48 protein-coding genes (1 of these 48 running past the window's edge) are annotated in these 56,576 nt (G+C 64.5%); 24 read left to right on the top strand and 24 right to left on the bottom strand.

What is annotated here, in order from left to right; all coding sequences use genetic code 11:
- From sorB to V6E02_RS07565, 6 genes are all read right to left on the bottom strand, one after another.
- Positions 1-173, bottom strand: partial view of a SorB family sulfite dehydrogenase c-type cytochrome subunit gene (gene sorB / locus V6E02_RS07590; protein ID WP_347308182.1) — the 5' portion only. The gene continues 157 nt to the left of window position 1, outside the view; 173 of the gene's 330 nt are visible here — the first part of the coding sequence; the start codon lies at positions 171-173; its stop codon lies beyond the left edge, outside the window.
- A gap of 13 nt (positions 174-186) precedes the next feature.
- Complete coding sequence (sorA, locus tag V6E02_RS07585) at positions 187-1,422, bottom strand: SorA family sulfite dehydrogenase catalytic subunit (RefSeq protein WP_347308181.1); 1,236 nt, start codon at positions 1,420-1,422, stop codon at positions 187-189.
- 184 nt (positions 1,423-1,606) lie between these two features.
- On the bottom strand, positions 1,607-2,860 hold the full coding sequence (locus tag V6E02_RS07580; protein WP_347308180.1) for a ribonuclease H-like domain-containing protein: 1,254 nt from the start codon (positions 2,858-2,860) through the stop codon (positions 1,607-1,609).
- A complete protein-coding gene (locus V6E02_RS07575) occupies positions 2,847-5,267 on the bottom strand; it encodes a DEAD/DEAH box helicase (RefSeq protein WP_347308179.1) in 2,421 nt (806 codons plus the stop codon). The genes V6E02_RS07580 and V6E02_RS07575 overlap by 14 nt, the downstream gene beginning before the upstream one ends.
- A gap of 53 nt (positions 5,268-5,320) precedes the next feature.
- Positions 5,321-6,223, bottom strand: a complete 903-nt coding sequence (locus tag V6E02_RS07570; RefSeq protein WP_347308178.1) for a GGDEF domain-containing protein — start codon at positions 6,221-6,223, stop codon at positions 5,321-5,323.
- Positions 6,224-6,506: 283 nt separating this feature from the next.
- Positions 6,507-6,743 (bottom strand): hypothetical protein, encoded by a 237-nt coding sequence (locus V6E02_RS07565; RefSeq protein ID WP_347308177.1) that lies wholly within the window; start codon positions 6,741-6,743, stop codon positions 6,507-6,509.
- A 101-nt stretch (positions 6,744-6,844) separates the two neighbouring features.
- Here V6E02_RS07565 and V6E02_RS07560 point away from each other — a divergent pair, with 101 nt between their 5' ends.
- From V6E02_RS07560 to V6E02_RS07545, 4 genes are all read left to right on the top strand, one after another.
- Positions 6,845-7,168, top strand: coding sequence for a c-type cytochrome (locus V6E02_RS07560; protein ID WP_347308176.1), 324 nt, complete (start codon positions 6,845-6,847; stop codon positions 7,166-7,168).
- A 226-nt stretch (positions 7,169-7,394) separates the two neighbouring features.
- Positions 7,395-9,314 (top strand): PrkA family serine protein kinase, encoded by a 1,920-nt coding sequence (locus tag V6E02_RS07555; RefSeq protein ID WP_347308175.1) that lies wholly within the window; start codon positions 7,395-7,397, stop codon positions 9,312-9,314.
- 10 nt (positions 9,315-9,324) lie between these two features.
- Complete coding sequence (locus tag V6E02_RS07550; protein ID WP_347308174.1) at positions 9,325-10,593, top strand: YeaH/YhbH family protein; 1,269 nt, start codon at positions 9,325-9,327, stop codon at positions 10,591-10,593.
- Complete coding sequence (locus tag V6E02_RS07545) at positions 10,590-12,104, top strand: SpoVR family protein (protein WP_347308173.1); 1,515 nt, start codon at positions 10,590-10,592, stop codon at positions 12,102-12,104. The genes V6E02_RS07550 and V6E02_RS07545 overlap by 4 nt, the downstream gene beginning before the upstream one ends.
- Before the next feature lie 96 nt (positions 12,105-12,200).
- On the opposite strand, the gene V6E02_RS07540 is transcribed toward V6E02_RS07545, so the two are convergent.
- Positions 12,201-12,887, bottom strand: a complete 687-nt coding sequence (locus V6E02_RS07540) for a DUF2062 domain-containing protein (RefSeq protein WP_347308172.1) — start codon at positions 12,885-12,887, stop codon at positions 12,201-12,203.
- Between V6E02_RS07540 and V6E02_RS07535 the strand changes: the two genes are divergently transcribed.
- Positions 12,849-15,149, top strand: coding sequence for a DNA internalization-related competence protein ComEC/Rec2 (locus V6E02_RS07535; RefSeq protein WP_430626783.1), 2,301 nt, complete (start codon positions 12,849-12,851; stop codon positions 15,147-15,149). The genes V6E02_RS07540 and V6E02_RS07535 overlap by 39 nt on opposite strands.
- Here the strand turns inward: V6E02_RS07535 and V6E02_RS07530 are convergent.
- Both V6E02_RS07530 and V6E02_RS07525 read right to left on the bottom strand, forming a co-directional pair.
- Entirely contained in the window at positions 15,121-15,432 is a 312-nt protein-coding gene (locus V6E02_RS07530) for a PsiF family protein (protein ID WP_347308170.1), read from the bottom strand. The genes V6E02_RS07535 and V6E02_RS07530 overlap by 29 nt on opposite strands.
- Positions 15,433-15,521: 89 nt before the next feature.
- Entirely contained in the window at positions 15,522-15,731 is a 210-nt protein-coding gene (locus V6E02_RS07525; RefSeq protein ID WP_347308169.1) for a hypothetical protein, read from the bottom strand.
- Positions 15,732-15,848: 117 nt separating this feature from the next.
- Here V6E02_RS07525 and V6E02_RS07520 point away from each other — a divergent pair, with 117 nt between their 5' ends.
- A complete protein-coding gene (locus V6E02_RS07520) occupies positions 15,849-16,244 on the top strand; it encodes a DUF3568 family protein (protein WP_347308168.1) in 396 nt (131 codons plus the stop codon).
- Positions 16,245-16,275: 31 nt separating this feature from the next.
- The gene (locus V6E02_RS07515) at positions 16,276-17,160 is read left to right on the top strand and encodes a hypothetical protein (protein WP_347308167.1); all 885 of its coding nucleotides are present in this window, start codon (positions 16,276-16,278) and stop codon (positions 17,158-17,160) included.
- A 92-nt stretch (positions 17,161-17,252) separates the two neighbouring features.
- Here the strand turns inward: V6E02_RS07515 and V6E02_RS07510 are convergent, their stop codons facing one another.
- Positions 17,253-18,638: an aspartate ammonia-lyase gene (locus V6E02_RS07510; protein WP_347308166.1), complete on the bottom strand. Its 1,386-nt coding sequence runs from the start codon at positions 18,636-18,638 to the stop codon at positions 17,253-17,255.
- Between the two features lie 46 nt (positions 18,639-18,684).
- On the opposite strand from V6E02_RS07510, the gene V6E02_RS07505 reads away from it, so the two are divergent.
- The 4 genes from V6E02_RS07505 to V6E02_RS07490 are packed head-to-tail and all read left to right on the top strand — an operon-like array spanning position 18,685 to position 21,743.
- Positions 18,685-19,146: a TlpA family protein disulfide reductase gene (locus V6E02_RS07505; protein WP_347308165.1), complete on the top strand. Its 462-nt coding sequence runs from the start codon at positions 18,685-18,687 to the stop codon at positions 19,144-19,146.
- A 25-nt stretch (positions 19,147-19,171) separates the two neighbouring features.
- Positions 19,172-19,690: a thioredoxin family protein gene (locus V6E02_RS07500; RefSeq protein ID WP_347308164.1), complete on the top strand. Its 519-nt coding sequence runs from the start codon at positions 19,172-19,174 to the stop codon at positions 19,688-19,690.
- Positions 19,687-21,000, top strand: coding sequence for a TolC family protein (locus V6E02_RS07495; protein WP_347308163.1), 1,314 nt, complete (start codon positions 19,687-19,689; stop codon positions 20,998-21,000). Before V6E02_RS07500 ends, V6E02_RS07495 begins: the two co-directional genes overlap by 4 nt.
- Positions 20,997-21,743: an efflux RND transporter periplasmic adaptor subunit gene (locus V6E02_RS07490; RefSeq protein WP_347308162.1), complete on the top strand. Its 747-nt coding sequence runs from the start codon at positions 20,997-20,999 to the stop codon at positions 21,741-21,743. Before V6E02_RS07495 ends, V6E02_RS07490 begins: the two co-directional genes overlap by 4 nt.
- 7 nt (positions 21,744-21,750) lie before the next feature.
- Here V6E02_RS07490 and V6E02_RS07485 read toward each other — a convergent pair whose 3' ends face one another.
- Together V6E02_RS07485 and V6E02_RS07480 are read right to left on the bottom strand one after the other, a co-directional pair.
- Positions 21,751-22,392, bottom strand: coding sequence for a lytic transglycosylase domain-containing protein (locus tag V6E02_RS07485; RefSeq protein WP_347308161.1), 642 nt, complete (start codon positions 22,390-22,392; stop codon positions 21,751-21,753).
- 5 nt (positions 22,393-22,397) lie between these two features.
- Positions 22,398-24,110, bottom strand: a complete 1,713-nt coding sequence (locus V6E02_RS07480) for a proline--tRNA ligase (RefSeq protein WP_347308160.1) — start codon at positions 24,108-24,110, stop codon at positions 22,398-22,400.
- 328 nt (positions 24,111-24,438) lie between these two features.
- On the opposite strand from V6E02_RS07480, the gene V6E02_RS07475 reads away from it, so the two are divergent.
- From V6E02_RS07475 to V6E02_RS07445, 7 genes are all read left to right on the top strand, one after another.
- On the top strand, positions 24,439-25,227 hold the full coding sequence (locus tag V6E02_RS07475; RefSeq protein ID WP_347308159.1) for a polyamine aminopropyltransferase: 789 nt from the start codon (positions 24,439-24,441) through the stop codon (positions 25,225-25,227).
- A gap of 226 nt (positions 25,228-25,453) precedes the next feature.
- Complete coding sequence (locus V6E02_RS07470) at positions 25,454-26,533, top strand: efflux RND transporter periplasmic adaptor subunit (protein ID WP_347308158.1); 1,080 nt, start codon at positions 25,454-25,456, stop codon at positions 26,531-26,533.
- A 3-nt stretch (positions 26,534-26,536) separates the two neighbouring features.
- Positions 26,537-29,617, top strand: coding sequence for an efflux RND transporter permease subunit (locus tag V6E02_RS07465; protein WP_347308157.1), 3,081 nt, complete (start codon positions 26,537-26,539; stop codon positions 29,615-29,617).
- Positions 29,614-29,916 (top strand): DUF3240 family protein, encoded by a 303-nt coding sequence (locus V6E02_RS07460; protein ID WP_347308156.1) that lies wholly within the window; start codon positions 29,614-29,616, stop codon positions 29,914-29,916. The genes V6E02_RS07465 and V6E02_RS07460 overlap by 4 nt, the downstream gene beginning before the upstream one ends.
- Complete coding sequence (locus V6E02_RS07455; protein ID WP_347308155.1) at positions 29,913-31,217, top strand: TolC family protein; 1,305 nt, start codon at positions 29,913-29,915, stop codon at positions 31,215-31,217. The genes V6E02_RS07460 and V6E02_RS07455 overlap by 4 nt, the downstream gene beginning before the upstream one ends.
- 286 nt (positions 31,218-31,503) lie before the next feature.
- The gene (locus V6E02_RS07450; protein ID WP_347308154.1) at positions 31,504-32,409 is read left to right on the top strand and encodes a phosphate/phosphite/phosphonate ABC transporter substrate-binding protein; all 906 of its coding nucleotides are present in this window, start codon (positions 31,504-31,506) and stop codon (positions 32,407-32,409) included.
- A 5-nt stretch (positions 32,410-32,414) separates the two neighbouring features.
- A complete protein-coding gene (locus V6E02_RS07445; RefSeq protein ID WP_347308153.1) occupies positions 32,415-34,820 on the top strand; it encodes an EAL domain-containing protein in 2,406 nt (801 codons plus the stop codon).
- Here V6E02_RS07445 and V6E02_RS07440 read toward each other — a convergent pair.
- The 7 genes from V6E02_RS07440 to V6E02_RS07410 all read right to left on the bottom strand — a co-directional run bounded on the left by V6E02_RS07440 (position 34,772) and on the right by V6E02_RS07410 (position 41,670).
- On the bottom strand, positions 34,772-36,781 hold the full coding sequence (locus V6E02_RS07440; RefSeq protein WP_347308152.1) for a transglutaminase TgpA family protein: 2,010 nt from the start codon (positions 36,779-36,781) through the stop codon (positions 34,772-34,774). The two genes, V6E02_RS07445 and V6E02_RS07440, sit on opposite strands and share 49 nt — an antisense overlap.
- On the bottom strand, positions 36,774-37,721 hold the full coding sequence (locus V6E02_RS07435) for a DUF58 domain-containing protein (RefSeq protein WP_347308151.1): 948 nt from the start codon (positions 37,719-37,721) through the stop codon (positions 36,774-36,776). The genes V6E02_RS07440 and V6E02_RS07435 overlap by 8 nt, the downstream gene beginning before the upstream one ends.
- Positions 37,722-37,731: 10 nt before the next feature.
- Positions 37,732-38,658 (bottom strand): AAA family ATPase, encoded by a 927-nt coding sequence (locus tag V6E02_RS07430; protein WP_430626782.1) that lies wholly within the window; start codon positions 38,656-38,658, stop codon positions 37,732-37,734.
- Positions 38,659-38,834: 176 nt separating this feature from the next.
- Positions 38,835-39,731: a ribosome small subunit-dependent GTPase A gene (gene rsgA, locus V6E02_RS07425; protein WP_347308150.1), complete on the bottom strand. Its 897-nt coding sequence runs from the start codon at positions 39,729-39,731 to the stop codon at positions 38,835-38,837.
- Positions 39,732-39,741: 10 nt separating this feature from the next.
- Positions 39,742-40,083, bottom strand: a complete 342-nt coding sequence (locus V6E02_RS07420; RefSeq protein ID WP_347308149.1) for a 4a-hydroxytetrahydrobiopterin dehydratase — start codon at positions 40,081-40,083, stop codon at positions 39,742-39,744.
- 10 nt (positions 40,084-40,093) lie between these two features.
- Positions 40,094-40,399, bottom strand: a complete 306-nt coding sequence (locus V6E02_RS07415; RefSeq protein WP_347308148.1) for a cytochrome c family protein — start codon at positions 40,397-40,399, stop codon at positions 40,094-40,096.
- An 11-nt stretch (positions 40,400-40,410) separates the two neighbouring features.
- Positions 40,411-41,670 (bottom strand): M48 family metallopeptidase, encoded by a 1,260-nt coding sequence (locus V6E02_RS07410; RefSeq protein ID WP_347308147.1) that lies wholly within the window; start codon positions 41,668-41,670, stop codon positions 40,411-40,413.
- 44 nt (positions 41,671-41,714) lie between these two features.
- Here V6E02_RS07410 and orn point away from each other — a divergent pair, with 44 nt between their 5' ends.
- Positions 41,715-42,266 carry an oligoribonuclease gene (gene orn, locus V6E02_RS07405; RefSeq protein ID WP_347308146.1) on the top strand — a complete coding sequence of 184 codons (552 nt, stop codon included), beginning with the start codon at positions 41,715-41,717 and terminating at the stop codon, positions 42,264-42,266.
- A gap of 95 nt (positions 42,267-42,361) precedes the next feature.
- Entirely contained in the window at positions 42,362-44,917 is a 2,556-nt protein-coding gene (gene glgP, locus V6E02_RS07400; protein ID WP_347308145.1) for an alpha-glucan family phosphorylase, read from the top strand.
- A gap of 7 nt (positions 44,918-44,924) precedes the next feature.
- On the opposite strand, the gene V6E02_RS07395 is transcribed toward glgP, so the two are convergent.
- Entirely contained in the window at positions 44,925-45,848 is a 924-nt protein-coding gene (locus V6E02_RS07395) for a GGDEF domain-containing protein (protein ID WP_347308144.1), read from the bottom strand.
- Between the two features lie 61 nt (positions 45,849-45,909).
- A complete protein-coding gene (glgA, locus tag V6E02_RS07390; RefSeq protein ID WP_347308143.1) occupies positions 45,910-47,364 on the bottom strand; it encodes a glycogen synthase GlgA in 1,455 nt (484 codons plus the stop codon).
- 278 nt (positions 47,365-47,642) lie between these two features.
- On the opposite strand from glgA, the gene gnd reads away from it, so the two are divergent.
- Genes gnd through pgl form a run of 3 tightly spaced genes read left to right on the top strand, consistent with a single transcriptional unit; the run spans position 47,643 to position 50,750 of the window.
- Positions 47,643-48,560 carry a phosphogluconate dehydrogenase (NAD(+)-dependent, decarboxylating) gene (gene gnd / locus V6E02_RS07385; protein WP_347308142.1) on the top strand — a complete coding sequence of 306 codons (918 nt, stop codon included), beginning with the start codon at positions 47,643-47,645 and terminating at the stop codon, positions 48,558-48,560.
- Positions 48,557-50,044, top strand: coding sequence for a glucose-6-phosphate dehydrogenase (gene zwf / locus V6E02_RS07380; RefSeq protein ID WP_347308141.1), 1,488 nt, complete (start codon positions 48,557-48,559; stop codon positions 50,042-50,044). Before gnd ends, zwf begins: the two co-directional genes overlap by 4 nt.
- A 7-nt stretch (positions 50,045-50,051) precedes the next feature.
- Positions 50,052-50,750: a 6-phosphogluconolactonase gene (gene pgl, locus V6E02_RS07375; protein ID WP_347308140.1), complete on the top strand. Its 699-nt coding sequence runs from the start codon at positions 50,052-50,054 to the stop codon at positions 50,748-50,750.
- 43 nt (positions 50,751-50,793) lie between these two features.
- Here the strand turns inward: pgl and trhP are convergent, their stop codons facing one another.
- Entirely contained in the window at positions 50,794-52,140 is a 1,347-nt protein-coding gene (trhP, locus tag V6E02_RS07370; RefSeq protein ID WP_347308139.1) for a prephenate-dependent tRNA uridine(34) hydroxylase TrhP, read from the bottom strand.
- Positions 52,141-52,196: 56 nt separating this feature from the next.
- Here trhP and dnaE point away from each other — a divergent pair, with 56 nt between their 5' ends.
- Positions 52,197-55,670 carry a DNA polymerase III subunit alpha gene (dnaE, locus tag V6E02_RS07365; protein WP_347308138.1) on the top strand — a complete coding sequence of 1,158 codons (3,474 nt, stop codon included), beginning with the start codon at positions 52,197-52,199 and terminating at the stop codon, positions 55,668-55,670.
- Between the two features lie 205 nt (positions 55,671-55,875).
- Here dnaE and V6E02_RS07360 read toward each other — a convergent pair whose 3' ends face one another.
- A complete protein-coding gene (locus V6E02_RS07360; protein ID WP_347308137.1) occupies positions 55,876-56,064 on the bottom strand; it encodes a hypothetical protein in 189 nt (62 codons plus the stop codon).
- Between the two features lie 42 nt (positions 56,065-56,106).
- On the bottom strand, positions 56,107-56,576 hold a 470-nt coding region (locus tag V6E02_RS07355; protein WP_488212600.1), incomplete at its 5' end, for a transposase family protein.

Here is a 56,576-nt window from a genome sequence, read left to right as displayed (position 1 = left end):
CAGATCATGCAGTTGCGGGCAGCCGTTTCCATGCCCGGCCCGGGTTTGAAGCGGGCCTGCTCCGGCGGCAGGGTGATCTTGGCTTCGGTCGCCGATGGTGCGGCGAGGACTTGGCCTGTGCTCGCCGTGAGCATGCCGGCCATGACGAGGATGAGGCGCAGTCGTTTGTTCATGTTCGCTTCCCCCTCAGACGGCGGTGACCCGCACGGTTTCGACGACATTGCGCATGTAGCCGGCAGGATTCCAGCGCGGCGTGAAGCGCTGCGACTCGCCGATGGTGTTGATCGCCAGGCACGCCAGCTCGTAGTGTTGGCCGCGCTTGGGAGTGAAGGCGGCGCGCCATTCGCGGAAGCTGTATTTGCCATGATCCTTGCCCAGGCGCGTCTCGGTCCAGGTCTTGCCGCCATCCGCCGAGAACAGCACGCGGGCAATGCCAAAGCCCCCGTCGAAGGCGATGCCCTTGACTTCGTAGGTGTGTCCACCCTTGATCCTGGCACCGTCGGCCACACTGGTGATGAAGGAGCGCACGTTCATGCGGTTGATGGGCACCATTTTCACCCCTTGCTGCCCCGGCTCCATGCAGGCGCAGGGATTGTCCGGGATGCGGTAGGCGGGCTTCATCCAGAAATTCTCGTCCACCTTGCCGATCACTTCCACGTCGTTGAGCATCTTCACCCAGTAGGTGGCATACCAGCCGGGCACCACCAGCCGCACCGGATAGCCGTTGAGCAAGGGCAGCGGCTCGCCGTTCATGGCGTAGGCCACGATCACGTCCTCGCCCAGGGCGATGTCCATGTCCAGGGCCTTGATGAAGTCTGGCGTGGCGGGCAGCACGGGGCCATCGGCGCCATCGAAACGCACCTGCACCGCACCGGCTTGGATGCCGGCCTTGTTGAGGATGTCGCGCAGGCGCACGCCTTTCCACAGCGCGTTGCCCATGGCACCGTTGGCCCATTGACCACCCGGCACGCGCGGGTTGAACAGGCCACGGCTGTTTCCGGAACATTGGCAGACGGCGGCGAGTTCCACCTGCTCGAAATTGTTTTTGAGATCCTCCACGCTCAGGCTGAGGGGCTGTTTGACCAGACCGTGTACCTTGATGCGAAACGTCGCCGCATCCACGGTGGTGGGCACATCGGCCAAATGCCAGCGCACGAAGAAGGCGTCGTTGGGCGTGAACACGCCTTCGTTGAACACGGACATCGGCGTTTCCAACTGCACCGGCCGCGCGGTCATGAGGATGAGCTCACGTTTCTGCGGGTAGGTCGCCAGCTCACGCCGACCATTGACCATCGGTAGCTCGATGGTTTTTTCAGCCGCCGCGCTCAACGCGCTGCGTCCAAATAGCGCGAGGCCGCCCAAGGCGGCCCCACCGCGAAGAAAACGCCGGCGGGAGGGATCCCACCCGGGTTTCGCTTTCATCTCAGAATCCTGGTCCACTGTCGTCCTCCGTTTATGGTTGTGCGATGATGCCCTGCCCAAGCCCCAGCACCCATGGGGCGCGTGGGGGTGGAGCTAAGGCTCCATAAACGTAGTTCACGTTGCCAGGCATGACAAGGGAAACCGGGCGGCGGATGGGGCAAAAACCGCCGGGATCACGAGAACTTCACGGCAGCTTGACGTGCGCTTTACCCGAACCCAAGGGTAGGGACGCATTCCCGCGCGTCGGGCCGGACTGGCGGGCGAGTCGGCTCTCGAGCCGCTCGATCCGCTTTTGGGTGCTGGGGCCCGGACGCAAGCGGGCGAGCTGGTGCGCGTAAGCCAAAGCGGTGGCGGGGTCTTTCGCCATGTGTTCGTGGTGCTTGGCGAGGCACTCGATGGCCTCGGGGCAAGCCTGGGCGGCGAGCGCTTGCCAGATTGCCACTGCGGCTGGCCAGTCGCCGCGCCGCCGGAAAAGCCGGGCCAATTCCAATTGGCCGTCGATCGTGAGATCGGCGTGGCGCCCCAGGAGATGGGCGTGGGCGGTGTCTTCCTCCCCCCGGCGGCGATAGGCACGGGCGATGGCGAGCACGTCCGCTTCCGGATGCTCCGGTTGCGCAAACAGTTTCGCGAGCCGGGCCGCAAGGGCCACGAGGCTCGTGAGGTCCAAACGGTTGTGTTCCAGGATGGCGGGCACCTGGGTGAGGTGCCCCGCACGCACGAAATCGAACCACACCTGCGGCACCAGATGGCCGGGCAGATCGTCACGGCGGTGGAAGTCGAGCAGGCGCTGCTCTGCCGTCTGCAGCCGACAGTCGGGCCAGCTATGCGCGAAGGCGGTGCGGGTGGGATAGAGAAGATCGAGATGGCCCAGGCTGGCGAAGGGATCGGGCAGGCGCGCCAGACGATAGCGGCTCACTAGAAGGGGCAGATCGAAGGTCTTGCCGTTGAAGCTGACCAGATGGGCAGCCTCCCGGTACCAGGGCAGGGCTTCGTTGAGCAGCGCCTTCTCGCCCTTGAAGCCGGTGAGGAAAAACTGACGTAGGCGCAGGCTGTCTTTTTCGATGCGCGCCAGCCCCAGCAGAAAAGGTAGCGTGCCGGTGCCGCCGGCCAGTCCCGTGGTTTCGGTGTCGAGGAAGAGCAGCTCACGGGGATCGACGGCACCGCCATCGAGGCGATGCAGGGGCGCGTGCATGATCTCCCACAGGACGCGGGAACCGTGCAGGGTACTGAGGGCAACGGTACGCTCCACCACGATCAGCCCCTCGGCGAGGCATATCCCCCCGAGGACTGCGGCCACCTCCTCGTCGCTCAAGCGTGTGGGACTCCGGCCGAGCCGGGCGAGACGCTCCGCGAGGCTTTGCTGGGTGGGGGCAACTGTCGCGTAAGGCTCGACGCCACGCTGGCCCGTGAGCTTTTGCAGACGGTCACGCAGATTCATGGCGCTCGTCTAGAGCGAACAGTTCCAGCACCTCGAGCGCCGCCCCCTTGGGCGAGAATCCGCGTTGCTCATCCGAGGCGAGAATCGGCCCGATACAGGCCGGGCAGCCGTGGGCGCACTCGCAGGCAGCGACCAGGTCGCGCGCGCGGCGCACCACTTCGCGCCGCAGATCGAATAGCGGCGCCGACAAGCCGATGCCACCCGGGTAGTTGTCGTAAAGGAAGACGGTGGGGCGGAATTCGCGGCTGAGTCGATCGAGGTCCACGGTTTCGCCGTCGAAGGCCTTGGGGGCGCCGCGACCGTCGGCGCCGACGGTGGCGAACCAGGTGCTACCGGCATCGCCCACGGCGCGTCCCAGGTCGTGCGGCTCGGCCATGGTGAGCAGGGCCGCCACGTGGTGCATGGCGTAGGCCGCGCCAAGAAAGCCGTCCAGGGCCTGCCAGCGACTGGGGAAGGCAGCGGCGAGCCGTGCCGGATCCAAGGTCCACCACACCGCAGTGGTGTGCATTTCCTGATCGGGCAGATTGACGGTGCCATAACCCACGTTCTCGTGGGTGTAGTAGCGAATCTTCTTGTAACCTGCCACGCGCCGCAGCAGATGCACTTCGCCGCGGGTGGCGGCGTCCGCTCGTTCGAAGGCCTCCAGCACCTTGAGCTTGGTGTAGTCGATGGCATCGGTGTAATAGTCGGCGCGGGTTCGAGTGACGAAGGCCTTGCGCCCGGTCCAATCCAGCCGTTCCACCTGGTAAGGTGCGGCTTGCACCATGTAGATCGCCCCTTCGTAGAGGGTGAGCGCCGCGGAAGAATAATCCACCTCGGCGATCACCTCCCGCTTGCCGTCGGTGGTGTCCACCACCACGAAGTTGCCCTCCGCCACGCTGCGCAGGGACACGCTGTTGGCGGGATAACCCTCGGCCATCCAGTGCCACTGCTCGCCTTCCTTGTGTAGCACGCCCTGTTCTTCCAGATAGGCGAGCAGGTCTTCCAGCTTTTCCTTGCCGAAGCGTTCGCCCATGACGAAGGGCAGTTCGAAGGCGGCACAGCGCACGTGATCCATGAGAATCAGCAACTGGTCCGGGTCGATGCGCGCATGCTCGGGCGACTGGCCGAAGAAGAATTCCGGGTGCCGCACCACGTATTGGTCGAGGGGATCGCTGCCTGCCACCAGCACGCCGAGTGCTGCGCGGTTGCGACGTCCGGCGCGTCCCAAGCGCTGCCAGGTGGCGGCGATGGTGCCGGGGTAACCATTGAGCACACACACATCCAGCGAGCCGATGTCCACGCCCAGCTCCAGGGCTGAAGTGGCGATGACGCAGTCGATCTTACCGGCGCGCAAATGCGCTTCCGCCGCGCGCCGCTCCGTGGGCAGGTAGCCGCCGCGATAGGCGGTGACGCGGGCCGGTTTGCGTGGGTCGCGGTCGAATACGTCCTTCAGGTACTTGGTGATCACCTCCACCATCAGCCGGGTGTTGGCGAAGACGATGGTCTTGAAGCCTGCCTTCACCGCCATGCGGGCGATGCGCGTGGTCTGGGAACGGCTGGATGCGCGGATGCCCAGGTCCGGGTTGATCACCGGCGGATTCCACAGCAGGAGATGCTTCTGCCCAGTGGGCGCGCCGCTTTCGGTGACGGCGGCCACCGGTGCGCCGATTAGGGCCTCGGCCAGCTGCTGCGGGTTGGCGATGGTGGCGGAGGAAAGGATGAACACCGGCTCGCTGCCATAGAAGCGGCACACGCGCAGCAGGCGGCGAATCACATTGGCCACGTGGGCGCCGAACACGCCGCGGTAGATGTGCATCTCGTCGATCACCACATATCGCAGGCTCTCGAAGAACTGCGCCCACTTGGTGTGATGGGGCAGGATGCCCTGGTGCAGCATGTCGGGATTGGTGACGACGATGTCGCCGCGCGTGCGCACGGCCTTGCGCGCATCGCCGGGTGTGTCACCGTCGAAGGTGTAGGCGCGCACGCCCAGGTGGCCCGCCTCGTTGAGCGCCATGAGCTGTGCCACCTGATCCTGAGCCAGCGCCTTGGTGGGGAAGAGATAAAGGGCCTTGGCGCCAGTCTTGAGTGCGGCGTCCAACACCGGCAGGTTGTAACACAGGGACTTGCCGGAGGCGGTGGGGGTCACCACCACGGCATGCCGGCCTGCTGCCACGTGGTCCCAGGTTTCCCGCTGGTGGCTATATAGCTGCTGGATGCCCCGCGCGGTGAGTGCGGCCATCAGGCGCGCATCCAGGCCAGGAGGAAACGCCGCATGACGCGCCGCTCTTGCGGGCAGGGACAGGCACCCAGTGATCCGACCGCGGTATTTTTGGGTGAGCCGGGCGATGAAGCCATCGAGGCCGGTGGTGGTGTTGGGGTGGGATGGGGAAGGATTATCTGGGGCAAAGGCGGGTGCGGGCATGACATCGTTCCTGGGCGTGGCGCGTGCCCCAGTATATCGAACGATCGTTCATGTCAGAAGGCCCCGGAAGGTCCGGTCGAAAGCTCGCCCGACCAAGGGTTGGCGGCCTCGCCTGCGAGCTTTAGCAGGCGGACGAAGGCGGGGCGGGAGAGGCGGTCGTTGCACTGGGCGCAAGTGACGTCGATGCCGGGCTCGATAGGTTGCCCCGCCACCCATAATGGGGAAGCGATCACCGCCTCGCCCAGGGTTTTGGCGCGTTCTTGGGCGAGCGTGGCCGGGCAGCGCCAAAGCAGCAGCACGAATTCGTCTTCGTCGTAGCGCGCGACGAACTCCCCTGCTCGGCTGGCCGCCTGGATGCGGCGTGCCACCTCGGCGCGCACCGCGTCGGCGACATCGGGGCCATGGCGCGCTTGGATGGCGTTGCGACCCTTCAGCCGGAATAGCAGCACCTGCACCGGCAAGTAACTCGCTGGATGCGCCCGCTCCAACTCCATCAAGCGTCGCCACAAGGCGCGTCGGTTGGGCAGATGGGTGAGCTCGTCCAAGAAGGCGCGCGCCGCCAGCGCTTGGTTGGCCTGTTCCAAGTTGCGAGTGGCTTCCGCCAGTTGTCGCGCGAGTTCGTCGATGCGCGCCTCACGCTCGGCGAGGCGCTTTGCGGTGTCACGGGCAGAGTCGGCGATTGCGCGCTGCAAGGTCTCCCATTCGCGCGGGGCGCAGCGGGGCAGTGGGCTGAAGGCGGAGCGAAAACCGCTATCCGGTAGCCGCTCGATGGTCGTTCTGAGCCGCGCCGTGGCCCGTGTCAGGTAGTGGGCCAGCGCCAGGCCGCAGAGTAGGGCGAGCGTCGTGGCCACACCGAGGGCGAGCGGCCAGCCAAGGGGAAGTAGCATGAGAGGAACCCAGGCCACCACGAGGAAGGCGGCAACCAGAATGAGGCGCAGGCTGGGACGGCCGGGCATGACAAGACGACGGGGCGCAAGCGCAGTGGCACTAGCAAAAACGATACCCGCCCAACCACGCGAAAAGACTCTTGCCGATCAGTTCGTTGTGGGTATATCGGCATGGGCCCCGCCGGTCGCGTGACGGTCCGGGCGAAAATTCGACACGGCCTTAAGGCCTGGACCTGGGGATCGAAAACGGGCGCGTGCATTGCCAGCGGCGCACTGGTTTCGGCAGCGGCCGCCCAGCCGCGGGGCGGCGAGCCGGCGAATCGGTGTGCTGGCCGGCCTTATGGAAGCGGACTCAGTCCAACCAGGCCTTGAGATAAAACAGCCGGAAACCTTCGCTGGAGCGGGAAGGGCCAATCACCACCGCAGCGTAGCGCCCCTGGGCCGGATTGGCCTCGCGGCGCGCCTCGGCCTCGCTTGCTTTGACATAAACGCAGTTTTCCGGAAACCGCTTGCGGTTCTTGCCCGGCGCATACACCACGGCGTAGCGTTCCGCCACACCCGCCGATTCTTCCAGATGCAAGCCTTTCATGGAATGATTTCCTACAGCAGATGGAGCCGGGATTATGGGCGGCTCGGTGTGGGCCGGCAAGCCGTGCTCCATCGAGTCGTGTCTTGGCCAAGGGAGCGGTCATGCGTCATACATGGGTTTTGCTTTTCCTCATCTTAAGTCCCCTGGCCTCGGCTGTGGGAGAGACGCAGCGCAGTGGCGAAGCAGTTTATCGCGCCACCTGCGCGGCCTGTCACGATACCGGCGCCGCCGGGGCGCCCAAAATCGGCGACAAAAAGGCTTGGGCGCCCCGCATCCGGGAGGGTAAGCGGATGATGGTGAAAATGGCCATTCGCGGCATCCGTGGCATGCCGCCGCGCGGCGGCAATCCGGCCTTGAGCGATGAGGAAGTGGAGCGTGCCGTGGTCTATCTGCTCAACCAGTCGGGAGCGCGCTTGCGCGAGTGAGCACCGTCAGCCCACCCGGGCGCCTGCTCTTCGCCGGCATGAAAGGGTGTTCATGCCGGCAAAGATTATTTTGATCAAGTCGGCGCGAAACTGGCCGATAATGAGCACGTGGGTGCGTGGCACCAATCCCGTTCGGCCCGGTCCAAGGATCGGTGCCAAATTCCCGCAGGGCGGCAGTCGTTTGCCGCGAGGGTCGCGGTTCTCCATCGTGCAACGGGGGTGCTTCATGAGCCTGTTCAGTCAGTACATTGCCCGCTACCGTCGTGAGGAGGAGGAATACTCCCTCGACGAGTATCTCAATCTCTGCAAGAACGACCGCATGGCCTACGCCAGCGCTGCGGAGCGCATGCTGGCGGCGATCGGCGAGCCGGAGCTCATAGACACCCGGCAAGATCCGCGGCTGTCGCGCATCTTTTCCAACAAGGTCATCAAGCGCTATCCCGCCTTCAAGGATTTCTACGGCATGGAGGAGACCATCGAGCAGATCGTCTCCTATTTCCGCCATGCCGCGCAGGGGTTGGAAGAGAAGAAGCAGATCCTCTACCTGCTGGGACCGGTGGGCGGTGGCAAGAGCTCGCTGGCGGAAAAGCTCAAGCATCTCATGGAGCGGGTGCCCTTCTATGCCCTGAAGGGCTCGCCCGTGAACGATTCGCCCCTGGCACTGTTCTCTGCGGACGAGGACGGCGAGATCCTGGAGCAGGAATACGGCATCCCCCGCCGTTACCTGAACAAGGTGCTCTCGCCCTGGGCGGTCAAGCGGCTGCACGAGTACAACGGCGACATCACCAAGTTTCGTGTGGTCAAGCGCTGGCCTTCGGTGCTGGGCCAGGTGGGAATTGCCAAGACCGAACCCGGCGACGAAAACAACCAGGACATTTCCTCCCTGGTGGGCAAAGTGGATATTCGCAAGCTGGAGAAATACTCCCAGGACGATCCGGATGCTTACAGCTACTCGGGCGGCCTGTGCCTGGCCAACCAGGGCCTGCTGGAATTCGTGGAGATGTTCAAGGCGCCGATCAAGGTGCTGCATCCCCTGCTCACGGCGACCCAGGAAGGCAACTACAAGGGCACCGAGGGTTTTGGCGCCATCCCTTTCGATGGCATCATCCTCGCCCACTCCAACGAAAGCGAATGGCAGGCCTTCAAGAACAACAAGAACAACGAAGCCTTCCTCGACCGCATCTACATCGTCAAGGTGCCCTACTGCCTGCGCGTATCGGACGAGGTGAAGATCTACGAGAAACTGCTCAGGAACAGCTCGCTCGCGGAGGCGCCCTGTGCACCGGGCACGCTCACCATGCTGGCGCAGTTCTCGGTGCTCACCCGCCTCAAGGAGCCCGAGAATTCCAGCATCTATAGCAAGATGCGCGTGTACGACGGCGAGAACCTGAAGGACACCGATCCCAAAGCCAAGAGCTACCAGGAATACCGCGACTTCGCTGGCGTGGACGAGGGCATGACCGGGATTTCCACGCGCTTCGCCTTCAAGATCTTGTCCAAGGTGTTCAACTTCGACCACAGCGAGATCGCTGCCAACCCGGTGCATCTGCTCTACGTGCTGGAAAACCAGATCGAGCAGGAGCAGCTGCCGCCTGAGGTGGAGAGTCGCTACATTGCGTTCATCAAGGAATACCTGGCGCCCCGTTACGTGGAGTTCATCGAGAAGGAACTGCAGACGGCTTACCTCGAGTCCTATTCTGAGTATGGGCAGAACATCTTCGACCGCTATGTCACCTATGCCGACATGTGGATCCAGGATCAGGAATACCGCGACCCGGATACGGGTGAGATGCTGGACCGCGCCCAACTCAACGCCGAGCTGGAGAAGATCGAGAAACCCGCCGGGATCGCCAATCCCAAGGATTTCCGCCACGAAGTGGTGAATTTCGTGCTACGGGCGCGGGCCCAGAACCACGGCAAGAACCCGGCCTGGACGAGTTACGAGAAGCTGCGCGCGGTGATCGAGAAGCGCATGTTTTCCAGCACCGAGGACCTGCTGCCCGTGATTTCCTTCAACGCCAAGGCGTCCAGCGAGGAGCAGAAGAAGCACCAGGAATTCGTGCAGCGCATGGTGGCCAAGGGCTACACGGAGAAACAGGTGCGCCTCTTGGCCGAATGGTATCTGCGTGCGAGGAAAACCTCCTAAGGCCGCCGGCATGAGTCAGTTCGTCGATCGCCGTCTCTCTGGCAAGAATCGCAGCGCCGTCAATCGCCAGCGCTTCCTGCGCCGTTTCAAGAGCCAGATTCGGCAGGCGGTGCGGGAGGCGGTGTCAGGCCGTAAGGTGGCCGACCTAGAACGGGGCGAGAAAATTTCCATCCCCGCGAAAGATCTCTCGGAGCCGGTTTTCCATCACGGTCCGGGTGGCCGGCGGGTCATCGTCCATCCGGGCAACCGCGAGTTCGTCACCGGCGACCGCATCGACCGTCCCGAAGGCGGCGCGGGCCAGGGCGGCGGCGGGGGCTCGCCCGATGGTGAAGGCTTGGACGAATTTGTGTTCGAGCTCTCACGCGAAGAGTTCATGAATTACTTCTTCGAGGACCTGGCCTTGCCCGATCTGGTGAAGAAGCAGCTCACCGCCGTGCCGGAGGTCAAGCGTGTGCGGGCCGGCTTCGTGAGCCAGGGCAATCCCGCGAACCTGCACGTGGTGCGTTCCATGAAACAGGCCATAGGCCGCCGGCTCGCCATGTCCGCTGGCGCGCGGCACCGCCTGCGTGAGGCGGAAGAGGCGCTAGAGGAACTTAAGGCGCGGGGTCTCGCTGCCAGCCCTGAAGCCGAGGCACTGCGTGAGGAGATCGAGGATCTGCGCGCGCGGGTGGCGGCGGTTCCTTTCCTGGATACTTGGGACCTGCGCTATGCCCACCGCATCGATCAGCCCCAGCCCACTAGTCAGGCAGTGATGTTTTGCATCATGGACGTGTCGGGCTCCATGGACGAGCAGCGCAAAAACATCGCCAAGCGCTTCTTCATGCTGCTCTACCTGTTCCTCACCCGCAGCTACGAAAAGATCGACCTGGTGTTCATTCGCCACCACACCGTGGCCATGGAAGTGGACGAAGAGGACTTTTTCCATTCGCGGGAAACGGGCGGTACGGTGGCATCCAGTGCGCTGGAGCTCATGTACGAGATCATCCGTGAGCGCTATCCCAGCGCTGCTTGGAACATCTACTGCGCCCAGGCGTCAGACGGCGACAATTGGGAAGGGGATTCGCCGCGCTGCCGCGACCTTCTGCTCCACTCCATCCTGCCCGTGGTGCAGTACTACGCCTATGTGGAGATCGAGTCGGAACATCCCCAGAGCCTGTGGCACGAGTACGAATACGTGAAGTCGCTTTATGCCCACCAGTTCGCCATGCAGCGCATCCGCGGCTTGGAGGACATCTACCCCGTGTTCCGCGAACTGTTCCGCAAGAAGGTCACGTCATGAAGGAGGACGCGCCCGTGGGTGAACGCCGACCCATTTCCGAAGGCTCCGACTGGAACTTCGATCTCCTGCGCGCCTATGACCGGGAGATCGCTCGCGTCGCGGCTCATTATGGGCTGGATACCTATCCCAACCAGATCGAGATCATCACCTCGGAACAGATGATCGATGCCTACTCTTCTGTGGGCATGCCCGTGGGCTACCACCACTGGTCCTTCGGCAAGCACTTCATGGCCACACAGAAGAGCTACAAACGGGGACAGATGGGGCTCGCCTACGAGATTGTCATCAATTCCAACCCCTGCATCGCCTATCTGATGGAGGAGAACACCATGACCATGCAGGCACTGGTAATCGCCCATGCCTGCTACGGCCACAACTCCTTCTTCAAGGGCAACTACCTGTTCCGCACCTGGACCGATGCCGAGGCCATCTTGGATTACCTGGTTTTTGCGCGCAACTTCGTCGCCGAGTGCGAGGAACGTTATGGCGAAGAAGCAGTAGAGGAAATCCTTGATTCCTGTCATGCGCTGATGAACTATGGCGTGGACCGCTACAAGCGTCCGGCGCGGCTGTCGATGGCCAAGGAGCAGGCGCGCCAACGTGAACGGGAGGAATATCTGCAATCGCAGGTGAACCTACTCTGGCGCACCCTGCCGGTGAAGGAAGCCGCTGAGCGGGAGCAACGGGAGGAACGCTTCCCGGCCGAGCCGCAGGAGAACCTGCTTTACTTCATCGAAAAACACGCGCCGCGCCTCGCGCCCTGGCAGCGGGAGCTCGTGCGCATCGTGCGCAAGATCGCCCAGTATTTCTACCCGCAGCGCCAGACCCAGGTGATGAACGAGGGTTGGGCAACCTTCTGGCATTACACCCTGCTCAACCATCTCTACGAGGAGGGGCGGCTCACCGATGGCTTCATGATCGAGTTCCTGCAGTCCCACACGAATGTCGTCTATCAACCGCCCTTCTACAGCCGGGCGTATAGCGGCATCAATCCTTACGCGCTGGGCTTCAACTTATTCCGCGACATCCGCCGCATTTGCGAGCACCCCACGGAGGAAGACCGCCGCTGGTTCCCAGAGCTGGCGGGCGCCGACTGGCGCAAGGTATTGGACTTCGCCATGCGCAACTTCAAGGACGAAAGCTTCATCGCCCAATATCTCTCGCCGCACCTCATCCGCGAGATGCGCCTGTTCGCCGTGGCGGACGACGACCGCGAAGAGCAACTGGAAGTGGCAGCCATCCACGACGAGGCCGGTTATCAGCAGGTGCGGCGCTGGCTCGCCGATCAATACAACCTAGGTCAGCGCGAACCCAACATCCAAGTGTGGGAGGTGGACCTCTACGGCGACCGCTCCCTCACCCTGCGCCACTTCATGCACGAGCGCCGGCCCTTGGGCGAAACCACGCCGGAAATGCTCAAACATATCGCCCGCCTCTGGGGCTACGACGTCTATCTCGAGAGCGTGGACGAGAGCGGCGAGGTCCAGTTCGCGGGCGAATGTCGCGTCTAACGTTCGTTTGGCGTTGACTGCCGCCGTCTAATACTGCTTCGTTGTATTTCCTTAGTTCCGGCTCTTTCGGCTGCTGCCAGGGTCATGATGCTTGCGTCATGACCGTGGTACATTCCTGCGTTGGCGGCGCCGCCACTGGAGCACCACTCCCAGCCGCCACAGCAGGCGCACCGTAAAGTAGCCGAGAAGCGCCAGGCTGGCGCCCAGGATCAGCACGCCAACCAGCAGTGTGGGGCCCAGCGAGGCGACCCAATGGAAGAAGGCGGGAATGGCCGCCAGCCAGTTGCCCTGCCAGTCGAACTCGAAGCCAGATACCTGGGGGCCGGAGTTGGGATAGATCCAGCGCCCGATCTTGTAGGCGATCAAGTACAGGGGCACGAAGGTGAACGGGTTGGTGTAGAGGGTGGTGAGTACCGCCACGGGTAGGTTTACCCGGAACACCACCGAGAGAATCGCGGCAAACAGCATCTGCACCGGTCCCGGGATGAGGCCGGTGAACAGTCCCACCGCCACGCCGCCCGCCACCGACCGGCGGTTAAAGTGCCAGAGGTTGGGGTGATGGAGGAGGGGAGCCAGCCAGCGCACCGCGCGGTGTTCGCGCACATGCTTGGCGTCGGGGAGATATTTACGCAGGTGATGCTTCATGGGGGCGATGTGAGAGCGCTCATTGTAGCGTTTGTCCTGGGCGTTGCGTGGTTGCAGCAGCAGGCGCTGCTGCCGAGCTGGACAGCCGCCCTCTGGATCGTGCCCGCTGTGGTCGCAGGGCTGGCGCTGCTCCCGCATAGCCGCCTGCTTGCGTGGATCATGCTACTGGCCGCAGCTTTTGCTGCGGGCTACTCCTATGCCGGCTGGCGTGCGGCGCTCCGGCTGGCGGATACTTTGCCCCCGGCGTGGGAAGGACGCGACATCCAGGTCGTGGGGGTCGTGGCGGGACTGCCCCAGGTGAGCGAACGAGGATTGCGTTTTGCCTTCGACGTGGAACAGGTGCTCACCCCGGGCGCACAGGTGCCGCATGGCATCCAGCTCTTCTGGTTCCGGCGCGGCGAGGAAGCGGAGGAAGGCGCACATCTCGATCCAGCGCGGCTGCGTGCTGGCGAGCGCTGGCAGTTCCGTGTGCGCCTGAAGCGGCCCCATGGCACGGCCAATCCCTACGGCTTCGATTACGAATACTATCTGCTGGAGCGCGGCATCCGTGCCACCGGCTACGTGCGCAAAGACCCCGAGAACTTCCGCATCGACAGCTTGGTCATTCGCCCCGCCTATTTGGTGGAACGGGCCCGGGACCACATCGCCCGTCAAATGCGTGAGGCGTTGGCGGGCGCGCCGTATGCAGGCGTTCTGATCGCCCTTGCCATCGGCGATCAGGGGAGCATTCCCCAAGATCAGTGGCGGGTGTTCACCCGCACCGGAATCAATCATCTGGTGGCCATTTCCGGGCTGCACGTCACGCTCTTTTCGGGGCTTGTGTTCGCCCTGGTCCAGTGGGGATGGCGGCGAAGCGCGCGCCTGACCCAGCTGTGGCCCGCGAAGAAAGTCGCGCTCATCGGCGGTGTAACCGCGGCCTTCGCCTATGCCCTCCTCACCGGCTTTGCGGTACCCGCGCAGCGTACGTTCTACATGGTCGTGGCGGCCGCTCTGGCGGTTTGGCGCGACCGCTACACTTCGCCATCGCGCGTGCTCGCCTTCGCCCTCGCTGTGGTGGTGCTGCTCGATCCATGGGCGATCAAGGCAGCGGGGTTTTGGCTGTCGTTCGGCGCCGTGGCTCTCATCTTCTACGTGGCAAGTCATCGCCTCGCGCGGCCGGGGCGTCTCCTGGAGGCGGCGCAGGTGCAGTGGGCGGTGACGGTGGGCCTCATTCCGCCGCTTATGGTGCTGTTCCAGCAAACCTCGCTGGTCTCGCCCCTGGCCAATGCCTGGGCCATTCCTCTGGTGAGTTTCCTAGTGGTGCCCCTGGTCCTCATCGGCGCCTTTCTCGGACTCGCGGCGCCCTTGCACCTCGCCCATGCGTTATTCGCACTGGGCATGCTACCGCTCGCCTGGCTCGCGGCGCTGCCCGCTGCGGTCTGGCAACAGCACGCGCCCCCGTTATGGACGGCGCTAGTGGCGAGCCTCGGCGCGGCCTGGCTGCTCGCGCCGCGGGGCTTTCCCGGACGCTGGGCGGGCGCGTGTGCTTTTCTGCCCCTGTTTCTGCTCGCGCCACCGCCCCTTCCGACGGGTGTGGTGGAGGCCACGGTGCTGGACGTGGGGCAGGGTCTAGCGGTGGTGCTGCGCACGCGCGAACATGCACTGCTGTTCGACGCCGGCCCGCGCTTCGACAGCGATGTGGATAGTGGCAGCCGCATCGTCCTGCCTTACCTGCGCGCCATGGGTGTGAGGCGACTGGATGGGCTGGTGGTGTCTCACGCTGACAACGATCACGCGGGCAGCGCCGGTGCAGTGCTCGACGGCGTGCCCGTTGGCTGGTTCATGGCTTCTTTGCCTGCCGAAGACCCTCTGCGACTGCGGCGGACGGATGCCCAGCCTTGCCGGGCGGGCACGCAGTGGCGCTGGGATGGTGTGGACTTCCGTCTTCTCCACCCCTCGGCGCAGGCGCTCGCCACATACCGCAAGGCCAATGACCGCGGCTGTGTGCTGCAGGTGGAGGCTGCCGGCAGACGTCTGATCATCGCTGCGGATATCGAGGCCCGCGCGGAGCGGGAACTGGTGAGCCGGCTGGGTCGCACGCTGGCAAGCGATGTCCTGGTGGTGCCCCATCACGGCAGTCGCACCTCCTCCAGCGTCGAATTCATCGCCAGCGTGGCACCAGACTGGGCGGTGTTTACCGTGGGCTACCGCAACCGCTTCGGTCATCCCAAGGCGGAGGTGGTGGAACGCTACCGGTTGTTTGGCAGCCGGCTACTGCGCAGTGACGAGAGTGGAGCGGTGATCTTCCGGCTCGGACCGAGCGGCATCGACGTGGCCGAGGAAAGAAAGGTGCATCCCCGCTACTGGCGTAGCGGGGCAACCGAGACGGAACTTATTTCTTCTTCAGGCACTGGCTCATGAATTTCTTGCGCTCCTCACCTTTGAGGCCTTTTTCCTTTGCTTCACGGTTGCAGTCGGCCATGCGCTGCTGCTGTTCGGTGCGCGCCGCGGCGGGCTGGCTACCACCCTTCAGACACTGGCTCATGAAGGACTTGCGCTCGTCTCCTTTCAGGCCTTGCTTGCCCGCCTCCTCGTTACAGTGACGCATGCGCTCCTGTTGCGGGGTGGGGGCTTTTTCTTCCCTGGCATGGGCAACGGAGAGGGTGGTGAGCGCCAAGGTCAGGGCGAGCAGGATTTTTTTCATGACGGTTTCTCCTCCAGATCGAATACGGTTGAAACGAAACAGGCGATGACAAAGTCATCGCCTGTGATTCTACGCCGAATCGAGCCTGCTTACTTGGCCGCGGGCGCGTTGCCTTCGCCGGAAGCGGCAGGCTTGTGGGCACGCTTGTGGGCGCGTTTGTGGGCCTGCTTCTTGGCCGGGGCGCTGGCCGTCTTGGCCGGCGCGGCGGCGGGTTCGGCCGGCGCGGCAGCATCGGCGGCAAAGGCGCTGGTGGCCAGGGCGAAGGAGGCGGCGATCAGGGAAGCGAAGAATTTGCTCATGCTAAAGTCCTTTCTTAAACAATCGTTAAACGAAGGCGCACGGGGACCGTGCTAAGGTCAGTAACGCGCCGCCTTTCGCCCGGTTGACAGGCTGGCGCAAATTTTGAGGAGTAAGACATGAAGCCCATACGCAACCTGGCCCTGATCGGCTCGGCTGCCTTGATTTTGGGCGGCTGCGAGGCCGCCGCCTTGACGGCTTTGGGGGTGGGCGCCTCGGCGGGGGTATCCCACACCTTGAGCGGGATCACCTACCGCACCTTCGCCGAGCCCCTGCCCAGGGTGAAGACGGCCAGCCTCAAGGCTCTCAATAGGATGCAGATCAAGGTCGCTCAGACATCCAAGATCGATAATGGCGAGGCGATCAAGGCCAAGGCGGCCGATCGCGACATCGACATCGAGCTGGAAGCCTTAAGCCCCAACACCACCCGCATGCGGGTCACGGCGTCCCAAGGGCTGTTCAAGGACAGTGCGACGGCCACCGAAATCATCATGCAGACCGAGCGTTTCCTCTGACGCCGGCTGCAACACGCGAAAGGAGCCATCCATGGTCACACGTCACGTGATGCGAAACATTGCCCTCGGTCTGCTGTTCATGGGCATGGGTCATGCCTGGGCGGGGACAGATGCGGACCTTAAACGCGAGGCTGCGACGACGGACAAGCTCACCTCAAGCCAACCGGCGACTGAGGTGACGAGTCGCTTCGCCCGGGATTTCGCCCAATTTGCCGGCTCCCAGGAAAACGCCGAGGCCCTGATCTCAGGCCTGCGTAGCGGCACGCCCATTACCCTCAGCGGCGTCTCGGCCGCCGGCACCACCACGACCACAACCATCACGCCCCCCACCCGGCCCATGGGCTATGGCAATACCTACATCAGCCTGAGTCTGGCCAAGACCCAGCTCGCCCAGTACGGCATCACGGATCCCACGCCAGAAGTGCTGAAGGCCGCACTCACCGGTGGCAGCTTCACGGTGACCAAGGTTGCACCGGACGGCACGGTGAGCACCCAGACCGTCACCCTGGAGGGTATCCTCAACCAGCGCGCCGCCGGCATGGGCTGGGGGCAAATCGCCCAGGCCAATGGCTTCAAGCTGGGTCCTGTCGTGAGCAGCATGAAGGCTGCCAATCACAACTTCGCCGCTGGCAGGACGGCCGCCGTGGCTGTTCCCCGCGCTGCCAAGGTCGAGCAGGCGAGCAGCCACCGCCATGCTTACGGAAAAGGCATTACCACGGCGGCAAGTGGCGGCGGCGTGGTCTATGGCACGCGCGAGCTTAAGCCGGACAGTCACGTGGCCAAGGCCGAGGGCGCACCCATGGGGGGCGGACAAGGTGGTAGCAAAGCCCCGATGACCCCCGTTGGACTCACCCATGCCGCCGGTGCCGCACCCGGCATGAGCGCCAATGCGCCCGGGCACACCAAGGCGCGTTAGCGCGCCAGGGGTGGTGTGGGAGCGGCTTTAGCCGCGAGTCTTCACAACCGTGGCAGGGGGCTGCGGGCGCGGCTTTAGTCGCAATGCCCCCATCAATCGATCCGCCCGTCGCGCGCCGCCTTAAGCACCAGGGCGTCGAATGCTTCCGCGCTCATGATGCCGTGGGCGGCGACGATCTCCCGCACCGGCTTACCGGTCTTTTCCGATTCCTTGGCGATTTCCGCGGCCTTCATATAGCCGATGCGGGGGTTGAGCAGCGTCGCGAGCCCCACGCTGGCATGGATGAATTCGTAGCAACGCGCCCGGTTCACCTTCAGCCCTTTCAGGTTCCTTTCCGTGGCCGCCGCGACGGCATGGGTGAGCCAGTCCATGGCATCGAACAGGGCGGAGCCCAACGCCGGCATCATGACATTGAGTTCCAGCTGGCCCGCCTGGGTCATCCAGGCCACCGCCGCATCCTGTCCCAGCACCTGGTAGCAGACCTGATTGAGCATCTCGAACATCACCGGATTCACCTTGCCCGGCATGATGCTGGAGCCCGGCTGCACCGGCGGTAGGGTGATCTCGCCTAGCCCGGTGCGCGGTCCCGAGGCGAGGAGGCGAATGTCGTTGCTGATGCGCGTAAGTTCCAGCGCGAGGCTACGGATGGCCCCCGACAGGCGCTGCAGGTCGTACATGGATTGCATCTGGGCGGTGAGATCGCTTGCCACGATGGGTTCTCCCGTCAGACGCGCGAGTTCCTCCGCGACCCGCTGGGGATAGCCCGGCGCGGTGTTGAGCCCGGTGCCCGCCGCTGAGCCTCCCAGGCCGATTTCGCACAGGCGCGGCCGCACGGCTTCCAGTTCTGTGATCACCCGGCGCAGTATCCAGCCGTAGGCCGCGAATTCGCGCCCGATGGTGGTAGGGACGGCATCCTGCAAATGGGTGCGGGCGCTTTTCACTGTATCGCGTTCCTCGCGCCCGATGCGCTCGAATTCCGCCGCCATGGTTTCCACCGCGGCTTTAAGACGCGGCAACTTCGCCAGACAGGCCAGACGAATCGCAGTGGGAATGGTGTCGTTGGTGCTCTGGCCCATGTTCACGTGGTCGTTGGGATGGATGGGCTTGTACTCGCCTTTCTTCCCGCCCAGCGCCACGTTGGCCAGGTTGGCGATTACCTCGTTGGTGTTCATGTTGTGGCTGGTGCCCGCTCCCGCCTGGAAGCGGTCCACCACGAACTGATCGAGAAACTCACCGGCAAGAATGCGTTCGCAGGCGGCGACGATGGCATCGCGGCGTTGGGCATCCAGCCACCCCGGCTGGCAGTTGGCGCGCGCCGCCGCGAGCTTGATGAGCACATGGGCCTTGATAAAATCCACGTCCGGCTTGCGCCCGGAAATGGGAAAATTCTCCACGGCGCGCGCCGTCTGGATGCCGTACCAGGCGTCTGCGGGAACTTTGAATTCGCCCAAAGAGTCTTTTTCGATGCGGTAATTCATGGTGGCTGGGTTCCGGCAAAAAGTCACATTTTAAGGGAGCAGGACCATGTTGCGACGTCTCCTTGCCGTTCTTTTGCTGGGACTTGCGCCCCTCGCGAGTTCGGCCTTCACCCTGACCGATACCCAGGGCAAAACTCATCGCCTCGCCGATTACCGGGGCAAATGGGTGCTGGTCAACTTCTGGGCCACCTGGTGTCCACCTTGTCTCGAGGAAATGCCGGATCTGCAGAAACTGCACGAGACCCGCAAGGATTTGGTGGTGATCGGCATTGCCATGGACTGGCGCGATCCGGAATACGTGAAGAAATTTGCCGACGATTTGTTCGTGACCTTCCCCATCGTTCTGGGTAACCCCCAGATCGCCGGTCAGATCGGTCAGGTGCAAGGCCTGCCCACCACCTATTTATACGATCCCGAAGGCCGGCTCGCCGCCTACAATGTGGGCGCGTTGACACGCGCCGCGGTGGAAAGCTACATTGCCCGCAAATCGGCGCCGGCAAAAAAATAGGCGCCCACGACAAGAGGAGACACCCATGCTGCGCGCGCTTTTCTTCGCCGGCCTGATGCTGGTCAGTTTCGCGACGCTCGCCGAGAAGCGGGACGTGAATCAGTATTTCTTCGACCAAAAGTTGGGCGATTTCAAAGCCGAGCTGGCCACTGCCCGGGCGGAGGGCAAGAAGGGCATCCTGCTCATGTTCGAGCAGGAGGACTGTCCCTGGTGCCATCGCATGAAGGAGACCATCCTCAATCAGAGCGAAGTGCAGGACTACTTCAAGAAGCACTTTCTGATCTACTCCATCGACATCAAGAACGAGCTGGCCATGGTGGACTTCAAAGGCAAGCAGACCACAGAAAAGGCATTCGCGGCTGAAAACCGCGTGCGCGCCACGCCGGTGTTCCTGTTCTTCGATCTCGATGGCAATCCCATGTACCGTTTCACCGGCGTGGCCAAGGACCCCAAGGAATTCCTGCTCTTGGGCCGCTACGTGGTGGAAGGCCTTTACAAGACCACCCCATTCAACGTGTACAAGACCCAGGCCGCCGCACAATGAGGTTCGTCCTACATGGTCTGGGCATGCTGGCGGCCCTGTGTTGTCTGTTTGAGACAGCCACTGTGGCCGCGCAAGGCGGAGTGCTCACCTTGGCCGAAGCGCTCAAGGCCGCCGATGCCCCCCATCCCGAACTGGAAGCCGCACGGGCCGAGCGTTCCCTGGCGGCGGCCGAGCTCGAGTTGGCAGGGACGCGCAGTGACGCCAGCCTGACTCTGGAAGGCCGCCTGCAGCGGGTGCAGCCTGCGTTGCGTGCAACCGACACTGATTTCATCTCGGACAATAGCGTCCGCCTGGTGGCGCGCAAGAACCTATGGGATTTCGGGCGCACGCAGCGCGGCGAGGAAGCCGCCCGTCTTACGCTGGAGGCGCGTGAGCTCGGCCTGATGGATCGGCGCGACCAGCGCCGGCTGGACATCATGGCCCGCTACTTCGACGTGTTGCTGGCCGATCTGCGCTATACGGTGGACAACGAATATCTGGCAGTCGCCTATGTGGCCTTCGATCAGGCGCGCGATCGCGCCGAGCAGAAGCTTCTCTCCCAGGTGGACGTGGCCGAACTGGAGGCGCGTTCCCAGGCGTGGCTCGTACGCCGCGCGGAGAGCGAAAAGCGCCAGCGTCTTGCGCGGGCGCTACTCGCCGATGCCATGAACCGGCCGGGCGAGTTACCCTCCGAACTGGAGGACCCGGCGCTGCCGGATAACGAGCGTCCCCTACCTGATTATGAGGTGCTGGTTGCCGCCATGCTGGAGAACAATCCACGCCTCAAGGCCCAGCAGCAGTTGCTGGCTGCGTCGCAACAGCGCCTGGAGGCCATTCGCGCCGAACGCAACCCGCGCCTAGACGCGGAGCTGGAGCTTGCCGACTATGCCCAGCGTCCCTTGAGTGGCCGTGATCAGGTGCGCGCGGGCGTGGTGCTCTCCTGGCCCTTCTACCAGGGGCGCACGGTGTCTGCTGCGCTGGCGCGGGAACAGGCACAGTTCCAGAAGCTGCAGGCGGAGCGTGAGCAGCTCAAGCGGGATCTCACTCAGGCCTTGCTCGCGGCTTGGTTGGATGCTGACCATTTGCGCCGCATTGCCAGGCGCGCCGCCAAGGTGGAGGCTGATTTTCGCGATCTCGCCCTGGAGCGCGCGCGCGGCCAGTACGAAATGGAATATCGCACCAACCTGGGCGATTCCATGGCCAAGACCATGGAGGCCAAGCTCGCTAGCCGCAGCGTGGAATATCGCCTCGCCCTGGCGCTGGCCAAGATCGAGGCCCTGGTGGGCCGTCCCCTTGCCCAACTCGCACAGAGCAAAGGAGCACAACCGTGATCAAGCATTCCTTTTGGCTGCTTGGGCTTTTCGCCGTGCCGGTCTGGGCCGCGGATCTGGCGGCAAGCCTACACTGGGCGCAGCGTGTGGAACTGGGCACGGCCGTCTCCGGCATCGTGCAAACGGTCGCGGTTAAGCCTGGTGACCGGGTAAAGAAGGGCCAGGTGCTCGTAAGCCTGGACGCCACGGCCTTCAGCGCGCAGGTGGCCGAGGGTCAGGCCAGTGTTGCTCAGGCCCAGGAGGAAGAAAAGGATGCCAAACGGAACCTAGATCGCGTACAGGAGCTCTACAACCGCACTGTGATCGCGGCCACCGAGCTGGAGGCGGCGCAGTTACGCCATGCCCGCGCCCAGGCGCAGCTTACGGCAGCGCGTGCGCGTCTGGCCGCGCTTAACAAGCAGCTTAGGGATACCACAGTGCGCGCACCCTTCGACGGTGTCGTGCTCAAGCGTCAGGTGGAACCCGGGCAGGCAGTGGCCAGCCAATTGAAGCCGGAGCCTCTCATCGTGCTGGCGCGGACGGGTGAGATGGTGGCGCGCGGGCTGGTGGCACTGCCCGAGGTCAGGACGCTCAAGCCGGGACAAGCGGTGGAGGTAGAAGTGGAGGGACGCCGCTATCCGGGCCGCGTGCGGCTGGTGGGATTGGAGCCGGTAGGGCCCAAGGGCGAGTATGCGATCGACGTGGTATTCCCGGTTGAGGACATCCTGCGGGCCGGCACGCCTGCGGTGATTCGGCTACCGTGACGCGGCCTCAACCTGGCTGGCGCGGCAGCGTCTGTCCCGCGGTGCGCCGGTTTTCCTCGTAGTTCCACGCCCAGCGGGTCTTCCACGCGCCCACCACCATGTTGGGATAGTCGGGCTGGCCGAGGCTGCCGTTGTAGCGGCCCAGGGCGCGGAAGAGATTGCCGTTTTCCATGTCCAGGTAGTGGCGCAGGATGGTGCAGCCGTAGCGCAGGTTGGTGCGCAGGTGGAACAGGTTGTGTTCCGGCGTGCCGATGAGCTTCACCCAGAAAGGCATCACCTGCATGTAGCCGCGCGCCGAGGCCGAGGACACGGCGTACTTGCGGAAGCCGCTCTCCACCTGGATGAGACCCAGCACCAGCTGTGGATCCAGGCCCGCGCGGGTAGCCTCATAATGCACCGTCACCAGGAAATCGCGCCGCTCGGCTGCATCCGGCATGAAGCGTTCCAGCCGTTTCGACATGGCGGCAAGCCAGGCCTCTGCTTCCCGGGGATCGCGCGTGACGATACGCGGCGCGGCCGTGTCGGCCACACTCTTGGACAGAGCCGCACGCACGCTGGCGGAGAGCTCCTCATAGACCTGGGCGCCGGCCAGACTCACGCCCGGTACAGCGAATGCCGCCAGTAAAAGCAGGACGCGCCAGCCCTTCATCCTGTTCAGACCTCCGACAGCACTTTCGTTTTCAGGAAGGCCACCGCCTCGGTGAGGCTTAAGGGGGTGGCGGTTACATCGCGCCGTCCCTGATACTCGATGCGCCCTTCCTTGAGGTTGCGCTCCCCCACCACGATGCGGTGAGGAATGCCGATTAGCTCCATATCAGCAAACATCACGCCAGGTCGCTCATCTCTATCATCCAAAAGGACTTCCAGTCCCGCCAAGGTAAGCTCACTGTAAAGTTTTTCGACAGTTTCCCGCACGGCGTGAGACTTGGAAAGCCCAATGGGCACGATGGCCAGGTCGAAGGGCGCCATGGCTCGCGGGAAGATGATGCCCCGCTCGTCGTGGTTCTGTTCGATGGCCGCCCCCACGATGCGCGACACGCCGATGCCATAGCACCCCATTTCCATCGTGCGTGCCTTGCCTTCCTCGTCCAGGAAGGTGGCGTGCATGGCTTCCGAATATTTGGTGCGCAACTGGAAGATGTGGCCTACTTCGATGCCGCGGCAGATCATGAGCGAGCCCTTGCCGTCGGGGCTCGGGTCACCTGCCACCACGTTGCGGATGTCCGCCACCCGAGGCTCCGGCAGATCGCGGCCGAAATTCACCCCCGTGAGATGGAAGCCGTCCTCGTTGGCGCCGCACACGAAATCCGCCATCACCGCCACCGAGCGGTCCGCGATCATGGGCAGCGTGAGTCCCACCGGTCCCAGGGAGCCAGTGCCGCAGCCCACCGCCTCACGGATGCGGGTGTCGGAGGCGAAGCCCTTGAGCTGGCCGACTTCCGGCAGCTTACCCACCTTGACCTCGTTGAGCTCGTGATCGCCGCGCAAAAGCAGCGCGACCAAGCCGTGGCTGCCTTCCACGATCAAGGTCTTGACCACCTGCTGCGGCGGAACGTCCAGCAAAGCACAGACCTCGGCGATGCTATGGGCGCCCGGCGTGGCGACTTTCTGCATGGGGCGCGACGGCGCGGGGCGCGGCGTCGCGGGGGGCATCGCCTCGGCCAGTTCCACGTTGGCCGCGTAGTCGGAGGTGGGGCAGAAGGCGATGGCGTCCTCGCCGGAATCCGCCAGCACGTGGAATTCATGGGAGCCGGTGCCGCCGATGGCGCCGGTGTCCGCCGCCACGGCACGGAATTTCAGGCCCAGGCGCTCGAAGATGCGCGTGTAGGTTTCGTACATCACGCGGTAGGTGGCCTCAAGGCTTGCCAAATCGGCGTGGAAGGAATAGGCGTCCTTCATGATGAATTCCCGTGCGCGCATCACGCCGAAGCGGGGACGAATCTCGTCGCGGAACTTGGTTTGGATCTGATAGAAGTTCACAGGCAGCTGGCGATAGCTGCGGATCTCTCGCCGCGCGATGTCCGTGATGACTTCCTCGTGGGTCGGGCCGAAGCAATAGTCACGTTGGTGGCGATCCTTGATCTTGAGCATCTGCGGCCCGAACAGCTCCCAGCGTCCCGTCTCCTGCCACAATTCCGCCGGCTGCACCGCCGGCATCAGGAGTTCGATGGCGCCGGCCTTGTTCATTTCCTCGCGCACGATGGCTTCCACCTTGCGCAGCACCCTCAAGCCCAGCGGCATCCACGTATACAGACCGCTGCCCAGGCGGCGGATGAGCCCCGCCCGCAGCATGAGTTTGTGCGATACGAGCTCGGCTTCCGCAGGCGCTTCCTTGAGGGTGGACAAGAAAAAGTGGCTGACGCGCATGATTTTGTTGTGGAATGAGAAAGGGCCGAAATTATAACGCGGAAGCGCGGAGCCCGGCTTGATTGATAAGATCGCGGCTTAAGCCGCTCCCGCCACTGGTTTCGGCAGTTGCGGTAGGCATTCTATTGAGCATTACGTAAGTAGGTGACACCTTTGTGTCGTCCCCGCGAAAGCGGGGACCCAGGAACATGGCGAGGCATACCCTGGATTCCCGCTTTCGCGGGAATGACGTTTGACTTACGCAGCCTGTCAACGACTTACGTAACGCTCAATAGCGGCCATGCGGCGGTCCTTGGATGAGGCACGGGCGGGTGGTATAAAGCGGCGCATGGGATTTTTGGCGAAGTGGCGGATCCACCGACAGGCGCGCGCCGGCACGCGGGTGGAGGTGAGCGAGAAGGATGGGGTGCGCACACTGCACCTGGGCAATGACACGGTGCAGTCCGCCATGCGTCTGAACCAGCCCTTCCAGCTGGAACTCGCCTATACACGCGCCATGCTGGCCTGCCTTTTGTTCCATCGCGCACCGCGGCGTTTTCTGATGATCGGGTTGGGTGGCGGCTCGCTGCCCAAGTGGGTCTGGAAGCACCTACCGGAGGCCGACACCACGGTGGTCGAGATCGATCCGGAGGTGGTCACCGTGGCGCGCCAGTTCTTCCACGTGCCGCCGGACGATGGACGCTTGCGCGTGGTGGTGGCGGACGGGGCCGAGTATGTGCGGGCGCACCGCGGCCCGTGGGATATCCTGATGGTGGACGGCTACGACGAACACTGCCAGGTGGAAGCCCTCACGACTGCCGAATTCTATCGAGACTGTCGCAACGTCCTGGCCGAGGACGGCATGCTGGTGATCAACCTCTGGAGCTGCGACGGCAACTTCAACACGCTGGTGGAACGCTTGTTCCATGTCTTCGACGATCTCGTGCTGCTGCTACCTGCCGGCAGCCACAGCAATGTGGTCGCTCTGTGCTTCAACAGAAGTCCCAATCATCCCCGCTGGGACGACCTGCGCCAGCGCGCGCTGGAACTGGGTGCGCGCCATGACATGGATTTCCGCGTGTGGGTCGATGGCCTGCGCCGTCTCAATCTGCACAACCTGCGGCGACTTCTGATCTGACCCGTTCACGCCTGCCGCGGCCTGGCTTAAGACTCGCTGTCTTAAGCCAGCGGTAAGCCGCTCTTTGACCAGGGCGGCTAGAATGGCGGCCGTGCTGCTTTCGTTCGCTAGGGTGGGTGCGTGGCTCCACTCCATAAGTGCCTAACCGGTCCCAAATCATTGGCCGAAAGCAGTCCAACCCAGTTCGCAGAAAGGTCCGTTCATGTGGGTCGCCCGGGTCTCTTGCATGGTCGTCTTCTTCCTCTTCGCCTTGCCTGTTGCCGCGGCTGCGGCCGAGCCGCCGCTGGCGGTTTCCCTTACCCCGGCCCAGATGCAGTCGCTGGGGGTGGTGACCCAGGCGTTGCCGGCTGCGCAGGCCGCGACGGTGCGCCTGCTGCCTGGCCGCGTGACCATCCCGCCTTCCCAGATCCGGGTCGTCGCCGCGCCCGTGGCGGGGTTGGTGGAGCAAGTGCGTGTGGCGGCCCAGCAGACGGTGAGCGCGGGGACGCCTCTGGCCGTACTGGCAAGTCCCATGCTGCTTGAAGCACAGCGCGAGTACCTGCAGGCGGCAAGCCAGTTAGGCCTGGCGGAGACGACCTTGCGTCGCGAGGAGGCTCTCCATCGCGAAGGCATCATCGCCGAGGGGCGGCTTTTGGCTGCGCAAGCGGCCCACGCCCAGGCACAGGCGGCTTATGCGGAGCGGCGTCAGGTGTTGCGCCTGTACGGCATGAGTGAGGCGGCCATCGCCGCCTTGACGGCTGCGCGCGGCCTGTCGGGCACGCTTAACCTCGTTGCACCCGCCGCGGGGGTGGTGCTGGAGCAGCTGGTTCAGCCGGGGCAGCGGGTGGAGGCCAACACGCCCCTGTTCCGGATCGCGCGCTTGGCACCCCTGTGGATCGAGTTGCAGGCAGGCTTGGCGGATGGATTGGCGATTCGCCCCGGTGCGCGGGTGAGCGTGGACGGTGCGCGCGGACGGGTGGTGGCGGTGGGCGCGAGCATGGACGCTGCCAGCCAATCGCTGCCGGTGCGCGCGGAGCTGACGACTGGGCTTGGCGCCTTGCGTCCCGGTCAGTTCGTCGAGGCACGCGTGGAAAGCGCGGCAGCGGGGCGGGCCTGGCGACTGCCAGCGGCGGCGGTGGCACGCCATCAGGGACGGGCTCATGTCTTCGTTAAGACACGTGGAGGCTTTGCCATGATGCCGGTCACGCTGCTGGAGGAAGAGGCTGGGCAAGTGGTGGTGAGCGGCAATTTGCCGGATCAGGCGCAAGTCGCGGTCAAGGGCGTGGCGGCGCTGAAGGCCATGGTTACGGGTGTGGGCCAGGACTGACGCATGCTTGGCCGCCTCACCGAATTCGCGCTCAGCCAGCGTCTGCTTGTGGGGGTGCTCACCTTGCTGTTGGTGGGGGCGGGCGTGATCGCGTTCCGCGACCTGCCCATCGACGCCTTTCCCGATGTCTCCACGACCCAGGTGAAGCTGGTAATGAAGGCGCCGGGCATGACGCCGGAGGAAGTGGAGGCGCGCATCACGACACCCATCGAGCTGGAGATGCTGGGTATTCCCCATCAACGCGTGCTGCGCTCGGTGTCCAAGTATGGGCTGGCGGACATCACCATCGACTTCGAGGACGGCACCGACATCTACTGGGCGCGCCAGCAGGTGGCGGAACGTCTAAACGGCATTCTGGGCGCGCTGCCGCCGGGTGTGGGCGGGGGGCTTGCGCCTATCACCACGCCGCTGGGCGAGATGTTCATGTTTACCGTGGAGGGCGGGGGGCTGAGCCTCGAAGCGCGGCGCAGCCTGCTGGAATGGGTGATCCGTCCGCAGTTGCGCACCCTGCCTGGTGTGGCGGACGTCAACACCTTGGGGGGCTACGCCCGCGCCTTCGAGGTGGCGGTGGATCCGGTCCGGCTTTCGGCACGGGGCGTGAGCATGGCCGAGCTGGAAGCGGCGCTTGTCAACAACAATCGCAACGACGGCGCCGGGCGTCTCCACGATGGCGAGGAAGTGCTGGTGGTGCGCGCGGAGGGCGCGGTGCGCACCCTCGCAGATCTTGCGGCCATCGTGGTGACGCGACGCGACGGCCAAGTCGTGCGGGTGGGCGATGTGGCCACGGTGCGGGTGGGTAGCCTCACTCGTTATGGCGCTGTGACCCGCGATGGACGCGGCCAGGCCGCGCAAGGCCTGGTACTAGGCCTGCGTGGTGCCAATGCGCGGCAGGTGGTGCAGGGTGTGCGCGCCAAGCTCAAAGAAATCGAAAGAAGCCTGCCTCCCGGGGTGAGAATCGAAGTGTTCTACGACCGTGGCCACCTGGTGGAACGAGCGGTGGGCACGGTGGCGCGCGCGCTGGCGGAGGCCATCGTGCTGGTTCTGGTGCTGCTGCTTTTGTTTCTGGGCAATCTGCGCGCGGCGCTGGTGGTGGCCTTGACATTGCCCCTGGCGGCCCTGGCCACCTTCATCCTCATGCGTCTTTCGGGCATGTCGGCCAATCTCATGAGTCTGGGCGGGCTGGCCATCGCCATAGGCATGCTGGTGGATGCGGCGGTGGTAGTGGTGGAAAACATAGTGACCCATCTCGCCCAGCGCCGTGCGGAAAGCCCCGTGCCGCATCTCCATGTCGTCTATCGCGCGGTGCGTGAGGTGGCCGTCCCGGTCGCCTCCGGTATTGCCATCATCGTCATCGTCTTCCTGCCGCTGCTCACGCTACAGGGATTGGAAGGCAAGCTGTTCATCCCGGTGGCGCTCGCGATCGTGTTCGCCCTGTCCGCGTCGTTGCTGCTCGCGCTCACCGTGATTCCGGTGGCTTCGTCGTTTTTGCTCACCCACGTGGGCCATGGCGAGCCCTGGCTACCACGCAAACTGTCTGCCCTGTACCGGCCGCTATTGGCGTGGGCACTGGCCCACCAGAAACAGGTCGTGGTGGTGGCGCTGGTCCTCCTCGCGGCCACGGCCATCGTGTACACCCGCATCGGCAAAACCTTCATGCCAACCATGGACGAGGGCGACATCATCATGCAGCTGGTGAAACTGCCTTCCATTAGCCTAGAGGAGTCCACACGCCTGGATCTCGCCGTGCAGCGGGCGGTGCTCGCGCGGGTGCCGGAAGTGCGGGGCATCGTCGCCCGCACCGGTTCCGACGAGCTGGGGCTCGATCCCATGGGTTTCAACGACACCGACAGCTTCCTCGTGCTCAAACCCCGCAACGAGTGGCGCAAGCCGGACAAGGAATGGCTTACCGATGAGTTGCGCAAGGTGATGGCAGCGTTCCCGGGCGTGGCGGTGAATTTCACGCAGCCCATCGAGATGCGGGTGTCAGAGATGCTCACCGGCGTGCGGGGTGACGTGGCGGTGAAGGTGTTCGGGCCGGACGCCGCCACCCTGGATGGACTGGCGCGCAGAATCGAGCAGGTGCTGCGTCAGGTGCCGGGCAGCCAGGACGTCTATACGGTAAAGAACGAGGGGGTGCAGTATCTGCAAATCGATATCGACCGCCTCGCGGCTGGGCGCCTGGGTTTCAACGTGGAAGACATCCAGAACGCGCTGCGTGCCCTGGTGGAAGGCCGCATACTGGGCGTGGTGGTGGAACCGGGCCGGCGTACGCCGCTTTTGCTGCGTGGTGACGATGCCCTGCGTCGGGGAGCGGATGCCCTCGCTCGCGTGCAGCTGGTGACACCGGCAGGCCAGGTGCCGCTTTCCGCCGTGGCGCACATTCGCCGCACGGATGGGCCGGTGAAAATCGAACACGAAAACGCGGCGCGCATGGCGGTGATCCAGTCTAACGTGCGCGGGCGGGATTTGGTGGGCTTCGTGACCGATGCCAGGGCGGCGGTGGCGGCACGTGTGCCGCTGCCTGCTGGCTATCGTCTCGAATGGGGCGGCCAGTTCGAAAACCAGCAGCGTGCCGCGGCGCGTCTATCCATCGTCGTGCCGGTGGCGCTGTTGCTCATCTTCCTCCTGTTGTTTGCCACCTTCCGCTCCGTGCGGCAGGCGCTTTTGGTCCTCACCAACATTCCCTTCGCCATGATCGGTGGTGTGTGCGCCCTCTGGATCTCCGGGGAGTATCTCTCGGTGCCAGCTTCGGTTGGCTTCATCGCACTGCTTGGCATCGCGGTGCTCAATGGCGTGGTGATGGTGAGTCATTTCAACCAGTTGCTCGCCCAGGGCATGAGCCTGGCGCAGGCCGTGGTGGAAGGCGCCCAGCGTCGCCTGCGACCCGTGCTGATGACGGCCTCCATCGCCGCCTTCGGCCTGGTCCCGCTGCTGTTTGCCACCGGGCCCGGATCGGAGATCCAACGTCCGCTCGCCATCGTGGTCATTGGCGGTCTGGTCACCTCCACGCTACTCACCCTCGTGCTGCTTCCCATCCTCTTCTCCCGTTTCGGCGTCGAATCCGCCAAGGAGCGCGTGACATGATGACTTGTCTCACCATCGTCCTGCCCCGCAGCCTGGAGGAGGCCCTGGTAGACCACTTGCTGGAACATCCGGAATGGGTGCCAGGATTCACGACCCAGGTGGTAGACGGTCACGGTCGAGGGGTGGTGTACCGCGGCAGCGCCGAGCAGGTGCGTGGTCGCGTGGTGCGCGTGATGGTGCAAATCGTCACCGAGCGCGACAAGGCCGATGCTTTGCTTGCACACCTGCGCGAGAGCCTCGTTAGTCCAGAGATCGCCTGGTGGACCATGCCGGTGTCTGGTTTCGGGAGGCTGGCATGAAACGCGCGTGCCTGCTGTCGCTCACGCTTATCGTCGCCACCGCCCACGCCGCCGAGGAGTTGGCTGTGCCCGATTTGCCGCCGCCGTCGGTGGTGCGCCAAGTGCTGGAGCGGGTGCCGAGTGTGGTGGCGGCCCGCGCCGGCATTGGCATGCAGGAAGCCACCCGCAAACGTCTTCTTGCCGGACCGCACGAAACCGTGGTGCGCGTCACGGGGCAAGAGCGGGATGTGCGTGCCGCGCCCACCGCGCAATACAGGGAGTGGGACCTGGCTGTGGAGCGGACGCTACGGCTGCCGGGTAAGGCCGCGTTGGATGGGGCCCTGGGCGAGCAAGGCGTGACCCAGGCCCGGCTGGCGCTGGGCGATGCGCTACACGAGGCGGCGCGGAGCTTGCTCAAAGGTTGGTTCGCCTGGCTCAAGGAGCGCAGCCAAGCCGCGCTCTGGGAGGAACAGGTGGCTTTGTTGCAACAACAACTCGTGGCGGTGGACAAGCGCATCCACGCCGGCGATGCCCCTCGCCTGGAACGCCTTGCGGCGCAGGCGGCCCTCGCCCAGGCCGAGGCCAATCGCGCCCAGGCCCGCTTCCGAGCGCAGGCAGCGGCCACCGAACTCATGCGTCGTTTCCCCGGCCTCACCCTGCCGGATGCCGTGCAGATCGCGCAACCGCGCCCGGTGGAATTCGATGGCGCGTACTGGCGCGAGGAGGTGCTTGCCCACAACCATGAGCTGGCTGCCGCCCAGGCGGAAACGCGGCGGGCGCGCCTGGCGCTGACGCGGGCCGAGGCCGAGCGTATACCCGATCCCACCGTGGGTGTGCGCGCCGCGCGGGAGCGGGGCGGCGAGGAGCACATCATTGGCCTGACACTGACCGTTCCCTTGGGCGGTGCGGCGCGCGCCGCGGCAGTGGACGCAAGCCGCGCCGAAGCCGACATGGCCGCTCAGCGCGAGGCTGTGGTTGCGGCCAAGCTCGCCGCGGAAGCCGAGAACCTGTTTCATGGCGCGCAGGCGGCGTATGCCGCGGCGATGGCCCAGGCCTCGGCGGCGCGGGAAATGGAAGCGGCGGCGGCGCTGGCCGCTCGCGCCTATGCCTTGGGCGAAGGCGGCCTGTCCGGTGTATTGACTGCGCGCCGGCTCGCCCTCGAGGCGCGGCTGGCTGCAAGCCTCGCAACCCTCGAGGCCAATGAGGCGCGCTACCGGCTCCTTCTGGATGCCCACCGCCTTTGGGCCATCGATCCCGACGAGCATGACCACGCGCCGAAGCAGCTGCCTGACGTACCGCGCGGGCAAAAGCCACAGCCCTGATGGGGCCGGGGCGTAGGCGCGGCCCTGTTCCACTCGGGATATTCGAGGGTTTATGGGCGTGCTTCTTCGCGCATCGCGTTCCTGATCGCCTGAGCGCAGGCATACCGCTGCCAAAGCGCCTTCCACCGCGCAGCAAAAAACGCCGTTGACTGCGATCCGAGTCGTCCCTTCGCTGGGCCTCATTCTCTTTTTGGTTTTTCGTCAAAATGTCTTTTGCTACCATGTCTGGCATGAGGTCCGGGCCGCACGGGGTGCGGTGTGACACGAAACGAACAAGGGAAGACCCATGCGACGATTTTGGGCGGCAATCTTTTTTCTCGCCCTCGCCACCAGCCATGCCGCGGAATACCGCCCGACGCCCGTGAACCCCGGGGGGGGACGCGCGCAAGCGACTTACGTATTTGGCTTTCACCCCCATCTCAATCCCCAGGAGCTGGTCGCCGCGTATCAACCCATACTCGATTACCTGGAGCAGCACATTCCGAACGTGAAGTTCCAGCTGGAGGGGGCGAAGGATTATTCCGAATTCGAGGCGCGGCTCGTGGCCCGGCGTTACCACTTCGCCCTGCCCAATCCGGTTCAAACCCTGATCGCCCAGCGCGTGGGCTACCACGTGATCGCCAAGAATTTTCCGGACGAGGATTTCCGCGGCGCCCTGGTCACCCGTGAGGGCCGCATCACTGGGTTGAGGCAACTGTCGGGCGAGACCCTGTGCTTTCCCTCGGCGACAGCGGTGGCGGCGACCCTCTTGCCCCTCTGGTATTTGCACCGTCATGGGGTGGACGTGAAAAGTTTGCGATTGCAATACACGGGCACCCAGGTGGCGGCCCTGCTCAATGCGGGCGCCGGCGATGCCGCCGCCTGCGGCGTGTCGGTACGCTTCCTGCGCGCCTTCCAGCGCGACGAGCCGAACAAGGCGGCGCGCCTTGCCGTGCTATTCGTGACGGATCCCTCGCCGCACAATGCCATCGTCGCACGGGCAGACGTGCCGGCGGCGCTCAAGGAGAAAGTCGCGGCCACGTTGGCGGCGATGGCAGCCGATCCTACGGTGGATGCCAGCCGCTTCAAACTGGGCCAGCACCGCTTCGAACGGGCCAGCGATGAGACCTACCGGCCCTTTCGTGCCTTCCTCGAGCGTTATGACGCCGAGATCGGGCTGCCTGCCGCCCTCAAACCAGTGATCGCCCGCTGACTGTCATGGTGCGATTCTGGCAATCCTTGCGTGGCCGCATTCTGGCCAGCGTGATCCTGGTGCACGCCGCTCTGTCGGCCTACATCGCCGCTGACTTCGTTCACCGTGAGCGCATTCTGTTGGGGGAACAGTTCCGCGGTCAGGCGGGGGCGCTGGCGCGCAATCTTGCCACGAGTAGCGGCGCGTCGTTGGTGAGCCGCGATCTGGATACCCTGGATGCCCTCACCGGTGCCCTGCGCCAAGTGCCTCACCTCGCTTTCGCCCTGGTGACAGACGACCAAGGACGGGTGCGTGCCAGCAGCGACGATAGCTTGTTTGACCAGGTGCTGGGCGACGAGGTGAGTCGCCGGCTGTTGAGCGTGGGGGGGCCACAGGTGCTGGAACACGGCGGCATCGTGGATGCCGTTTATCCAGTCGAGGTGGCAGGGCGTACCGTGGGCTATGCGCGGGTGGCGTTTTCACGGGCGAGCCTGGATGCCGCCATCAGCCGGCTCATCTGGCGTGGGGTGGGTTTTACCGTGCTTGCCATCGTGCTGGGCGGGCTGGTGGCCTGGGGTGTGACGCAGGCGGTGACGCGGCGGCTGGCGCGTCTGTCCACCGCGGCCGATGCCGTGGCGAGCGGCGATCTCGAAGTGCGCATCGAGGGTGATGAGCAGCCGGACGAAGTGGGCCAGCTGGCGCGTGACTTCCGCGTGATGGTGCAGGCGCTGCGCACGGAGCGGGCGCGGCGGGATGAACTGGAGGCGCGTCTGTGGGAAGAGAAGGAGCTTGCCGAGGTCACCCTCACTTCCATTGGCGATGCGGTGATCACCACCGATGTGGCAGGCCAGGTGAGCTTCATGAATCCAGTCGCCGAGCGCCTCACCGGCTGGCGAAGAGACGAAGCCCGCGGCAAACCCCTCACCCAGGTCTTTCGTATCTTGGACGAGACCCGCCGCGTGCCCATTGTCAATCCGGTGGAAACCGTGCTCGCCACGGGGCAGGTGGTGGGGCTGGGCAATCACACCCTGCTCATCAGCCGCGATGGCCGCGAGCTCAACATCGAGGATTCCGCCGCGCCCATTCGTGACCGGGACGGCGACATCTTGGGCGTGGTGCTGGTGTTCCACGATGTCACCGAGGCCCATACCCTCCAGGCCAAGCTGCGCTGGGCGGCCAGTCACGATCCCCTCACCGGCCTTTACAACCGCGCCGAGTTCGAACAGCGCCTGCAAGCGTTGCTGGAGGTGACCCGTCCCGGCGACAAGCATGCCCTGCTCTACGTGGACCTGGATCAATTCAAGGTGGTGAACGATACCTGTGGCCACGTGGCCGGTGACGAGCTGTTGCGGCGCCTGGCGCTGGAGATGCAGGCCCAGGTGCGGCTGCATGACGTTCTGGCCCGTTTGGGGGGCGACGAGTTTGGCTTGCTTTTGCCCTATACCAGCGCCACCCGGGCGCGGGAGATCGGGATGGCGCTGCTCACCATGCTCCAGAACCACCGCTTCCTATGGAAAGACCGCACCTTCACCACCGGCGCCAGCGTCGGGCTGGTGACCATCGACGGGCCCGGGCATGGCGTCTCCGAACTGCTCTCGGCGGCGGACACCGCCTGCTATGCGGCCAAGGAGGAGGGGCGGGGACGCATCGTGGAATACGTGGCGGAATCGGTGGATTTCAAGCGCCGGGCCCAGGAGATGGACTGGGTGGCGCGACTGGCCGCGGCCCTGGACCAAAACCGTTTCCGCCTGTTCTGGCAACCCATCCGGGCGGTGACCGGCGAGGAGCCGCTGCGACACGGCGAGGTGCTGCTGCGCCTCGAGGAGGAAGATGGCAGCCTGACCCTGCCCGGTGCCTTCCTGGCCGCCGCGGAACGCTACCAGCTCATGGGGCGCATCGACCGCTGGGTGATCGAGACCGCCTTCCAGTGGCTCGCCCAGCATCCGGGGAATTTGTGCTTGTCCATCAACCTCTCCGGCCAGTCGCTCACGGACGATCGTCTCCTGGAATGGGTTAAGACGCGTCTCAAACACTACGGCGTGCCCTGTGCGCGCATTTGCTTCGAGATCACGGAGACCGCGGCCATCGCCAACTTGCAGCGGGCCGTGACCTTCATGGAAGGCTTGCGCCGTCTGGGCTGCCGCTTCAGCCTGGACGACTTCGGCGCGGGGCTGTCCTCCTTTGCCTACCTGCGCAACCTGCCCGTCGATTTCGTGAAGATTGACGGTTCCTTCGTGCGCCGCATCGTGGCAGACCCGGTGGACCGCGCCATGGTGGAGGCCGTGCGCGACGTGGCGCGGGTGATGAATATCCACACGGTAGCGGAATACGTGGAGAGCGAGGCCATCCTCGCCATGCTAGGCGAGCTGGGGGTGCACTACGCTCAGGGTTGGGCGGTGGGACGGCCGGTGCCGCTGGATGCTGTCGAGTGAGGCTTGCCGCAAGGGCGTGGCGCAGGGAAAGCGGCGGCCTGCCGCGCGAACTCGCGCGCCGCGTGGGGATCGTTTTCTCCGCCGTAGCGCAGCGCGGCATAGCGGCGCGCCAGCGCCGCGAGGGGCGCGGCCAGCTCGGGCCGCGTCTTGCCGATCCGCTCGGCATAGGCCAGTGGCCCTTCCTGGGGTGCGCGCGGAAGCCCCGCCCGCGCAAGCTTGCGGCATAAGCGTAGCCACGCCGCTTGCACGGGATCGCGTGGGGCCGGCAAACGCAGGGTGAGGGCGGCAAGCAGGATGAAGCTTGCCGCGAGCGCCACCAGCAGCATCCAGGCGAGCTTACGCCAGGAGACGATGCCAAACCCCATGCGTGCGAACAGCCCCACCTGGCGTTCCTGATCGAAGCCGATCACCCACAGGTTCCAACGGTGGTTGAGCGCGTCCCACTTAAGGCGCAGGGTTTTGAGCCAAAGCGGCTGGCTGCGCAGCAGGTAGGGCAGGGGCTCCCCTGCCGGCAAGGCGGCGGACGGGCCCCGTTCGATGCGTGAGGCGGCCACGGCGGCGGTGGGGTCCACCCGCACCCAGCCTCGCTGCGGCAGCCACACTTCGCTCCAGGCATGGGCATCGGACTGGCGGACGATGAGATAGCCGCCCAGCTCGTTGAACTCGCCCCCTTGATAGCCCGTCACCACCCGAGCGGGTACGCCTGCGGCGCGCATCAGAAACGTGAACGCCCCCGCGTAGTGCTCGCAAAAACCACGGCGCGTGTCGAACAGGAATTCGTCCACGCCATCGGGCCCAAGCAGGGGTGGGGTGAGGGTGTAGCGGAAATCCTGCTCCCGGAACAGCCGCAGCACGGCTTCGACCACTTCCCCATCCGAGTGCGCCGTGCGCCGCATCTGCTCGGCCAGGGCCCGGGCGCGGGAGTTGCCCGAAGGCGGCAGTTGCAGCGCGCGGGCGAGGGTGTGCGGATCTGGGTTGGCGTCGAGTCGGTGCTGGGGCAGGGCGAGGAGATCAAAGCGCTGCCGCTGAGTGAGCGGTTGTGTTGCGAAAAGCTGGTAGGTGGACGCAAGGCGCATGTGGGGCCCGAGCGCCAGTGGGTCGGGCAGCTCGAGCGCGAACACCCAGGGTTTGCCGTGGGGCTCCAGCGTGACGCTGTAGGCGATGGGCGGACCGTCCGCCTCCACGGCCGGCAACACGGCGGCGCCGCGATGGGGCTGCCAGCTTGCACCATCGAAAATTTCCAGTACCGGGCCGCGCCAGTAGCGCTGGGCTGCAGGGGGCGGCGGGCCTTTGAACTCGGCGCGGAAGACCACCTCGTCCGATTGCACGAGACGGCTGATGCTCCCGGGACGCATGATTTCGTCGAGTCCGCTGCGCGCGGCAAAGGTGTCCTTGGGCAGCCCCCACAGCGGCCCGGGCAGGCGCGGGAATAGCACGAACAAGAGCACCACGAGGGGCAGGGCCTGAATGGTGAGGGTGAGCGCAAGCCGCATCGCCGCCGGGACACTTTGGGCGGGATGGGTGAGAAGCGCGAGTGCCACCAGCAACCAGACCGTGGCGGTAAACAGATACAGGGCAAGCAGGATGTCCTGTCCATAGAGAAAATGGGTGAGTACCAGAAACCAGCCCAGAAAGACCGTCAGCACGGCGTCGCGCCGGGTGCGCATCTCCATGAGCTTGAGCGCCACCATGAGGGTGAGCATGGCCACCCCCGCCTCGCGGCCGAACAGGGTATGGTAGGCGACGAGGATGGACGCGGCGCAGGCCAGTGCGAGCAGGATCAACAGACCGCGGCCAGGCAAAGGCACCCAGCCCTGGCTTGCGGCCAGGCGCCAGCCGAGCAGGGTGGCCGTCAATAGCGTAAGCCACGGCGGCAGATGGGCCGCGTGTCCAGCCGCCACCAGCAGGATACCCAGCACCACCGCCAGGCTCTCGCGCCTTGCGAGGAGGGTATCAGCCATGATCCGCCTTTCCAAACAGGGCCAGCGCGGCCAGACACGCCTGTCGCTGGGCTTTGCCGTGCCCAGGCGGAATGCGCGTCCCGGGAAGGGAAAGACCGTAGCGCACGCCCGCCTGTTCAGCATCGAGTACCGCCCGAGCAAGCCAAGACAACTTCGTCTCCGTGTCCCCGGGTGCATGAGCCCAGTCGAGCGCACGGGTGGTGTCGGCCTCACCGTGGAAGCGCTTGCTGGCGAGCGGCCCGCCGCGGGCGAGCATCTTCCACGCCACAGCCCTGGGCGAATCGCCCGGCACGAAGGGGCGCAGGCCGGCGAAATCGCCCCGGCCTTCGCCCAGCGGGCGGCGGCAAGCGCCGTTTACGGTGTCGGGGATCGGGGGCGGCCGGGCGTGGTCGAGGGGACGGGGATAGACCAGGGTCGTGAGCGCCGGATACAGCACGGCCCAGGCCCGGAACAGGCCTAGGGGATAACTGGTGGACACGGTAAGCCGCGGCGCCGCAAGCCGTCCGCGACATGGTGCGGGCACAGGCAAATTCACCGGCGTGACTGTTGCGAGATCGACCCGAACCGCGGCGCTCCCCGCGGCGAGCACCAGGGCGGGGCGCGGGGAGGGCGCGGACAGACTGAAATGAAACTGGGCCTCGCCGCCGGCGAAGGCGGGCGTCGCACCGAGCGGGCTTACCACCACGTCGCGCAGGTTGCGCCAGGTGTGGAGCATGGCCGCGAGTGCCACACCCGCTAGCAGGAACACCAGCAGAAAGCCAAGGCTCAAGGCGTAGTTGACGGCCCCCACCAACATGGCGAGCAAGAACAACGCGAACAGCACCCCGTGGCGTGTGGGAAGAATGTAGATGCGCCGCGCCGTGAGCGCGATCGGGCCGGTTTCGCGGGACAGGGGTTGCATAAGCGCCGCTAGCCGCGCAGACAGGGCCATCCCGCGCATGGGCGAAACATCAGGGCAGGGGGACCGCGGCGAGCAGGGCAGCCGCCAGTTCCTCGCCGCTTTGCGCGCCGGCGGGATCGTGCAATCGGTGTCCGGCCACCGCTGGCAGCACGGCCTGCACGTCCTCCGGCAGCACCGCCGCGCGTCCGCAAAGGTAGGCGTGGGCGCGCGCAGCTTGCACCAGGCCTCGCCCCGCGCGGGGCGACAATCCTGTGCCGTAGGGGCCGCTGCGGGAATGGGCGAGCAGGGCCTGGACGTAATCCAGCAAAGCCTCGGCGACGAACAGGCGGGCCGCCTCCTCCTGGGCGGTGATCAGGCTCGCGGCATCGAACAAGGGGGACAGTTGCGCCAGTAGCGTACGCCGCTCCGTTCCCGCCAACAGCGCGCGTTCTGCACTGGCTTCGGGATAGCCTAGGCTTAAGCGCATCAGGAAACGGTCGAGCTGGGATTCCGGCAACGGAAAGGTCCCGACCTGGTGCTGGGGATTCTGGGTGGCGATCACGAAGAATGGTTCCGGCAAGCGGCGTGTGATGCCATCTACTGTGACCTGACGTTCCTCCATGGCTTCCAGCAGCGCGCTCTGCGCCTTGGGCGTGGCGCGATTGATCTCGTCGGCCACCACGACCTGCGCGAACACTGGGCCAGAATGGAAGACGAAACGGTTTTCCTGGCGGTCCCACACGGAAACACCAACGATGTCGGCGGGCAACAGATCGGCGGTGAACTGGATGCGGTTGAAGGCGAGTCCCAGGGTGCGGGCCAACGCCTGCGCCAGGGTCGTTTTGCCCATGCCAGGCAGATCCTCGATGAGGAGATGGCCGCGCGCCAGCAGACAGGCGCAGGCCAGACGGATTTCCCGTTCCTTGCCCAGGACGATTTCACCCACCTGACGCAAGACGGCGGCCAGTCGGACAGGCAGTGGGGCGTTGGCTTCCATGGCTGGCAAGTATAGCGGGTCAACACGCGTGCAGGCCCTCCGCTGCTTACGCAAATCGTGACATTGCGCGGGATCGCCGCTAAAGCGCCTCTCACCCGCCTGGCGGGTGACAACCCTGTGGGGCTTTAGCTGCGATCGGGCGTGTGCTCTCCGGTGATGGGGAGGCTTCCGCGAGCTTAAGCGTAACGCCGTGCCTGCCAGTCGAGGTGTTCGCGCACAATGGCCTGATAGGCGGTGAGCCGCCGCGGCGAGAGGGTGCCGTTCTCGGCAGCTTCGAGGATGGCACAGCCCGGTTCCACTAGATGCCGGCAGTTGTGGAAACGGCAGCGCCCCAGGTAGGGCCGGAATTCGACGAAGGCTTGCGCCACTTCCTCCGGGCTTAGATGGTAGAGGCCAAATTCCTGCAGGCCGGGAGAATCGATGAGATCGCTTTCCCCATCCAAGTGATAGAGCGTGGCATGGGTGGTGGTGTGACGGCCGGAGTCGAGCGCCTGGGAAATTTCGCGCGTGGCGGCGTGGGCGCCCGGCACCAGGGCGTTCACCAGGGTTGATTTGCCCATGCCCGACTGGCCCACCAGCACGCTCACCTGGCGCGCGAGGTGGGGGTGCAGGGGCGAGACATCGCGCGTGGCGGACAGCTTCACCAGCGGATAACCCAGTTGGTGGTACAGGGCCAGACGGGCTTGCGCTTGCGCAGTCTCCGATAGATCAGCCTTGTTGAGGACGATCACGCTCCTGAGATGTGCGGCCTCGGCGGCCACCAAGGCCCGGTTGACCAGTTCTTCGTAAAAGCTCGGCACGGCCGCCACCACGACGATCACTTGCGTAACATTGGCGGCAAGGACCTTCTGGCGGTAGGGATCGGAGCGATAGAGGAGACTTTCACGGGGCCCCACGCTTTCGATCACGCCTTGCGCGCTGCCGGTGGGTCGGACCTGTACCCGGTCGCCGCAGGCCACGCCCGTTTTCTTACCGCGTGTGACGCAGCCAAGAATGCGACCGTCGGCAAGTTCGACCTGGTAGCGCTTGCCATGCGCGGCAACGACGCGTCCCGGCAGGAGCCCTTGCGCCATGGTTCGCCGCTCAGAGATCGAACAGCGCGTCGATCTTGGCGGCGCAGATAAAGTCGTTTTCGGACAGGCCGCCGATGGCGTGGGTGATGTAGCGCACGGTGACCTTGTTGTACCCCACTTCCAGGTCCGGGTGGTGGTCTTCGCGGTGGGAGATCCAGGCGGTAGCGTTCACGAAGGCCATGGTCTCGTGGTAGTTCTTGAATTGATAGGTCTTGGCGATGGCGCCATTGTCCAGTTCCCAGCCCTTCACCTGAGCCAGGTAGGTTTGGATTTCCTCTGGCGTGAGGGGCGGTACGCCTCCCTCGCAGGGTTTGCAGTGGCCCTTGGTGAGATCGCAGACGACGGTGCTCATGCTCGATTCCTCATTTGAAGTGGTAGAAAGTCTGGTTGAGATAGGCGCCCACGTGCCGCTCGTCCTCGGGAAACCAGCCGGCGCCGGTATTGGCGTTGCAGGCCGAGATACGAGAAGCCAAGGCGGAGGCGCTTTTCACCTTGCGGTCGGCGCGCGTGTAAATGCCGGAGCCATCGCCACCAAAGAGGGAAATGTGACAGGCAGTGCACTTGGCATCGTGCAGGGCCTTGCCTTTTTGCACGTCGCCGCCCGCGAAGGGCTGGGCGTGGACGGCTGCGGCCGTGATGAAAAGCAGGGTGAGAGGCAGAAGACGCATGGCGAACTCCTTCAGTGGGTGGCAGCGGTTTCCAGGCGGCCGATACGTAGCGCCGCGGGTGGGTGTGAGTCGTAGAAGGTGGAGTAGAGCGAATCTGGGGTGAGCGTGGCGGCGTTGTCCTGGTAGAGCTTGGTGAGGGCGCGCACGAGGGCGGTGGCGCTGGCGTGGTGGGCGGCGAAGGCATCGGCCTCGAACTCGTGACGGCGGGAATAGAGGGCGATGAGCGGGTGCAGCAGGAACCCGAACACCGGCGCCACCAGCATGAACAGGGTAAGTCCCAGATAGGCCGAAGGGTGGCTCACCCCCAAGCCCGCGAAGAAGCCTTCCGCCTCGATCAGGTGAGCCAACAGCCAGAGTGCGGCGAGACTGGCGGCGAACACCCAGGCCAGGCGCTTGACCACGTGCCGGTGCTTGAAATGGCCCAGTTCGTGGGCGAGCACCGCTTCTACCTCTTCCGGTGAGAGCTTTTCCAGCAGGGTGTCGTAGAAGACGATGCGCTTGGCTTTGCCCAGACCGGTGAAATAGGCGTTGCCATGGCTGGTGCGGCGCGAGCCGTCCATCACGTAAAGGCCGCGCTGGGTAAAGCCGCAGCGTTGCAGCAAGGCTTCGATGCGCCGTTTGAGTGCGCCCTCGGGCAGCGGCGTGAAGCGATTGAATAGGGGCGCGATCACGGTGGGATAGAGGAAGAGCACCAGCAGGTTGAAGGCCACCCACACACCCCAGGCATAGAGCCACCAGTGCTCACCCATGGTGTGCATCAGCCACAGCAGCACCAGAAGCAGGGGCAGTCCCAGCACAAGCATGACCAGAGCGCCTTTCACCAGATCCGCCACGAACAGCGCCGGCGTCATGCGGTTGAAGCCGAAACGGGCATCGATCACGAAGGTGCGGTAGGCCGAGAAGGGCAGCTCCGCTAGACCGAGCAGGAGCATCACGTTGATGATGACGATCGGACCGCGCATGTGTTCCGTCTCCATCACGCTACGCCAGAAGCCATCCAGCGCGTCGAGGCCACCACCCAGGGTGAGCGCGAGCACCAGCAGCGCATCCACCCCCGCCTGCACCATGTTCAGACGTGTTCTGGCGACGGTGTAGTCCGCGGCTTTCTGATGGTCCGCAAGGGTGATGCGTTCGGCAAAGGCCGCCGGCACGCGATCGCGATGCGCTAGAATGTGCGCGATGTGACGGCGTGCGAGCCACAACTGCAGGAGCACGGCGATCGTCAAGGCGGACAAGAATACAGCCGTCACTATTTGCGCAGGGATAATCATGGCTTGGAAAAGGGTTTTTCCGGGCCCGGAAGAGAACGGAAATTATGGCACAGGCGCCAAACGAGAATCACCTGATCTGGATCGACATGGAAATGACCGGGCTGCATCCGGAGCAAAACCGCATCATCGAAGTGGCGCTGGTGGTGACCGATGCCCAGCTCAACGTGCTGGCGGAATCGCCGGCGCTGGCGGTGCACCAACCGGAGGAGGTGCTCGATGCCATGGATGACTGGAACAGGAGCACCCATGGCAAGAGCGGGCTGATCGATCGGGTGCGCGGCTCCACCCTCAGCGAGGCAGAGGTCGAGGCGCAGATGATTGCCTTCCTGGAGCCGCTGGTGCCGGCGGGCAAGTCGCCCATGTGCGGCAATTCCATCTGCCAGGACCGTCGCTTCCTCGCCCGCTACATGCCAAAACTGGAAGCCTATTTCCACTACCGCAACCTGGACGTGAGCACGCTCAAAGAGCTGGTCAAGCGCTGGAAGCCGGAGATTGCCTCGGGTGTGGTGAAGGAAGGCAAACACACGGCGCTGGCCGACATTTACGAATCCATCAACGAACTCAAGTATTACCGGGAGCATTTCATCAAGGCTTGATGCCGCCGCGGCGCCGGTTGCGCGCTTGGCGCAAGGCTTGCGCCGCGCCGACGGTGGCATCCCTCCACGATTGAGCCTTCACGAGCGGAGCAGTCATGAGCAATGGCCATACCTTCACCATCGAGGTGAATCCGAAAATTCCGCGCCGCCTGGCGCGGCTCGAGGAACTCGCCACCAATCTCTGGTACAGCTGGGACCGTCCCACGCGTACTTTGTTCGCGCGTCTGCATCCCGGTCTGTGGGATGCGGTGGGGCACAATCCCAAACTGTTCTTGCGCCGCATCGACGAGCAGCGCCTGGTGGACGCGGTGGACGATCAAGTGTTCCTCGCCACCTACAACCGCGTGCTGTCTGCCTACGACACCTATCACGCGGAACCCATGCGCCCTACGGGACAGGAAACCCTGCGCGAGCAGGATCTGGTGGCATATTTTTGTTTCGAGTTTGGACTGCACGAAAGCTTCCCCATCTACTCGGGTGGCTTGGGCATCCTGGCAGGGGATCATTGCAAGGCGGCGAGCGACATGCGGCTGCCCTTCGTCGCCGTGGGCCTGCTCTACCGCCAGGGCTATTTCACGCAGACCATCAACAGCGAGGGCCAGCAGGTCGCCACTTACTACGACGCCGACTTCGACGATCTGCCCGTTCAACCAGTGCGCCAGGACGATGGTAGCGAGCTACACGTAAAGGTGCCCCTCGCCGGACGGCAGGTAGCGGTCAAGGTGTGGGAAGCCACCATTGGGCACGTGCGGCTGCTTTTGCTGGACACGGATCTGGAAGAAAACACGCCAGAGGACCGGGACATCACCCACCAGCTCTATGGCGGTGACCGGCATACCCGCATCCGCCAGGAAATCATCCTAGGCATTGGTGGCCCGCGTGCCCTGACCGCCATGGGGCTCAAGCCCACGGTGTGGCATATCAACGAAGGTCATGCCGCCTTCCTGATCCTAGAGCGCATCCGGATGCTGCGCGCCGGTGGCCTGGATTTTGCCAGCGCGCTGGAGGCGGTGGCCGTCAACACGGTGTTCACCACCCACACGCCGGTGCCGGCCGGCCACGACCATTTCGCCCAGGACATGATCGAGACTTATTTCCGGGATTTCCTGCCGGAGCTCGGTCTGAGCCGGGAGGAATTCATTGCGCTGGGGCGCAAGGATGACGCGCCGGATTTCAATATGACGGCGCTGGCCATCCGTGGCTCTCGGCATCACAACGGTGTTTCGCGCATACATGGGGAGGTGTCCGCGCGCATCTGCGCCGATCTCTGGCCGCAGATTGACCCCGCGGAAAACCCCATGAGCTACGTCACCAACGGCGTGCACGTGCCCACCTTCCTGGCGCTGGAATGGGCCGAGCTGTTCGACCAGTTCCTGGGCTACGAATGGCGCCACCGCATGTCGGACGTGAGCTACTGGGCCAAGATCGACCAGATTCCGGATCATCTGTTCTGGAGCGTGCACCAATCCCTCAAGTCGCAGATGCTTCAGTTGGTGCGCCATCGCATTGCCCATCAGCACCTGCGTAACCACGGTTCCCAGGCCCATCTGGACCGCATGTTTCGCCATGCAGATCCCGCCAATCCCAACGTGCTCACCATCGGGTTTGCGCGCCGCTTCGCCACCTATAAGCGCGCGACCTTGCTGTTCGAGAACCTGGACTGGCTGCGCGAGATCCTCGCCGATGGCGAGCGGCCGGTGCTGTTCATCTTCGCCGGCAAGGCCCATCCCGCCGACCAGCCAGGGCAGGAACTGATCCGCCAGATTTACCACATCATGCACATGCCCGAGTTCGTGGGCAAAGTGCTGCTCGCCGAAGGCTACGACCTCAACATGGCGCGGCGCCTGGTGGCGGGCGTGGACGTCTGGCTCAACAATCCCATCTATCCCTTGGAGGCGAGCGGGACATCGGGCATGAAAGCAGGCATCAACGGCGTGCTCAATCTGTCTGTGCTGGATGGCTGGTGGGGCGAAGGCTATGACGGCAAGAATGGCTGGGCCATCAAACCGGCGCCAGAGAACATGGACGAGTACCGGCGCAACAAGGAGGATAGCCAGACGCTCTATGAGCTGCTTCAGGACCAGGTGATCCCGCTCTACTACAAGCGCGACAAGTTCGGCTATTCACCGGAATGGGTGAAGATGGCCAAGACTTCCATTGCCACGCTGCTGCCACGTTTCAATTCGGGTCGCATGGTGGGGGAGTATGTCAGTCGGTTCTATCTACCCGCGGCCAAGGCAGGGCGTCGTTATGCGGAAAGCGGCTTTGCCAACGCGCGCACGTTGGCGGCTTGGAAAGAGCGGGTGCGTGCGGCTTGGGGTGGGGTGGCCCTGCGGCGGGTGGATACGCCGAAGCGACGCATCCGCTTCGGGGACGAGGTGCGCTTCGAAGTGGCGGCCCGGCTCAATGGGCTGGATCCGGCAGACGTGGTGGTGGAGATGCTGATGACGCGCGCCAACAAGTATCACATCAAGGACGCGCACCACTACCGGTTCAGCTTCGACCGGGTGGATTCGGAAACGGGCGAGCACCGCTTCGTCTTGGATCTCGCGCCCAGCCTGTGTGGACGGCTCGATTATCGCATCCGCGCCTACCCGGCCCACGCCTTGCTCACCCATCCGCTGGAGATGGGACTGATGGTCTGGCTGTGAAGCGCGCCTAGTTCGCGATGTGGGTGCAATTGCGCCCGGCGCGCTTGGCGTCATAGAGCGCCCGGTCGGCCCGCAGCACGAGGCTGTGCCCGTTCTCGCCCTCCGCGAGGCAGGCGATGCCGCAACTGAAGGTGATCGCGATGGGGTGCTGGTCGTAGAGAAGGGGCGAGCGGGCGATCATCTCACGCAGTCGGTCCACTACGAACCCGGCTCCCTGGATGTCGGCATCCGGCAGGATCAGCAGAAACTCCTCGCCACCGTAGCGCACCAGGGCGTCCGATTCCCTTAGCACCGAGCGGGCCACCATGCCGATGTGGGCGAGCAGGGCATCGCCCGCATCGTGACCGAACCGGTCGTTCACTTCCTTGAAGTGGTCGATGTCGATCATGGCCACTGTGAGGCGGCCGCCGTGGCGGCGCACGCGCGCCACTTCACGCATGAGTAGCGCATCCATGCCGCGCCGGTTTTGGGCGCCGGTGAGGGCGTCCTCCAGCAGCGACTGGCGAGTCTCGCTGAGCTCGCAGCCCATGCGCTCCAGGGTGGAACGGGTTGCTGCCAGCTCGTTCTGGGTCTGCACCACCGACAGGTGGATCAAGTCTGCCTTTTCCGTGATGGCCTGCGCCAGGCGCAGGATCAGTTCCTTCTCCTCGGCGCTACCCAGCTCGTCCACCGTGCCGCGGATGTCCGCATTCCTGGCTTGCAATTCCTCGCTCAGGCTGGCTGTGCGGTGGATGATCCTGTCCACCAGCTGCCGCACCATCGCTACGATGTTGCTAGAGGCATGGCTGAGGGGTTGCTGCGATGCGGTGGCAGGCTTGCCCGCCATCTCGGCATACACGCGCGCGTAATTCTCGGGCGTAGCGGGAAGCTGGCGCTCAGCCAGGGCGAGCAAGGTGGCGCGGGCGAGATCGGCGACGGAGGGCGGGGACATGGGGCGTTCCGGAAGGTGCTTGGGCAATGATACTCGGTCCGGGCGCGTCGTGGGTCGTCGTTCAGCGCGCCAGCAGGCGCTGGTAGAGGTCGAGATAGGCGCGCGCACTTTTTTCCCAGGAGAAATCCATGCGCATGCCTGCCTGCTGGATGCGCCGCCAAACCGGCCGCTCTTGCCAGGCATCCAGGGCACGCCGGACGCCTTCCAGCACGGTGGCGTAGTGCATGTCATGGAAGATGAAGCCGGTGGCCGTGCCGGCGGCGAGGTTTTCAGGATTGGCGTCGACCACGGTGTCGGCCAGTCCGCCGGTGGCATGCACCACCGGCGGCGTGCCGTAGCGCTGGCTGTACATCTGATTCAGGCCGCAGGGTTCGTAACGGGACGGCATGAGGAAGATGTCGGCGCCTGCTTCCATGAGATGGGACAGCCCCTCGTCGAAGCCGATGGTGACGGAAAGCTGACCCGGATACCGTGTGGCCAAGGCGCGTAGCGCCGTCTCGAGCTCCGTTTCGCCGGCGCCCAACACCGCGACTTGTGCGCCCAGGCGCAGGATTTCCGGCGTAATGGCGAGCACCACATCGGATCCCTTCTGGTAGGTGATGCGGGAGATCACGGCGAGTAGCGGACGGTTTGCCTGCGCGGCAAGCCCGAGGCGTTCCTGCAGGACGCGCTTGCAAACCTGTTTGCCCTCCAGATGATCGGCGCTGAAGGGTGCGGGCAGGTGGGGATCATGGGCCGGATCCCACTCGCGCACGTCGATGCCGTTGAGGATGCCCGTGAGCCGCTCGCGGCGTGCCCACAGCAGACCATGCATGCCAAAGCCCAGCGTTTCGTGCTGGATTTCTCGCGCGTAGGTGGGGCTCACCGTGGTGAGCCAGTCGGCGTAGTAAAGTCCCGCCTTGAGGAAGGAGAGATGGCCGTAATATTCCAGGCCATGCAAGCTGAAGCTTTCTGGCGGCAGGCGCAGCGGCTCGAGCAGCCCCGCGTCGAAATTGCCCTGGTAGGCGAGATTGTGGATGGTCATCACCGTCGGCACACCACCTAGGTAGTGCAGATAAGCAGGCGCAAGCCCCGTCTGCCAGTCATTGCAGTGAAGGATATGGGGGCGCCAGTCCGGTAGCAGGTTCGCGTTCGAGGCGAGCAGGGCCGCGGCATGGGAGAGCAGGCCAAAGCGGAAGGCATTGTCTGGCCAGTCGCGCCCATCCGGAGCCTGGTAGGGCCCGCCGTCGCGGTTAAAGTAGGCATCCCAGACGACGATATAGAGGGGGACGTCACGACCTGGCAGGTGCGCTTGCCGCAGCTCCACCTGTCCGGTGACGTAGGGATGATCGAACCAGGCCACGGGGCGGGCTTGTGGCAGGCGGGCGAGCACCTGACGATAGCCCGGCACCAGCACCCGCGCATCGGCACCCAATGCCCGCTGTGCGGCTGGCAATGCGGCCGATACATCGGCAAGCCCGCCGGTCTTGATCAGGGGATGGATTTCCGAAGTGACGAAAAGAATGGACAGAGGCATTCCGGCGGCGCTTGTTGTTTTTCTATAGTGGATGCTGAATTATCCCAGATTTGCCGCGGTGCGGCGCGCGCCGCAGCAAAGACGGGCAAAAGACAAATCTCTCGTTTGCGCAATCATTGAGCGTTACGTCGGTAGTCGACAGGCTGCGTAAGTAAACTGTCACTCCCGGGAAAGCGGGAATCCAGAGTATTCCTCGCCATCTTCTGGGTCCCCGCTTTCGGGGGGACGACACAAAGGTGTCATCTACTTACGTAATGCTCAACAGGAAAGGAAACTTGATGAAGATAGGCATGGTGGGTTTGGGCCGCATGGGCGGCAATATGGCACGCCGTCTGCGGCGCGGCGGGATCGAGGTGGTGGCGTGGAATCGCAGCTTCGAGGTCACCGAGGCCCTGGCGCGTGAAACCGGCGCTCAAGCCGCGGCGAGTTTCGAGCAACTGCTGGCGGCGCTGCCCGCACCGCGCGTCGTCTGGCTGATGTTGCCGGCAGGGCAAGCCACCGACGAGGCCATCGAGCGGCTGGCGGCCTTGGCTACGCCTGGCGATCTCATTGTCGATGGCGCCAACGGCTATTACCGCGACGCGATCCGGCATGCGAAAGCGCTTGCGGCGCGGGGGCTTGAGTTCATCGACTGCGGCGTTTCTGGTGGCATCTGGGGTCTTGGCAATGGCTATTGCTTGATGTTTGGGGGCGAGCCCGAAGCGGCGGCGCGCGTCATTCCCTACATGCGCGTGCTCGCGCCAACACCCGATACCGGTTGGCTGCACTGCGGGCCCGTGGGCGCAGGCCATTTCACCAAGATGATCCACAACGGAATCGAGTACGGCATGATGCAGGCCCTGGCGGAAGGTTTTGCCCTGCTCGAGGCGAAAAGCGAGTTCGGACTCAACCTCGCCGCCATCGCCGAACTATGGCGCCATGGCAGCGTGGTGCGTTCGTGGCTGCTCGATCTCACCGCGCAAGCGCTGGCCGAGGATCAGCAGCTGGCCGACATCGCACCTTATGTGCCGGATTCCGGTGAGGGCCGCTGGACGGCACTGGAAGCGGTGGAACAGGGTGTGCCCACGCCTGTAATGACGATGGCATTGATGATGCGCTTCGCTACCCAAGGCCGCAACGATTTCCCCGCACGTCTACTGGCCATGATGCGTAAGGGCTTCGGCGGGCACGCGGTGAAGACCGGAGGGGAAAAATGAACGCGAACGGTGGTCCCGACACACCCTGCAGCTTCGTCATCTTCGGCTCCACGGGCAATCTGTCCCAGACCAAGCTTTTGCCTGCGCTCTACCATCTGGAGGGGGCTCAACGATTGCCGCCCCATATGAGCCTGTTCGCCTTCGGTCGTCGGCCGTTCACGGATGCCGACTGGCATGCCTTCATGCGCGAGGCGCTGGAGCGCAAGCTCAAGGAACGCTTCGATCCGGCCTTGTTCGACAAATTCGCTCAGCGTTTCACCTATGTTGAAGGCGAGCTGCACAATCGTGCGGACTACGAGAAGCTAAAGCAGGCGCTCGCTACGCCCAAGATGGGCGCCTGCACTAACGTCGTGTTTTATCTCGCCATCAAGCCAGCGGAATTCACGGCGGTGATCAACAATCTGGACCGTGCCGGGCTGAACAAGCCGCGCGGCCTGCATCGGATCGTCGTGGAAAAACCCTTCGGCGAGGACATCGAGAGCGCCGAGATGCTGAATCAGGTGCTGCACCGGTATTTCGACGAGGAGCAGGTGTATCGCATCGACCACTACCTGGGCAAGGAAACAGTGCAGAACCTGCTGGTGTTCCGCTTCGCCAATACGTTGATCGAACCCTTGTGGAACCGCAATTTCATCGACCACGTGCAGATCACCGTCGCCGAGCAGGTGGGCATTGGCAAGCGCGCCGATTATTACGAGCGGGCCGGTGCGCTGCGCGACATGCTGCAGAATCACCTCATGCAGTTGCTCACCGTGGTGGCCATGGAGCCGCCGGCCAACATGGACGCCGACGCTGTGCGCGACGAGAAGGTGAAAGTACTGCGCTCCATCCGCCCTATTTCCAAGCGCTCGGTCAACGCCCATGCCTTCCGCGCCCAGTACGCGGCGGGGTTTATCGATGGCGAACCCGTGCCGGGCTACCAGGACGAGGAGGGCGTGGAGCCGGGCTCCGTGACCGAGACCTTCGTCGCCGCCAAGTTCTACATCGACAACTGGCGTTGGCGCGACGTGCCGTTCTATCTGCGCACTGGCAAGCGCATGGCGCGGCAACTCTCGCTGATCGCGATCCGCTTCAAACACCCGCCGCAGCAGCTGTTTCGCGAAACACCGCTCACCTCTATCGCGCCCAACTGGATCGTGCTGTCCTTGCAGCCCGAGGAAAGCATGCATATGGAAGTGCACGTCAAGCAACCGGGGTTGGAGATGCAGACGCGGATTCTGAAAATGAACGCCTTCTACCAGGAGCCCGGCGCCAAATCCCTGGATGCTTACGAAAATCTGCTCTTGGACGTCATCGAGGGCGACCGCACCCTGTTCTTGCGTTACGACGAGGTGGAATGGGCCTGGCGCGTGGTGGACCCCATCCTCAAGCACTGGGCCATGGAGCGCGATTACATCCACACCTATCCTGCCGGCAGCTGGGGACTGCAGGAGGCCAACCGGCTGTTCGACGGCGAGGATCAAGAGTGGCGTAACGAAGTGTGATGGCCTGATGCAGACACGTTGGCACGTGCTCAAGGACGCCGCCACTGTGGCCGCCGAGGCGCGGCGGCGCTTGCTTGCTGCGGCCGATGCGGCCATCCGCGGGCGGGGCGCCTTCCACCTGGTGTTGGCCGGCGGTGCCACGCCACGACTTCTCTACACCTCGCTGGTGGATGCGCGCGCCGACTGGTCGCGTTGGCACATTTGGTTCGGCGACGAACGTGTGCTGCCCGCGGCCCACCCCGAGCGCAACAGCGTCATGGCGCGTATGGCCTGGCTCGACCACGTGCCGATTCCGCCTGCGCAGATTCACGTCATTCCCACGGAGCGAGGCTTGCATGCCGCGGTGGAAGCCTATCGACGCGCACTGGCGGGCATGGGCGAGTTCGACCTGGTGCTTTTGGGGCTCGGAGAGGATGGGCATACCGCCAGCCTCTTTCCGGAGCGGGACTGGGGCGAGGGGCCCGCAGCCGCGGACGTGTTGGCCATCGAGGATGCGCCCAAGCCGCCACCGGCGCGTGTCTCCCTTTCCGCCGCGCGGCTGTCTCGCGCGCGCGGCGTGTGGTTTCTGGTGACGGGGGCAGCCAAGCGCGAAGCTGTGGCGCGCTGGCGGCGCGGCGAGTCCATTCCCGCGGCGGCCATCAGGCCGGCAACGGGTGTCGATGTGTTTCTGGATGCGGCAGCCGCAGGGGAGACTTTCGGCCCATAACCGGCGAAGCCTTCGTCTGGCCGCGCGGCGGACGGGGGCGCGCCTACGCCAGCATTCTTGCCACCAGCCCCATGGGAGCCGGGACCGGCAGCGGAATGCGCACGCGGTGGCCGGATCCTGGCGCAACTTCTAGGGGCGCGCCGTCCAAGTCTTCCATGTGCGTGAGCAGGAGCCGGTGATTGCCGGCGGGGGTCAGCAGTTCCAGCCAGTCGCCCAGTGTGAAGCGATTCTTCACCTCGATTTCCGCCCAGCCGGCGGCATCCTGGGTGGCGACGCGGCCCACGTACTGGCTACGTCCGGATTGCGAGTGGCCGCGTAGGTAGTTCTGGTATTCCGCGCTGTGATGGCGCTGGTAGAAGCCGTCGGTATAGCCGCGATTGGCGAGCCCTTCCAGGCTCGCCAGCAGGCTAGGATCGAAGGGCCGGCCGGCGTGGGCGTCGTCGATGGCGCGGCGATAGGCCTGGGCCGTGCGTGCCACATAGTAAACGGACTTGGTGCGACCCTCGATCTTGAGGGCATCTACGCCAATTTCCACCAGCCGGGCCACGTGTTCGATGGCGCGCAGATCCCGCGAGTTCAGGATATAAGTGCCGTGCTCGTCCTCCAGGATGGGCATGAGCTCGCCGGGTCGCTCACCTTCCTCGACCAGATAGACCTGATCGGCAAGGGGATGGCGCGGCTGCCCACCGCATTGCGCGAAGGCAGGCGCCTGAAAGGCGGAAGAGTAATCGAAGTCGATTTTCTGCCAGTCGCCGCTGTCGGTCTCGGCCGCCGCATGCACCTTGTAATCCCAGCGGCAGGCATTGGTGCAGGTGCCCTGGTTGGGGTCGCGGTGGTTGAAATAGCCCGAAAGCAGACAGCGACCGGAATAGGCAATGCACAGTGCCCCGTGCACGAACACTTCCAGTTCCATGTCGGGGCAGCGTTGCCGGATCTCGGCGATCTCGTCGAGGGACAGCTCGCGCGACAGGATCACCCGCTTCAAGCCCAGGCGCTGCCAGAAGCGCACTGCGGCGTAGTTCACCGTGTTGGCCTGTACCGAGAGATGGATGGGCATGTCAGGCCACTTTTCCCGCACCAGCATGATCAAACCGGGATCGGCCATGATCAACGCGTCGGGGCCCATGGCGATGACCGGTGCCATGTCGGCAGCATAGGTCTTCACCTTGGCGTTGTGGGGCATGAGGTTGCTGGCCACGTAGAACTTCTTGCCCAGCCGGTGTGCTTCCTTAATGCCGGCGGCCAACTGGTCCAAGTCGAATTCGTTGTTGCGCACGCGCAGGCTGTACCGCGGCTGGCCGGCATATACCGCGTCCGCGCCGTACGCGAAGGCGTAGCGCATTTTTTCCAGGCTGCCGGCGGGGGAGAGCAGTTCGGGGCTGGGCGGCATGGGAAGTGCGCGGAAACGGGCAGGTGGATGGTGCAAAGAGAGTAAAATTCTACCCCATGCCGGATCCCACTTTCGTCCATCTGCGCCTGCATTCCGAGTTCTCCGTAGTGGACGGCATCGTGCGGGTGGACGATGCAGTCGAGCAAGCGCGGGCGGATGCCATGCCGGCACTGGCGCTCACGGATCTCGGCAACGTCTTCGCGCTGGTGAAGTTTTACAAGGCCGCCCGCAGCCGGGGCGTGAAGCCCATCATCGGCTGCGATGTCTGGGTCACCAACGAGGCCAACCGTGACCAGCCGCATCGCCTGCTGCTGCTGTGCCGCAACCGCTCGGGCTATCACCGGCTATGCGAACTTCTTTCCCGCGCCTACCGCGAGAATGTCTACCGGGGTCGCGCGGAGCTGCGCCGGGAATGGTTTGCCGCCGGCGGCGGTGAAGGGCTGATCGCCCTGTCTGGCGCCCATCTTGGCGATGTGGGCCAGGCGTTGCTCGCACAGAACTGGGAGCGAGCCCGCCAGCTCGCCATGGAGTGGGCGGCGTGGTTCCCGAATGCCTTTTATCTGGAGCTGCAGCGGCCTGGCACGCCCCAGGCAGACAGCCATGTGCATTTCGCGCTGAGCTTGGCGCGCGCGCTGGCCCTGCCGGTCGTGGCCACACATCCCATCCAGTTCATGCGGCGTGACGATTTTCAGGCGCACGAGGCGCGCGTGTGTATCGCTGAAGGTTACGTGCTGGGCGACCCGCGCCGGCCGCGCCCCTTCACCCAGGAACAGTATTTCAAGACCCAGGCGGAGATGGCGGCGCTGTTCGCGGACGTTCCTGAGGCCCTCGCCAACAGCGTGGAAATCGCCAAGCGCTGCAATTTCACCATCGAGCTGGGCAAGCCCAAGCTGCCGCAGTTTCCCACGCCGCCTGGCGTGAGTCTGGACGAATATCTGGTGCAGGAAGCCCGCCGGGGGCTAGAGCGCAGGCTCGCCGAGCGCTATCCCGATGCCGCGGCGCGCGAAGCAGTGCGCCCGCGCTACGAGGAGCGGCTCGCCTTTGAGACCCAGACCATCATCCAGATGGGATTTCCGGGCTATTTCCTGATCGTGGCCGACTTCATCAACTGGGCCAAGGACAACGGCGTGCCGGTGGGCCCGGGTCGTGGCTCGGGTGCGGGCTCGCTGGTGGCCTACTGCCTGGGTATCACCGACCTCGATCCATTGCGCTACGACCTCCTGTTCGAGCGCTTCCTCAACCCGGAACGGGTGTCCATGCCGGACTTCGACGTGGATTTCTGCCAGGACGGGCGCGACCGCGTGATCGACTACGTGCGCCGGCGCTATGGCGAACAGAGCGTGTCCCAGATCGCCACCTTCGGCACGCTCGGGTCCAAGTCGGTGATCCGTGACGTGGGGCGGGTGATGGACCTGCCTTACAACTTTTGCGACCAACTCTCCAAGCTGATCCCGGTGGAAGGGGTGAAGCCAGTGCCACTCGACAAGGCGCTGGAAATGGAGCCCCAGCTCAAGGAGCGCTACGAGAATGAAGAAGAGGTGCGTAGCCTGATCGACCTGGCGCGTAAGCTGGAGGAACTCACGCGCAACGTGGGCATGCACGCGGGCGGCGTGCTGATTGCGCCGGGACGCATCACGGATTTCTGCCCCATTTATAGCGCCCAGGGATCGGACTCGGTGGTGAGTCAGTTCGACAAGGACGATGTGGAAGCAGTGGGCCTGGTGAAGTTCGACTTTTTGGGCCTGCGCACCCTGACCATCATCGACTGGGCGGTGAAATTCGTGCGCGAGCTGGCGCTCGGGGCGGCTGATGCCCACTTCCGCGTCGAGAGCATTCCCCTCGATGATCCCGCTACCTATGAGCTCCTCAAGGCTTGCAACACCACTGCCGTGTTCCAGCTGGAAAGCCGTGGCATGAAGGACTTGATCCGGCGTCTTAAGCCGGACACCTTCGAGGACATTATCGCCTTGGTGGCCTTATTTCGTCCGGGTCCGCTCCAGTCGGGCATGGTGGACGACTTCATCAACCGCAAGCACGGGCGGGCCAAGGTGGACTACATGCATCCCAAGCTGGAAGCGGTGCTCAAGCCTACTTATGGCGTCATCGTCTATCAGGAACAGGTGATGCAGATCGCCCAGATCCTGGGCGGCTATACCCTCGGTGCCGCGGACATGCTGCGGCGCGCCATGGGCAAGAAAAAGCCGGAGGAAATGGCCAAGCACCGTTCCATCTTCGTGCAAGGGGCGGTAGAGCGGGGCGTGGACGAGAAGCTTGCCACCGAGCTGTTCAATCTAATGGAAAAGTTTGCCGAGTATGGTTTCAACAAGTCCCACTCGGCAGCTTATGCCCTGGTGGCCTACCAGACCGCCTATCTCAAGGCCCACCATCCCGCGGCCTTCATGGCGGCGACCCTCACCGCCGACATGGGCGACACCGACAAGGTGTTCAACCTCTACAGCGATTGTCTGGAAAACGGCCTAGAGATCTTGCCGCCGGACATCAACGCCAGCGACTATCGCTTCCTGCCTCTGGATGGGCGTCGCATCCGCTATGGTCTGGGGGCGATCAAGGGCACCGGCGAGGCCGCCATCGAGGCCATCGTCCGCGCGCGCGAGGCGGGCGGACCTTTCACCGGTCTGTTCGACTTCTGTCGGCGCGTGGATCGCCGTCAGGTGAACCGGCGCGTGATCGAAGCGCTGATCCTGGCGGGCGCCTTCGATGGCATCAATGATCACCGCGCGAGCCTTCTGGCCTCGGTGGGCCAGGCCCTAGAAGCGGCAGAGCGGGCGGCGGCCCATGCCCGCCAGGCAAGCCTGTTCGGGCTGGAGGAAAGCCAGGGCCCGCGCGCGGAAGAAGCCCTGGTGGACGTGCCCCGCTGGTCCAAGAAGGCGCTATTGCAACACGAAAAGAAAAGCCTGGGCTTCTATCTGAGCGGTCATCCCTTCGACGCCTATCGCGAGGAGGTGGCCGCCTTCGTCAAGACCCGCCTTGGCAAGCTCGCGCCGCAACCGGAAAAACAGCTCCTTGCGGGCATCATCTACTCCATCCGCACGATGATGACCCGCCGCGGCAAGATGGCTTTCGTCGTCTTGGACGATGGCGAGGCCCAGGTGGAAGTCGCGGTATTCAACGAGCTCTACGAGAAATACCGGGAGCTGCTGCGCGAGGACCAGCTCCTGGTGGTGGAGGGCAAGGTGAGCCGGGACGAATATTCCGGGGGGCTACGCGTCAGTGCCGAGCGCCTCTATGGCATGACCGAGGCGCGCACCCGTTTCGCGCGCGGCATTTGCCTTTCCATGAACGGTCAGGCCAGCGCGGAGAAGCTACGTGAACTGCTCGCCCCCTACCGCCAGGCCGTCACGCCCACGGAGGAGCCGACCGGCTGCCCGGTACTGGTGCGCTACCACAATGGGGTGGGGCAGTGCGAGCTCGCGCTGGGCAACGCCTGGCGGGTTCAACTGGACGACGGGCTCTTGGAAGGCCTGCGGGCCTGGCTTAGCGAGGATGCGGTGAGCATCCTCTATGGCTGAGCCGGCCATCGACAGGCCCTCGCCCGTCTTTCCGGCCCGTCCAGGACCGCCGCTGTAGGGCCTTCCTTAAGCCTGGCAGTGAACTTCCTGTGGGCGGGGCTTGAGACCGCCCAGTGAAGAAAAAAAGTGTTGTCAACAAATAGAACTGTCCGGTCTTAAAGCACGTAAACTGTCCGCTTTTCCCCTGTGGGAAGGTGTCCCACAGTCAGGTGCCGCGGCGGACCTTTGCTGCAGTCTGCAACTTGGGTTTGAGCAACTGCCCTTGGGCATCGTAACGAGCCAGGCAGCGCGGGCCGTGGAAGAGGGCGACTTTTCCATCCAGGTAACGGTGCACCCGCACCTTCACCTTGACGTAATGCATGCGGTGGCGGTCGGCGGGGATTTGCAGCTTCATCCCCTCGAAGGCCACACAGTTATCTTTCCCCACCACCCGCTCCTACTGCTCGCACAGGATGTCATCCAGATCGCCCCCGATCCAGGGCACAAAGGCTGACCCTTCTTCCTGGGCAGGCTGCAGGAACTCGGCATTGAAGGCCGGCAAATAGACTTCCCTGAGGTAGCGATTGGCCGCCGCCATGTCGGTGATGCCCGCCGCGGCCAACTCCTTGGGCAGCCGATCCTGATGGGTGCGAAACATCCGCTCCGACCGCCCGCGCGCCTCTGGCGAGTAGGCGGGGATCATCTCGATGCCAAGCTGGCGCATCGCCCGCCCGAACTGGGTGAGGTTGTGCTTGTCCACCTTGCCGCCGGCCTCTGGCGTGTGCCAGTAGTGGCTGCCGCGGTCAGTGTAGAGTGAGGCAAACAGGCCGCGGGCTTCGATCACCTCCTTGACCCCCAGAAAGGAGGATGCCGTGCCTTCCTCCTCGACGAAGAACATCGAATAGTGCTCGTTGGTGGCATCATCCA

It is taken from the genome of Thiobacter sp. AK1 (assembly GCF_039822265.1).
GTDB classification, from domain to species: Bacteria; Pseudomonadota; Gammaproteobacteria; order Burkholderiales; family Thiobacteraceae; genus Thiobacter; species Thiobacter aerophilum.
This window is presented reverse-complemented; position numbering and strand designations above follow the sequence as displayed.

Excerpts from the sequence above, each read along its gene's own strand:
- V6E02_RS07530 (WP_347308170.1), bottom strand. The coding sequence starts at position 15,432 with ATGAAAAAAATCCTGCTCGCCCTGACCTTGGCGCTCACCACCCTCTCC.
- V6E02_RS07570 (WP_347308178.1), bottom strand. The coding sequence starts at position 6,223 with ATGCCCGGCCGTCCCAGCCTGCGCCTCATTCTGGTTGCCGCCTTCCTC.
- V6E02_RS07510 (WP_347308166.1), bottom strand. The coding sequence starts at position 18,638 with ATGAATTACCGCATCGAAAAAGACTCTTTGGGCGAATTCAAAGTTCCC.
- V6E02_RS07435 (WP_347308151.1), bottom strand. The coding sequence starts at position 37,721 with ATGCGCGGGATGGCCCTGTCTGCGCGGCTAGCGGCGCTTATGCAACCC.
- zwf (WP_347308141.1), top strand. The coding sequence starts at position 48,557 with ATGAACGCGAACGGTGGTCCCGACACACCCTGCAGCTTCGTCATCTTC.
- V6E02_RS07515 (WP_347308167.1), top strand. The coding sequence starts at position 16,276 with ATGGTCACACGTCACGTGATGCGAAACATTGCCCTCGGTCTGCTGTTC.
- pgl (WP_347308140.1), top strand. The coding sequence starts at position 50,052 with ATGCAGACACGTTGGCACGTGCTCAAGGACGCCGCCACTGTGGCCGCC.
- V6E02_RS07580 (WP_347308180.1), bottom strand. The coding sequence starts at position 2,860 with ATGAATCTGCGTGACCGTCTGCAAAAGCTCACGGGCCAGCGTGGCGTC.
- V6E02_RS07550 (WP_347308174.1), top strand. The coding sequence starts at position 9,325 with ATGAGTCAGTTCGTCGATCGCCGTCTCTCTGGCAAGAATCGCAGCGCC.
- V6E02_RS07565 (WP_347308177.1), bottom strand. The coding sequence starts at position 6,743 with ATGAAAGGCTTGCATCTGGAAGAATCGGCGGGTGTGGCGGAACGCTAC.
- V6E02_RS07480 (WP_347308160.1), bottom strand. The coding sequence starts at position 24,110 with ATGCGCGTCAGCCACTTTTTCTTGTCCACCCTCAAGGAAGCGCCTGCG.
- V6E02_RS07445 (WP_347308153.1), top strand. The coding sequence starts at position 32,415 with ATGGTGCGATTCTGGCAATCCTTGCGTGGCCGCATTCTGGCCAGCGTG.
- V6E02_RS07560 (WP_347308176.1), top strand. The coding sequence starts at position 6,845 with ATGCGTCATACATGGGTTTTGCTTTTCCTCATCTTAAGTCCCCTGGCC.
- V6E02_RS07465 (WP_347308157.1), top strand. The coding sequence starts at position 26,537 with ATGCTTGGCCGCCTCACCGAATTCGCGCTCAGCCAGCGTCTGCTTGTG.
- V6E02_RS07430 (WP_430626782.1), bottom strand. The coding sequence starts at position 38,658 with ATGGAAGCCAACGCCCCACTGCCTGTCCGACTGGCCGCCGTCTTGCGT.
- V6E02_RS07360 (WP_347308137.1), bottom strand. The coding sequence starts at position 56,064 with ATGAAGCTGCAAATCCCCGCCGACCGCCACCGCATGCATTACGTCAAG.
- V6E02_RS07525 (WP_347308169.1), bottom strand. The coding sequence starts at position 15,731 with ATGAGCAAATTCTTCGCTTCCCTGATCGCCGCCTCCTTCGCCCTGGCC.
- V6E02_RS07555 (WP_347308175.1), top strand. The coding sequence starts at position 7,395 with ATGAGCCTGTTCAGTCAGTACATTGCCCGCTACCGTCGTGAGGAGGAG.
- orn (WP_347308146.1), top strand. The coding sequence starts at position 41,715 with ATGGCACAGGCGCCAAACGAGAATCACCTGATCTGGATCGACATGGAA.
- dnaE (WP_347308138.1), top strand. The coding sequence starts at position 52,197 with ATGCCGGATCCCACTTTCGTCCATCTGCGCCTGCATTCCGAGTTCTCC.
- V6E02_RS07450 (WP_347308154.1), top strand. The coding sequence starts at position 31,504 with ATGCGACGATTTTGGGCGGCAATCTTTTTTCTCGCCCTCGCCACCAGC.
- V6E02_RS07470 (WP_347308158.1), top strand. The coding sequence starts at position 25,454 with ATGGTCGTCTTCTTCCTCTTCGCCTTGCCTGTTGCCGCGGCTGCGGCC.
- V6E02_RS07495 (WP_347308163.1), top strand. The coding sequence starts at position 19,687 with ATGAGGTTCGTCCTACATGGTCTGGGCATGCTGGCGGCCCTGTGTTGT.
- V6E02_RS07440 (WP_347308152.1), bottom strand. The coding sequence starts at position 36,781 with ATGGCTGATACCCTCCTCGCAAGGCGCGAGAGCCTGGCGGTGGTGCTG.
- glgA (WP_347308143.1), bottom strand. The coding sequence starts at position 47,364 with ATGCCTCTGTCCATTCTTTTCGTCACTTCGGAAATCCATCCCCTGATC.
- V6E02_RS07475 (WP_347308159.1), top strand. The coding sequence starts at position 24,439 with ATGGGATTTTTGGCGAAGTGGCGGATCCACCGACAGGCGCGCGCCGGC.
- V6E02_RS07500 (WP_347308164.1), top strand. The coding sequence starts at position 19,172 with ATGCTGCGCGCGCTTTTCTTCGCCGGCCTGATGCTGGTCAGTTTCGCG.
- gnd (WP_347308142.1), top strand. The coding sequence starts at position 47,643 with ATGAAGATAGGCATGGTGGGTTTGGGCCGCATGGGCGGCAATATGGCA.
- V6E02_RS07485 (WP_347308161.1), bottom strand. The coding sequence starts at position 22,392 with ATGAAGGGCTGGCGCGTCCTGCTTTTACTGGCGGCATTCGCTGTACCG.
- V6E02_RS07575 (WP_347308179.1), bottom strand. The coding sequence starts at position 5,267 with ATGCCCGCACCCGCCTTTGCCCCAGATAATCCTTCCCCATCCCACCCC.
- sorA (WP_347308181.1), bottom strand. The coding sequence starts at position 1,422 with ATGAAAGCGAAACCCGGGTGGGATCCCTCCCGCCGGCGTTTTCTTCGC.
- glgP (WP_347308145.1), top strand. The coding sequence starts at position 42,362 with ATGAGCAATGGCCATACCTTCACCATCGAGGTGAATCCGAAAATTCCG.
- V6E02_RS07410 (WP_347308147.1), bottom strand. The coding sequence starts at position 41,670 with ATGATTATCCCTGCGCAAATAGTGACGGCTGTATTCTTGTCCGCCTTG.
- V6E02_RS07415 (WP_347308148.1), bottom strand. The coding sequence starts at position 40,399 with ATGCGTCTTCTGCCTCTCACCCTGCTTTTCATCACGGCCGCAGCCGTC.
- trhP (WP_347308139.1), bottom strand. The coding sequence starts at position 52,140 with ATGCCGCCCAGCCCCGAACTGCTCTCCCCCGCCGGCAGCCTGGAAAAA.
- V6E02_RS07505 (WP_347308165.1), top strand. The coding sequence starts at position 18,685 with ATGTTGCGACGTCTCCTTGCCGTTCTTTTGCTGGGACTTGCGCCCCTC.
- V6E02_RS07420 (WP_347308149.1), bottom strand. The coding sequence starts at position 40,083 with ATGAGCACCGTCGTCTGCGATCTCACCAAGGGCCACTGCAAACCCTGC.
- V6E02_RS07545 (WP_347308173.1), top strand. The coding sequence starts at position 10,590 with ATGAAGGAGGACGCGCCCGTGGGTGAACGCCGACCCATTTCCGAAGGC.
- V6E02_RS07520 (WP_347308168.1), top strand. The coding sequence starts at position 15,849 with ATGAAGCCCATACGCAACCTGGCCCTGATCGGCTCGGCTGCCTTGATT.
- rsgA (WP_347308150.1), bottom strand. The coding sequence starts at position 39,731 with ATGGCGCAAGGGCTCCTGCCGGGACGCGTCGTTGCCGCGCATGGCAAG.
- V6E02_RS07395 (WP_347308144.1), bottom strand. The coding sequence starts at position 45,848 with ATGTCCCCGCCCTCCGTCGCCGATCTCGCCCGCGCCACCTTGCTCGCC.
- V6E02_RS07540 (WP_347308172.1), bottom strand. The coding sequence starts at position 12,887 with ATGCGGGAGCAGCGCCAGCCCTGCGACCACAGCGGGCACGATCCAGAG.
- V6E02_RS07460 (WP_347308156.1), top strand. The coding sequence starts at position 29,614 with ATGATGACTTGTCTCACCATCGTCCTGCCCCGCAGCCTGGAGGAGGCC.
- V6E02_RS07455 (WP_347308155.1), top strand. The coding sequence starts at position 29,913 with ATGAAACGCGCGTGCCTGCTGTCGCTCACGCTTATCGTCGCCACCGCC.